38 protein-coding genes are annotated in these 46,933 nt (G+C 46.3%); 15 read left to right on the plus strand and 23 right to left on the minus strand.

The window, feature by feature from the left end:
• Positions 1-95 precede the first annotated feature (95 nt).
• Positions 96-1,037 carry a hydrogen peroxide-inducible genes activator gene (locus VM802_RS08440; protein WP_325529391.1) on the plus strand — a complete coding sequence of 314 codons (942 nt, stop codon included), beginning with the start codon at positions 96-98 and terminating at the stop codon, positions 1,035-1,037.
• A gap of 72 nt (positions 1,038-1,109) precedes the next feature.
• Here the strand turns inward: VM802_RS08440 and VM802_RS08445 are convergent, their stop codons facing one another.
• The 4 genes from VM802_RS08445 to VM802_RS08460 form a co-directional block, all read right to left on the minus strand.
• Positions 1,110-1,916: a M48 family metallopeptidase gene (locus VM802_RS08445; protein WP_325529392.1), complete on the minus strand. Its 807-nt coding sequence runs from the start codon at positions 1,914-1,916 to the stop codon at positions 1,110-1,112.
• A gap of 109 nt (positions 1,917-2,025) precedes the next feature.
• Positions 2,026-2,667, minus strand: a complete 642-nt coding sequence (gene plsY, locus VM802_RS08450) for a glycerol-3-phosphate 1-O-acyltransferase PlsY (protein ID WP_325529393.1) — start codon at positions 2,665-2,667, stop codon at positions 2,026-2,028.
• A gap of 122 nt (positions 2,668-2,789) precedes the next feature.
• Complete coding sequence (locus VM802_RS08455) at positions 2,790-3,143, minus strand: 50S ribosomal protein L11 methyltransferase (RefSeq protein ID WP_325529394.1); 354 nt, start codon at positions 3,141-3,143, stop codon at positions 2,790-2,792.
• Positions 3,112-3,612 carry a 50S ribosomal protein L11 methyltransferase gene (locus tag VM802_RS08460; protein WP_325529395.1) on the minus strand — a complete coding sequence of 167 codons (501 nt, stop codon included), beginning with the start codon at positions 3,610-3,612 and terminating at the stop codon, positions 3,112-3,114. Before VM802_RS08460 ends, VM802_RS08455 begins: the two co-directional genes overlap by 32 nt.
• A 126-nt stretch (positions 3,613-3,738) precedes the next feature.
• Here VM802_RS08460 and VM802_RS08465 point away from each other — a divergent pair, with 126 nt between their 5' ends.
• Positions 3,739-4,314: a hypothetical protein gene (locus VM802_RS08465; protein WP_325529396.1), complete on the plus strand. Its 576-nt coding sequence runs from the start codon at positions 3,739-3,741 to the stop codon at positions 4,312-4,314.
• A 78-nt stretch (positions 4,315-4,392) separates the two neighbouring features.
• Here the strand turns inward: VM802_RS08465 and VM802_RS08470 are convergent, their stop codons facing one another.
• The 3 genes from VM802_RS08470 to VM802_RS08480 all read right to left on the minus strand — a co-directional run bounded on the left by VM802_RS08470 (position 4,393) and on the right by VM802_RS08480 (position 7,950).
• Entirely contained in the window at positions 4,393-6,711 is a 2,319-nt protein-coding gene (locus tag VM802_RS08470) for a polyribonucleotide nucleotidyltransferase (RefSeq protein WP_325529397.1), read from the minus strand.
• A 124-nt stretch (positions 6,712-6,835) separates the two neighbouring features.
• A complete protein-coding gene (gene rpsO / locus VM802_RS08475; RefSeq protein WP_325529398.1) occupies positions 6,836-7,108 on the minus strand; it encodes a 30S ribosomal protein S15 in 273 nt (90 codons plus the stop codon).
• 146 nt (positions 7,109-7,254) lie between these two features.
• On the minus strand, positions 7,255-7,950 hold the full coding sequence (locus tag VM802_RS08480) for a cell division ATP-binding protein FtsE (RefSeq protein ID WP_325529399.1): 696 nt from the start codon (positions 7,948-7,950) through the stop codon (positions 7,255-7,257).
• Positions 7,951-8,121: 171 nt separating this feature from the next.
• Between VM802_RS08480 and VM802_RS08485 the strand changes: the two genes are divergently transcribed.
• Entirely contained in the window at positions 8,122-8,493 is a 372-nt protein-coding gene (locus VM802_RS08485) for a BlaI/MecI/CopY family transcriptional regulator (protein WP_325529400.1), read from the plus strand.
• A complete protein-coding gene (locus VM802_RS08490; RefSeq protein WP_325529401.1) occupies positions 8,490-9,746 on the plus strand; it encodes a M56 family metallopeptidase in 1,257 nt (418 codons plus the stop codon). Before VM802_RS08485 ends, VM802_RS08490 begins: the two co-directional genes overlap by 4 nt.
• Before the next feature lie 54 nt (positions 9,747-9,800).
• On the opposite strand, the gene VM802_RS08495 is transcribed toward VM802_RS08490, so the two are convergent.
• Entirely contained in the window at positions 9,801-10,979 is a 1,179-nt protein-coding gene (locus VM802_RS08495) for an AIR synthase related protein (protein ID WP_325529402.1), read from the minus strand.
• A gap of 141 nt (positions 10,980-11,120) precedes the next feature.
• Between VM802_RS08495 and VM802_RS08500 the strand changes: the two genes are divergently transcribed.
• Positions 11,121-12,056, plus strand: coding sequence for a bifunctional riboflavin kinase/FAD synthetase (locus VM802_RS08500; RefSeq protein ID WP_325529403.1), 936 nt, complete (start codon positions 11,121-11,123; stop codon positions 12,054-12,056).
• Between the two features lie 10 nt (positions 12,057-12,066).
• Here VM802_RS08500 and holA read toward each other — a convergent pair whose 3' ends face one another.
• The gene (gene holA, locus VM802_RS08505; protein WP_325529404.1) at positions 12,067-13,062 is read right to left on the minus strand and encodes a DNA polymerase III subunit delta; all 996 of its coding nucleotides are present in this window, start codon (positions 13,060-13,062) and stop codon (positions 12,067-12,069) included.
• Positions 13,063-13,072: 10 nt separating this feature from the next.
• Positions 13,073-13,798, minus strand: coding sequence for a ribonuclease H-like domain-containing protein (locus tag VM802_RS08510; RefSeq protein WP_325529405.1), 726 nt, complete (start codon positions 13,796-13,798; stop codon positions 13,073-13,075).
• A 105-nt stretch (positions 13,799-13,903) separates the two neighbouring features.
• Between VM802_RS08510 and VM802_RS08515 the strand changes: the two genes are divergently transcribed.
• A complete protein-coding gene (locus VM802_RS08515; RefSeq protein ID WP_325529406.1) occupies positions 13,904-14,866 on the plus strand; it encodes a DUF8428 domain-containing protein in 963 nt (320 codons plus the stop codon).
• A 703-nt stretch (positions 14,867-15,569) separates the two neighbouring features.
• On the plus strand, positions 15,570-15,965 hold the full coding sequence (locus VM802_RS08520; RefSeq protein WP_325529407.1) for a response regulator: 396 nt from the start codon (positions 15,570-15,572) through the stop codon (positions 15,963-15,965).
• An 80-nt stretch (positions 15,966-16,045) separates the two neighbouring features.
• Here the strand turns inward: VM802_RS08520 and VM802_RS08525 are convergent, their stop codons facing one another.
• Entirely contained in the window at positions 16,046-17,689 is a 1,644-nt protein-coding gene (locus VM802_RS08525) for an ABC-F family ATP-binding cassette domain-containing protein (RefSeq protein ID WP_325529408.1), read from the minus strand.
• Positions 17,690-17,936: 247 nt separating this feature from the next.
• On the opposite strand from VM802_RS08525, the gene VM802_RS08530 reads away from it, so the two are divergent.
• Together VM802_RS08530 and murI are read left to right on the plus strand one after the other, a co-directional pair.
• On the plus strand, positions 17,937-18,605 hold the full coding sequence (locus VM802_RS08530) for a carbonic anhydrase (RefSeq protein WP_325529409.1): 669 nt from the start codon (positions 17,937-17,939) through the stop codon (positions 18,603-18,605).
• Positions 18,606-18,619: 14 nt separating this feature from the next.
• Positions 18,620-19,438: a glutamate racemase gene (gene murI, locus VM802_RS08535; protein WP_325529410.1), complete on the plus strand. Its 819-nt coding sequence runs from the start codon at positions 18,620-18,622 to the stop codon at positions 19,436-19,438.
• A 72-nt stretch (positions 19,439-19,510) separates the two neighbouring features.
• On the opposite strand, the gene VM802_RS08540 is transcribed toward murI, so the two are convergent.
• Both VM802_RS08540 and VM802_RS08545 read right to left on the minus strand, forming a co-directional pair.
• Positions 19,511-21,559: a S9 family peptidase gene (locus VM802_RS08540; RefSeq protein WP_325529411.1), complete on the minus strand. Its 2,049-nt coding sequence runs from the start codon at positions 21,557-21,559 to the stop codon at positions 19,511-19,513.
• A 231-nt stretch (positions 21,560-21,790) separates the two neighbouring features.
• A complete protein-coding gene (locus VM802_RS08545; RefSeq protein ID WP_325529412.1) occupies positions 21,791-23,176 on the minus strand; it encodes a Gfo/Idh/MocA family protein in 1,386 nt (461 codons plus the stop codon).
• A gap of 222 nt (positions 23,177-23,398) precedes the next feature.
• Here VM802_RS08545 and VM802_RS08550 point away from each other — a divergent pair, with 222 nt between their 5' ends.
• From VM802_RS08550 to VM802_RS08560, 3 genes are read left to right on the plus strand one after another with little or no spacing between them, the layout of a single operon-like run.
• Complete coding sequence (locus VM802_RS08550) at positions 23,399-26,176, plus strand: TonB-dependent receptor (protein ID WP_325529413.1); 2,778 nt, start codon at positions 23,399-23,401, stop codon at positions 26,174-26,176.
• 12 nt (positions 26,177-26,188) lie between these two features.
• On the plus strand, positions 26,189-27,556 hold the full coding sequence (locus tag VM802_RS08555; protein WP_325529414.1) for a hypothetical protein: 1,368 nt from the start codon (positions 26,189-26,191) through the stop codon (positions 27,554-27,556).
• Between the two features lie 54 nt (positions 27,557-27,610).
• Positions 27,611-28,642 carry a phytase gene (locus VM802_RS08560; RefSeq protein ID WP_325529415.1) on the plus strand — a complete coding sequence of 344 codons (1,032 nt, stop codon included), beginning with the start codon at positions 27,611-27,613 and terminating at the stop codon, positions 28,640-28,642.
• A gap of 274 nt (positions 28,643-28,916) precedes the next feature.
• Here VM802_RS08560 and VM802_RS08565 read toward each other — a convergent pair whose 3' ends face one another.
• The 6 genes from VM802_RS08565 to VM802_RS08590 all read right to left on the minus strand — a co-directional run bounded on the left by VM802_RS08565 (position 28,917) and on the right by VM802_RS08590 (position 34,937).
• Entirely contained in the window at positions 28,917-29,681 is a 765-nt protein-coding gene (locus VM802_RS08565; RefSeq protein WP_325529416.1) for a succinate dehydrogenase/fumarate reductase iron-sulfur subunit, read from the minus strand.
• Positions 29,682-29,744: 63 nt separating this feature from the next.
• Entirely contained in the window at positions 29,745-31,718 is a 1,974-nt protein-coding gene (locus VM802_RS08570) for a fumarate reductase/succinate dehydrogenase flavoprotein subunit (RefSeq protein ID WP_325529417.1), read from the minus strand.
• A 19-nt stretch (positions 31,719-31,737) separates the two neighbouring features.
• Complete coding sequence (locus VM802_RS08575; RefSeq protein WP_325529418.1) at positions 31,738-32,421, minus strand: succinate dehydrogenase cytochrome b subunit; 684 nt, start codon at positions 32,419-32,421, stop codon at positions 31,738-31,740.
• Between the two features lie 203 nt (positions 32,422-32,624).
• A complete protein-coding gene (locus VM802_RS08580; RefSeq protein WP_325529419.1) occupies positions 32,625-33,188 on the minus strand; it encodes a hypothetical protein in 564 nt (187 codons plus the stop codon).
• A gap of 61 nt (positions 33,189-33,249) precedes the next feature.
• The gene (murQ, locus tag VM802_RS08585; protein ID WP_325529420.1) at positions 33,250-34,068 is read right to left on the minus strand and encodes an N-acetylmuramic acid 6-phosphate etherase; all 819 of its coding nucleotides are present in this window, start codon (positions 34,066-34,068) and stop codon (positions 33,250-33,252) included.
• 20 nt (positions 34,069-34,088) lie between these two features.
• Complete coding sequence (locus VM802_RS08590; protein WP_325529421.1) at positions 34,089-34,937, minus strand: BadF/BadG/BcrA/BcrD ATPase family protein; 849 nt, start codon at positions 34,935-34,937, stop codon at positions 34,089-34,091.
• 211 nt (positions 34,938-35,148) lie between these two features.
• On the opposite strand from VM802_RS08590, the gene VM802_RS08595 reads away from it, so the two are divergent.
• Complete coding sequence (locus VM802_RS08595; RefSeq protein ID WP_325529422.1) at positions 35,149-36,747, plus strand: S41 family peptidase; 1,599 nt, start codon at positions 35,149-35,151, stop codon at positions 36,745-36,747.
• Between the two features lie 229 nt (positions 36,748-36,976).
• Here the strand turns inward: VM802_RS08595 and VM802_RS08600 are convergent, their stop codons facing one another.
• Both VM802_RS08600 and VM802_RS08605 read right to left on the minus strand, forming a co-directional pair.
• Positions 36,977-39,115, minus strand: a complete 2,139-nt coding sequence (locus VM802_RS08600; RefSeq protein ID WP_325529423.1) for a carboxy terminal-processing peptidase — start codon at positions 39,113-39,115, stop codon at positions 36,977-36,979.
• Between the two features lie 180 nt (positions 39,116-39,295).
• Positions 39,296-40,522: a PQQ-dependent sugar dehydrogenase gene (locus tag VM802_RS08605; protein WP_325529424.1), complete on the minus strand. Its 1,227-nt coding sequence runs from the start codon at positions 40,520-40,522 to the stop codon at positions 39,296-39,298.
• Between the two features lie 123 nt (positions 40,523-40,645).
• Between VM802_RS08605 and VM802_RS08610 the strand changes: the two genes are divergently transcribed.
• Positions 40,646-41,902 (plus strand): MFS transporter, encoded by a 1,257-nt coding sequence (locus tag VM802_RS08610; protein ID WP_325529425.1) that lies wholly within the window; start codon positions 40,646-40,648, stop codon positions 41,900-41,902.
• Between the two features lies 1 nt (position 41,903).
• Here VM802_RS08610 and VM802_RS08615 read toward each other — a convergent pair whose 3' ends face one another.
• Positions 41,904-42,398, minus strand: a complete 495-nt coding sequence (locus tag VM802_RS08615; protein ID WP_325529426.1) for a YkgJ family cysteine cluster protein — start codon at positions 42,396-42,398, stop codon at positions 41,904-41,906.
• Between the two features lie 182 nt (positions 42,399-42,580).
• Here VM802_RS08615 and gcvP point away from each other — a divergent pair, with 182 nt between their 5' ends.
• Entirely contained in the window at positions 42,581-45,445 is a 2,865-nt protein-coding gene (gcvP, locus tag VM802_RS08620; RefSeq protein ID WP_325529427.1) for an aminomethyl-transferring glycine dehydrogenase, read from the plus strand.
• A gap of 73 nt (positions 45,446-45,518) precedes the next feature.
• Here gcvP and VM802_RS08625 read toward each other — a convergent pair whose 3' ends face one another.
• Complete coding sequence (locus VM802_RS08625) at positions 45,519-46,772, minus strand: alkaline phosphatase family protein (RefSeq protein WP_325529428.1); 1,254 nt, start codon at positions 46,770-46,772, stop codon at positions 45,519-45,521.
• Positions 46,773-46,933: the final 161 nt, after the last annotated feature.

Below are 46,933 nucleotides of genomic sequence, written 5' to 3' on the forward strand. Positions count from 1 at the left end.
TCTTCGCTGCATTTTAAATATCTAAATACCTAAATAAATAAATCCCAAAATTGTATAGATTTTCTCAATACCTTTATGGATCAATTATTGGGAAAATGACGACGGTTCAATTGGAGTATATTGTAGCAGTAGACACCTACCGTAGTTTTGTTGTTGCGGCAGAGAAATGCTATGTAACACAGCCTACGCTGAGTATGCAGATACAGAAACTGGAAGATGAACTTGGCATTAAACTGTTTGACAGGAGCAAGTTACCGGTAGTACCTACTGAAATAGGCGTGGCTGTAATAGCGCAGGCCCGCACTATCCTTAAAGAAAATGCCCGCATCCGGGAAATCATTGCCGACCAGAAGAAAGAAGTACAGGGTAATCTCAAGGTAGGCATCATCCCTACACTCGCGCCTTACCTGCTTCCCCGTATTCTCACCGGCTTTATGAAGAAGTACCCGAAGGTAAAGCTGGAAATATGGGAATATCCCACAGAGCAGATCATCCAGCAACTAAAACAGGAGTTACTGGATTGTGGCTTGCTGGCCACTCCGCTACATAATCCACACCTGGAGGAACACCCGTTGTTCTACGAATCTTTTGTGGTATATACTGCCAAAAGTAACCCGCTGTACGACAAAAAAGTAGTGCGCACGGATGAGCTGGAACTAAATGATGTATGGCTGCTCAATGAAGGCCATTGCATGCGTAATCAGGTGCTCAATATCTGTAAGGACAAGTTCACTATGGGAGAGCACAAAAACCTGGAATACAATACCGGTAGTGTGGAAACACTGAAAAGAATGGTGGATCTGAACGAAGGGTATACAATCTTGCCGGAGCTCTCACTGCAGGACCTTTCGGCTCGTCAGCTTAATATGGTGCGTTATTTCAAAACACCGGAACCGGTTCGGGAGATCAGCCTGGTAACACATCGACACTTTATCAAACAGGCACTGATCGAGGCATTCAAAAAAGAGATACTGGCGCACGTGCCGGAGAAAACAAAGGTGCAAAAGAACAAGAAAGTAATCGAAATAAATATTTAGGAACCTATTTATTTGGGTATTTCGCTGCATTTAAAATAGCTAAATACCCAAATAAATAAATTCCTAAATACGCTAGCCTCTTGCAGGGGTATAATATTTCATGGCTTCAGGCATCAGCTGCTGCAGCTGTTGTACGCGCCTTGCATCACTGGGGTGTGTGCTGAGGAGTTCTGGTGGCTTGTTACCGCCACTCATATTGGCCATACGTTGCCAGAAAGGAATAGATTCCTGCGGGTTATACCCAGCCATAGCCATGAAGATCACACCAAGATGGTCAGCTTCCAGCTCATTCTGCCTGGAGAAAGCCAGCATTCCCATATTACCGCCAATGCCGAATGCCTGGTTAAAAATATTCACTGCCGTGGGGTTTTTACCCAGTGCTACCGAACCGGCAACCTGGATACCCTGAGCCAGCAGCCCCTGACTCATACGCTCATTACCATGGCGCGCAACTGCATGGGCGATCTCATGCCCCATTACACAGGCAAGAGCTGTTTCATTCTGTGTCACAGGAAGCAAACCCGTATACACCACTACCTTACCTCCCGGCATACACCAGGCATTCACGTCTTTACTGTTTACCAGATTGAACTCCCATTTATAACTTGCCACTTCATTTCCCATACCATGCTGGTTCATGTATTGGGTAACGGCAGCAGCTATACGCTGCCCAACCCGCTTCACCATATCAGCATCTTTACTGGTACCTTGTGCTACTACTTTATTCTCGGACAAAAATGACTGGTATTGCTGCAGCGCCATAGATTGCATGGTGCTTTCGGGGAGCAGGTTCAACTGACTACGGCCTGTAATGGGTACACGTGAACACGCAGCCATCATACTCATGCCGGCAGCAAAGAAAAATACGATCTTTTTCATGGGTGAATCAATTTTTAAAGAAAGCACTAAAATGCGAAAAGCATAAAGCAAAAAGCATGCACATTTACCGCAATACTTTTCGCTTTATGCTTTATTGGCTATAACTATACTAATTTTTCTCTTTCCTGTTTCTGAATAGCGGCACCTTACTTTCATTCCCCTTCAACAACCGGGTAATGTTTTTCTGATGCGTAAGTACCACCATTAATGCTACTGCTATTGCGAAAATGCGGTAAAAAATTTCAGGTTCGTTGAAAATGTAAAGTATCAGAATGGGGAACGCGATACTGGCAATAATTGAACTCAGTGAAACATACCTCGTCAGAAACAATATCATCAGAAACACACCAACACAGCATAATGCCACCAATGGCTGGATAGCCAGTACCAAGCCAAACAGTGTGGCAATGCCTTTACCACCGCGGAAATTTGCCCATATCGGAAAAATATGCCCAACTACAGCGGTAAGCCCCAGTCCTATCTGCAGATTTACCAGCTGTGTGAGATGTTCAGGATCATGATAGTAAGAGACAAGATAAGCGAGACGCACTGCCAACACACCCTTCAGCATATCCACCACCATAACAAAAGTACCTGCTTTAGGCCCGAGTATACGGAAGGTATTGGTAGCACCGGCATTGCCGCTGCCATAATCCCTGATATCCATGCCGAAAACACCTTTACTTACCCAAACAGCCGTAGGCACAGATCCAATCAGGTAAGCACAAATAAGCAATAAAATTTCTGTCATCACTATAAGTTAGGAATGCTAAGATAACAAATTCTATGTTAAAATTACGAGAATATTAGAAAAGTTTATAACACAAAAGTAGGATTATCAATACTTTTCATATAAACTTTAAATCTATAACACTATGCAACGCTGAATTGCAGCGCCAGCCAGTTGTCTTTCTCTATTTTTTTCTCTGCCGCAAAGCCGGAAGAGACGGCAGATGCCAGTATCGGGTCTTCATCAGAGGGCATAATGCCACTTAACAACAGTATCCCACCCGGCTTTAACAAACGACGCATATCCTTCATGAAATGCAACAGTACATTACAGTTGATATTTGCAAGGAGGATATCGTAGCTACCGGTAACTGTATCCAGGCTCTCAGCCTGCCAGACACGCACCTCCCCCGCTCCGTTGGCAGCAATATTCTCCAGAGTATTGTTCACTGCCCACTCGTCATTGTCAATAGCATCCACGTGAGTTGCCCCCATCATTTCCGCAAGTATGTATGGCCAGTATGCCGGTTCCTGTTCCAAAATCAAATACGTGACGGCCTTTAAAGTCAACCCCCTGCATCAGCTTTATCATAGAGGATGTTGTAGCGTGATGACCGGTACCAAAAGCCATTTTTGGCGTAATTACTATCTCATAGGCCGGCTTCGGATCAAACGGCGGATGAAAAGCAGCGCGGATACCACAAAAATCATCCACCTGCACCGGCTGAAAATTACTTTCCCATACAGCATTCCAGTTAACAGGCACTATCGTTTCTTTCGTATAGGTAATCTGATCAGGTCGTAATACCTGCAGCAACACCGCTTCATCAAAGTCAGTTTCAGCAATATAGGCAATCAGCCTGTCCGGCTGCTCCTCAAACCCCTCATAGCCAGCATCAGACAACTGTGCAATCAGTAAATCAGTCTGCTCTGCGCTCACCTGCATCGTAATAGCAATATGTGACATAAGTGGCAAATATAATCATTTGCCCTATATCGTTCCTCATCCGATAAAATCACTTCTCTCCTTTCCGCTTTTCATATTAAAAATATTATTTCTATATTTGATATACAAACAATATTATATATATCTATGAAAACACTCTTACTCCTGCTTGCCAGCATGGGCATTTACTGTTCTGGTATGGCCCAATTGGTAATTAAAATGCAGCAGCCCTTAGAACCAATGACAGACTCAGTGGTATATCAGACGGAAAATGCAGTGCTCACCTTTAGCCGGCAGGAACTGCTCAATTACATGACCAGTATGGATTCTACCCTACGTAACAGCAAATACAACAACCGCGTGTTCCGTCATATCCTGTTTGCCCAGTTCAATCCCGAGGATATGTCCAACCACTACCGCAAAGCCTACTGCTACCTGGAAGATACACTCAATCATGATCTCAGTTTTCATACCGATAAAATGTATCTGCTCTGGGCGGAAGACGGTGGCATTCTCCTCCCCTATGTAGAAGAAATACTGCCAGGCCTCCTTGCTGAAGGCAAACTTAAAGTGACTGACCGCAATACCAAAGCTGTGCAGCTCTCCTACAGACTTATCTATGAACCGATCAGGAATGAATCATACCGCGTATTCCGGCTGAACAGCGGCAAGGAAATATTCAGGGAAAGTACTTTCTGTGTCGAACAAATCACCCGAAGATAACAACCGGATATATTATAAAACAAGAAAGCAGTCCTTCGAAAAGGACTGCTTTCTTTTATTTCATTTCAGTTATCGGCTTTATTCTTCGTCGAAGGTAGGCTCCTGTGGTTTTTCAGGGCGGTCCTGACGTTCCGGACGGGGTCCACGGTCACCACCACGGTCACGGCTATCGCGTCTGTCTCCACCTCCACGTCTGTCGTCACGGGGACCACGGTCGCGTCTGTCGCCGCGATCTCCACGGTCGCCACGTTCTTCACGCTCCGGTTTTTCCACGTAACCTTCTGGCTTAGGCATCAGCACTTTGCGGCTCAGTTTGAACTTACCGGTTTTAGGATCTGTGCCCGTGAGTTTCACTTTTACCTTTTCACCTTCAGTCAGTACGCCATCCATTGTTTCCAGGCGTTTCCAGGAAACTTCAGAGATGTGGAGCAAGCCCTGTTTACCAGGCATAAACTCTACAAACGCACCATATGGCATGATTGATTTTACTACAGATTCGTATACTTCGCCAACTTCAGGGATGGCAACAATACCTTTAACCCATGCAACGGCTTTATCCAGACCTTCTTTCTGTACAGAGAAGATACTTACTTCGCCGGTTTCACCTACCTCTTCAATATTGATGGTAGTGCCTGTTTCACGCTGGATCTCCTGAATGATTTTACCACCCGGCCCGATCACAGCGCCGATAAATTCACGGTCAATGATCAGTTTCTCCATACGTGGAGCGTGCGGTTTAGGCTCAGGACGGGCAGCAGGAACAGCTTCATACATTGCCTCAACAATGTGCAGGCGGCCTTTCTTGGCCTGTTCCAGTGCAGAGCGCATTACATCCATGCTCAGACCGTCTACTTTAATATCCATCTGGATACCAACGATACCATCACGGGTACCGGTTACTTTGAAGTCCATGTCACCGAGATGGTCTTCATCACCGAGGATATCGGTAAGTACAGCCCATTTACCGTCAGATGCGCGGGAGATAAGACCCATTGCCACACCGGAAACGTGTTTCGGGAGAGGTACGCCGGCATCCATGAGAGCCAGTGAACCGGCGCAAACGGTAGCCATAGAAGACGAACCATTGGATTCAAGAATATCGGAAACCACCCTTACAGTGTATGCATAGTCACCACCCGGCATCATTTGCTTCAGAGAGCGCATGGCCAGGTTACCGTGACCTACTTCACGACGGCCGGGGCCGCGCATCATTTTCACTTCACCAGTAGAGAATGGAGGGAAGTTATAGTGCAGAATGAATTTCACGTAGTTGGAAACAGCTGCGCTTTCGATCAGTAGCTCATCTTCAGGAGTACCCAGTGTAACAGTAGTCAGAGACTGTGTTTCACCACGGGTAAATAAAGCAGAACCGTGAGGAGAAGGCAGAATGTCTGTTTCCATTGCCAGCGGACGTACCTCATCGAGTTTACGACCGTCAAGGCGAACGGATTCATCGAGGATCATGTTACGAATTACCTCTTTTTCCAGCGCATGGAAGTATTCACCTACCAACGGCTTGTCTTCTTCAGGTAATTCTTCTCCCAGGTGTGCTTTCAGTTCTTCGCTGATAGCAGCAAACGCATCACTGCGATCATGCTTGGCACTCGCTGATTTAGCTACCTGGTAGATTTTATCTTTTGCAAAAGCAATTACTTTCTCTTTGAGTTCTTCGTTCTGGTGAGGCTGCGCAAATTCACGTTTACCTTTCACACCTTTCTGGTCGCGCAGTTCTTCCTGGGCTTTCACCTGAACCTTGATAGCAGCATGCGCTGCCTCAATAGCCTGGATCAGGTCTTCTTCCTGGCACTCTTTACTTTCACCTTCCACCATCATGATGTTCTTGTCGGTAGCACCGATGATGAAATCCATGTCGGCTTTGGCCAGGTCGGAACGGTTAGGATTGATAACATATTTACCTTCTATGCGGGCAACGCGTACTTCTGAGATGATTTCCTGAATGGGAACATCTGAAACGGCGAGCGCAGCTGAAGCAGCCAGACAAGCCAGCGCATCAGGCATTACCTCAGGATCTGAGGAGATGAGGGTAACAAGTACCTGTACTTCACAAAAATAATTGTCGGGGAACAGTGGGCGCAATGCGCGGTCTATCAGACGGGAGATCAGGACTTCATAATCAGACAATCTGCCTTCACGTTTGAAGAAAGAGCCTGGAATACGGCCGGCTGAAGCAAATTTTTCCTGGTAGTCAACAGTAAGCGGGAAGAAGGACTGGCCTGGCTTGGGTTCTTTGGCTGCTACCACAGTGGCCAGCAGGATTGCATTTCCCAAACGCACCGTAACAGCTCCATCAGCCTGGCGGGCTAACTTACCGGTTTCGATGGTCACCACTCGACCGTCTCCTATATCGAATTTCACTGAGATAGGTGTCAGATTCATAAAAAAGTGAGGATTAAAAATAAAGTTATTCTTTTTTCATCGCAGAAAGAACAACAAAACGTATACATACAAAAAAACTATTCCCAACCAGAAAGTTGGGAATAGCGCTATAATTAAGTCTTGGTTATTTTCTGATACCTAACTTCTCAATGAGGGCACGGTAGCCGGAGAGGTTGGTTTTAGAAAGATAAGAAAGCAAGCGTTTTCTCTGACCTACCATTTTCATCAGACCACGGTGGGTAGAGAAATCTTTTTTGTTTTGTTTCAGGTGATCGGAAATGCTGTTGATACGCTCAGTCAGCAGGGCAATTTGCGCTTCTACAGAGCCTGTATTTTTCTCGCTTCCACCAAATTCCTTAAAAATATTGGCTTTCTTTTCAACAGTTAAGTAAGACATCTTTAATAATAATAAGTAATAATAATTTTTTGTCGCTATTTTTCCGGTGCAAAGGTAATCTAAAAAATACGAATTACCAATAAAGCTGGAATTTAATAATTAGTACTGAATAATTCATAACTATAATCTACTCTTACTCAGTATTATTATGCAGAAAAATTCACCGCCGCATTATCTATCACATGCCCGTTTTCCGTGCGCAGCACCCTGGATGGGAATTTCTGCAGCACAATGTAATCATGAGTAGCCATCACAATAGCGGTACCTTCCCGGCAAATACGGAACAACAGCTGCATAATACCGTCGGAAGTCTCCGGATCCAGGTTACCGGTAGGCTCATCAGCCAGAATCAGTCTGGGAGAGTTGAGCATTGCCCTTGCTATATCCACACGCTGCTGCTCGCCACCCGATAGTTCATAAGGCATTTTAAAACCCTTGGTTCCCAGCCCCACCTTCTCCAGTACATCCGTTATCTTGTCCTCCATCTGCTTATTATCCTGCCAGCCGGTAGCACGCAGCGCAAATTTCAGGTTGTCGTGTACATTACGGTCTGTCAGCAGCTGGAAATCCTGGAAAACCACACCCAGGTTACGACGCAGGTAAGGCACCTTCTTCCAGTCCATCTTCTTCAGATCAAAACCTACAACCTGCCCGGTACCTTCACGCAAAGGCAGATCTCCGTAAAGGGTCTTCAGCAGACTCGATTTGCCGGTACCAGTCTTCCCGATAAGGTATACAAACTCTCCTTTATTGACAGTAACATTCACATCAGACAAAATCAGTGAGTTCCCCTGGTATATACTGGCATTTGTTAATTGTATAATAGGCTGTTCGGGCGTCATGTCCTTTATTTAAGCATTTAAGCGGTTAGTATACAGGCAAAAATAACCAATTAAGACATAACTCGTTGTGTTAATGTGTATAAAATTCAATCACTCATTTTCATTAAACTAAAAAAATAGTTGCAAAACTACTTTTTTAGTTATACATTTAAACAAGTAAACGTGAAGCACATGAAACAGCTTACCAAAGCCGAAGAACAGGTAATGCAGGCCCTCTGGCAGACAGGCCCCGCATTTGTGAAAGATATTATTGAAGTAATGCCTGATCCCAAACCTCATTACAACACAGTATCCACCCTTATCAAAATACTGATGGAGAAAGGATTTGTAGACTATAAAGCCTTCGGCAAATCACACCAGTATTTTGCCCTTATCACCAAAGACGCATACAGCCACAAAACCGTCAACAACCTGGTAAAAGGCTATTTTGGCGGCTCCTTCAGCAACCTGGTATCCTTCTTCGTAAAAGAAAAAGAACTTAGTATAAACGACCTGGAAAAACTAGTACAAAAGATTAAAAACACCCAAAAACCCAAGCCATGATAGTTATCGCCTCCTACCTGGCCAAAGTGGCACTGTGCAGCGCTGTACTCTACACTTATTACTTTATTGCGCTACGCAACAACCGCTTTCATCAGTGGAACCGGTATTACCTGATACTGATAACACTGCTGTCACTCATTGTTCCATTCTTCCAGATTCCGCTGCCAGCAGCGCCTTCATCTCCATCCATGTTTTATAGCTACACGGAAAAGATGGTCACCCTGGGCCAGACCGTAGCTCCTCAGAAAGATCCCGGACTTCTTCTTCGTACGGGCGTAATGTTTATATACGGCGCCATCATCATATTCTTACTCGCACGCCTGTTGATGAACATTGTACATATCAGACAACTGGTACGCCGCAACAACGTACAGCATATTCCCCCATGCCGGTTTGTGAAAGGGGAAGAAATACAAGCACCTTTCTCCTTCTTCAACTATATTTTCTGGAACAATAACATTCCCCTTGAGACGGAAGAAGGCAGGCAGATACTGCGTCATGAAATGGTACACCTGCGCGATAAACACAGCGCCGATAAACTACTGCTGGAAATCATTACCAGCATATACTGGATCAATCCCTTCTTCCATATTATCAAACGGGAACTGGCACTGATCCATGAGTTTATTGCAGATAACAAAGCCGCCGGGGAAGAAGTCCCGGAATACGCACAAACCATTCTGCAAATGGCCTTTCAGAGCAAACAACTTACAATCGTCAATAGCTTTTTCCATCCGCCGTTGATGCGCCGGATCAATATGCTTACGCAGTTCAGAACACCGCGCTTCAGCTATATGCGCCGCCTGCTGGTACTGCCACTGATAGCATTTGTTTTCTGTTCCCTGACCTTTTGTACCAACAAACAATCTTCCGCCATTCGACCACTGTCAGTCAAAAACGGGGAACAGACATCTGCTACGTCTCAAAAGGAAGAAGTATTCACATTCGTGGAGTATCCACCCAAGTATCCTGGCGGAGAAGAAGAATTAGCCAGGTATCTCTCCCACAATATTAGATATCCGAGACAAGCACAGGAAAACGGTATTTCAGGAACCGTGTTTGTTCAGTTTGTGGTAGATAAAGAAGGATATATAAAAGATCCAAGAGTAGTAGGAAAAACCAGAGGCGGCGGACTTGAAGAAGAAGCCCTGCGTGTGATAGCGGAAATGCCGCGCTGGGTACCGGGCACACAGAACGGACAACACGTAGCCGTTCAGTTTAACCTTCCCATCAGATTTACATTGCAGGAGTAGCTATTAGGTTTAGTAGTAAGCCATTTGTTTAATGGCTTACTACTAAAAAACTGTCTAATTATATACAAAGGTTCCGGCTGGCGCGTTTACAGTTACCTGTTTCTGCGGAGCAGCTTCTACACGGCCAATAATCTGTGCTTCGATATTGAAGCTTTTAGAGATGCTGATAATATCAGCTGCAATAGCTTCTGGCACATACAACTCCATCCTGTGGCCCATGTTGAATACCTGGTACATTTCTTTCCAGGAGGTACCGGATTGTTCCTGAATAAGAGTGAATAAAGGCGGCACAGGAAACAGGTTATCCTTGATCACATGAAGCCCCTCAATAAAGTGCAGCACTTTGGTTTGTGCACCACCGCTGCAATGAACCATTCCATGAATCTGCGGGCGGAACTGCTCCAACACTTTTTTGATTACCGGCGCATAAGTACGCGTAGGTGATAATACAAGTTTACCAGCATCCACAGCATCAAAACCTGGGATCTCAATCTTTTCTGTCAATGATTTCTTCCCACTGAACACCAGCTCAAACGGGATATTCGGATCAAAACTCTCCGGATATTTTTTAGCAATTTCTTTGTTAAATACGTCGTGGCGGGCGCTGGTCAGGCCGTTGCTGCCCATACCTCCATTATAGGCAGTTTCGTAGGATGCCTGTCCGTAAGAAGCCAACCCTACCACTACATCGCCAGCCTGGATACGATCGTTGGAGATCACATCGGTACGTTTCATCCTGCCGGTTACGGTGGAGTCTACGATGATAGTACGTACGAGGTCGCCTACATCAGCGGTCTCACCGCCAGTGGAGTAAATACCGATACCATGGTTGCGCAGCTCTTCCAGGATCTCTTCTGTGCCATTAATGATAGCAGCGATCACTTCTCCCGGCACCAGCTGCTTGTTACGCCCGATAGTGGAAGAAAGAAGGATATTATCAGTAGCACCTACGCATAGCAGGTCATCAATATTCATGATGATAGCATCCTGTGCAATGCCTTTCCACACACTGATATCACCGGTTTCTTTCCAGTAGATGTAGGCCAGTGAAGATTTGGTTCCTGCACCGTCAGCATGCATGATGTTGCACCACGCTTCATCACCGCCCAGGATATCAGGCACTATCTTACAAAAAGCTTTCGGGAACAGACCTTTATCAATGTTCTTAATGGCATTATGCACATCTTCCTTACCTGCTGAAACACCACGCTTGGCGTAAATATTATTATCCACCGGAAAAAAATGATTAAAACAGTAAAATAAATGGAATGAAGAATTATGATGTCCTTCAGGCTGCAAAAGTAACAGATTCCGTGCAGAATGCCCGATGAATGTGTTACTTTTGCACCGCGTTTTTGACTGTTATTGAATTATATGCAGGTTCACAGGGATTTAGACCACTTACCGGTATTCCGCAATGCTGTTATTACTATTGGCACATTTGACGGCGTACATGCAGGACACCGCTTTATATTGCAACAGCTGGAGCAGGCTGCTGCCAGCTGTGGGGGCGAAACGGTTATCATTACATTTGACCCGCACCCCAGGGAAGTATTGCTCCCCAAGCCCAACAACATAAGATTGTTAACCACGTTACAGGAGAAAATATCGTTGCTGGAAGGCAGCGGGGTACATCACCTGGTAGTGGTTCCATTCACACAGGCATTCTCTGAACTCTCCGCCCGCGAGTACCTGGAAGACTTTCTGATTGCACGCTTCAAGCCCAACACTATCATCATTGGATATGATCACCGCTTTGGTCACAACCGGGAAGGCGGACTTGAACTGCTGGAAGCCGAACAGGAAAAATACGGTTTCAGGCTCATTGAGATCCCGCAGCAAGTGGTTCATGACCTCATAGTAAGCTCCACCAAGATCCGTAAAAGTCTGCAGGAAGGAGATATACAGCTGGCCAACGAACTGCTGGGCTACCCCTATTTCATGTCAGGTGAAGTAGTGCACGGCGACAAAATGGGCCGGCAGCTGGGTTATCCCACCGCCAACCTCCGCCTGGCCGATGAAAGAAAACTGATCCCTGCGGAAGGCATCTACGCCGTGCGGGTGCTGGTAGCGGGTAAGCCAGCCCCCATTCCCGCTGTTATGAGTATCGGGTTCCGTCCCACATTCAATGGAACAGACCTCCGGCTGGAAGTGCACATCTTTGATTTCAATGAAGATCTGTACGGACAGCAGCTCACCGTTTATTTTGAATCATACATCCGGGCTAACCAGAAGTTTGACGACATAAAAGCGCTGATAGTACAGATGGATAACGACTCTGCAAAAGCCAGGACGATCCTGGGAAGCTGAGTAGCTCCCGTTAATACATCACCTTATACATCAGTTCCTTCATCAGTTCGCCGTCTTCAACACCACTATCGTTAATGCCTATACTCCGCAGGTTATACTGATGCAGGAGGAGTACCGCTTTTTCTGTACCTTCCGGGCCATACTGGCGGGCGGCGTTGAGATAATCCTTCACAAAAAAAGGATGAACTCCCAGTGCAGAAGCAATTTCCTTCTCCCCTCCCTTTACACTGAACACAAGATTTACTTTAGCAAAGAAATTATATAAGGCTGGCAACGTCATCTGTATGGGCGCAGCTTTGGGGTTGGCGGCAAAATAGCCAATGATGCGAAAAACCTTATCCGCATTCTTTTGCCCAAGAGCATTTTGTAATTCAAATACATTGTACTCCTTACTGATACCCACATATTTCTCAATATCCCCTTCATCAATCTTTTTCTGAGCAGGCAGGTTAACAAGTAATTTATCTATTTCATTGGCAATGCGCGAGAGGTCATTGCCAATATGATCTACCAACAAAATAGCTGCTTTCTGTGAAATGGCCAGTCCGCGGCTAGTTACATAAGTCTCCGCCCAGGCCGGCAGCTGGTTATCATACAGCTTTTTGGCAGAGAGCATTACCCCTTTCTCTTTAATAAGCTTGGCCATTTTACTACGGCCGTCAATTTTACCCTGTTTATGAGCCACCACAAAAATGGTGGTGTTGAGCGGATTATCAATATAGGTTTCCAGTTTGAGCAGATCCCTCATAGCCTGCGCTTCCTTGAGAACCACCACCTGCCTCTCCGCGAACATGGGATACCGTCGGCAAGCGTTGATTACTGTACTCCAGTCTGTATCCTTACCATACAGCACAGTAAGGTTGAATCCTTTCTCAGCTTCATCCAACAGTTCATGTTCCGCATAGCTCGTCACCTGGTCTATAAAAAATTCTTCTTCTCCTTCCAGCCAGTATAACGGTCGGAATTTTTGCTGTTTCCAATCTTTGATAATATCCTGGTACTCCATTTTTTCAACTTTAACCTACAATAATAATATCCGCGGGATTCAGCAGCGGTAACCGTTTGAAGCGAAGCAGGAGCTGAGCCACTGCCACCACATCTTTCTGGCAATAGGCCGCGATCCGCGGCAGGTCTTTATCCTGCCAGTATACCCTGCCCACCATGCTGCCGTCAATATCATCCTTGGGGGTTTCTACGCCAAGGATGGCTGTAAGCAGCTTAAGGGAGGTATAATGTTTAAAATCCCCGAAGCGCCACAGATGCAGGGTATCAAGCATGGGAACTTCCCACGGTTTGAAACCATGCAGCTGTAAAGGCTGCGGCAAAGATAAATGATGAATAACAGACCTTCGGCAAATAAAAGGAATATCAAATTCCCGGATGTTGTGCCCCGCAAACTGGAAGCGGGGATACTTCGCATAGAATTTATTTACCAATTCTAAAAACCCATTCAATACAACTGATTCATCATCATTATAAAACGACTTCAACCGTAAAGAATAGTGATTATGCTCCAGGTGGAAAAAGCCGACTGAAATGCATACAATACGGCCAAATTCCGCGTAGATGCCAGCTCTGTCTGCATATCCCTCTGCAGGGTTTTCGGATTCTGGCGCAATTTTTGCCATTTTCTCCTGCCAGAGCTGTTGCATGTCCATAGATAAATGCTCCAGTGCCGGAGCACCGGGGGTTGTTTCTATGTCCAACACTAATAACTGATCTAATGCAATGTTCGGTAACACGTTTGAGAAACTATTTTATATATTTCTGAATATGATAATATTTATCTCTATTTTTGAATAACGATTTTTAACCATATAACAATTAAACATAAAAACAAAACAACTATGACGGAGAACACTTTTAACACGCCTGCACCGGGCTCACCCGGATCAGAAAAACCACGCAGCCGCAATGGTCTAATTTACGGTATTTTAATTGCTGCGCTCGCAGGCACCTGGATTTATATGTTGTATGATAAAAACAAATCCAGCGAACAGATCGTCCAGAAAAATGTGCAAATAGACTCAATTTCTTCTTCCCGCGACGCCCTACAACAGGAGTACAACGCTGCCAACGCCCGTCTTGACGACCTGATCTCTCAAAACACCAGGATGGATAGCCTTGTAAAAACCAAGGACAAAGAAATTCAGGACATGAAGGCAAGGATCTCCAGCATCCTGAGCAACAAAAACGCTACGCAGGCTCAGCTTGCTGAGGCACGCCGCCTGATAGAACAACTGAAAGGTAACATTGATGGCTATCAGCAGACTATTGAGCGCCTGGAAGGTGAAAAAATTGTACTGGCCGGTGAAAGAGATGTAGCCCGTAAAGAAAGGGACTCTGTATCCACCGTTAAAGACAGCCTGAACAAAAAAGTAGACCTTGGCTCCGTACTTCATGCTTCCAATATTAAACTGCAGCCAATCAGAGTTAAGCACAACGGCAAAGAAATTGAAACCAGCAAAGCTAAACGTGCCGATATGATGCGCGTATCCTTTGACCTGGATGATAACAGAATCGCTCCTACCGGCGACAAAGAGATCTACGTAGCCATTACCGCTCCTGACGGCTCTCCTCTCGCAGTAGAAGCACTCGGTTCAGGCAGATTCACCCTGGAAGATGGTACCGAAAAATTATACACCACCAAGAAAACAGTGGCATATGTTACCGGTCAGAAACAAAGCATAAGCATGGACTGGAAACAAAACTCCGATTTCAAACCAGGTGATTATGCAGTTGAGATTTATCACAACGGTTACAAAATTGGTCAGGGCAAAGTAACCCTGAGAAAAGGCGGACTGTTTTAATTCCAATAGTGTTTTACTAAAGATATCCGGCGGGATGGAACCAGGTTCCATCCCGCTTTTTTCATCCCAAAACGTCAAAATTTGCCGTTTTGGCTGAATTAACCTGAAAGATGAACCCAGGCATATCATGCAACCATAGCACACCCTCAGGACATCCCCGCATCAAGTCCACCTCATATCCGCATTTCCTTCGGTATTACTATACTATACATTCGATATCACTACGACATACAGATATCCCATACGGGACAGATGCATATTAATCCTTCTCATTCCCTTTCCAGGGAAGAAGGTATGCTTTTGCTTTCCCATTTTCTCCTGTTTAGTCTCCTAAAGGCCTGTTTCTGATATTTTTTTCTCCAGATTCGATTTGTTAACGATTAGTTATTGATAAAAAGTCATATATAAAAATAAAATTAAATTAACGTTCTTTGTGCCGTTAATAACAAAGTAGTTACGTAGACCGGTGAACATTAGCTGGATTACCAGCCATCAATGCTTGCAAAAAAAAGTGTGACCAATTTATTTTTGTATCTGATATTAACCCAATCATCAAGGAATCTGTTCCGGTATCTAATCATTCCCTGAAAGATGCGTTAATATTTTATTTCCGGATACATCTGATGAATAGGCCCTCACGATCTCTCCGCCGTGTCTCAACTATCCGGAATAAGTTCAGCAGCCCGATAAAAAAACATGAAGCATGGAAGACATGAATAAAATAGTGTACGTTGTAGATGATGATGAGATATTTCATTTCATTATCAGAAAAATGCTGGAAACGCAGGGCAATAATCTGGTGATTAACTCCTTCCTTTGTGCGGAAGAAGCGCTGGAGCAGCTTTCCATGAAACCGCAACCCACACTGCCTTCCCTGATTATCCTCGACATGAACATGCAGCGCATGAATGGATGGGATTTTATTGAGGCTTACAGAGGGCTTAAAACTTCCTTTAAGAACACGATTCCTATCATCATGTGCTCTTCCTCCGTTGATTTACGCGACATGCAAAAAGTACAGCACACCCCCGAACTGATGGCGTATATCACCAAACCATTGGATAAAAATAAAATGAAGGTGATAGAAGAATATTTATAGAAATCAGTTTTAAGATAAAAAGAAAATGGTTCGTATAACATATACGAACCATTTTCTTTTTATCTTAAAACTGATTTCTATTAGGCTAAAACAGCATTGCCGTACATTTCTTCACGAAGCGCTTTCACGCGATCATCTGCCAGGTATTCATCGAAGGTCATCAGTCTGTCGATGATGCCTTTAGGCGTAATCTCGATGATACGGTTAGCTACAGACTGCATGAAAGTATGGTCATGTGTCGTGAACAGTACGATGCCCTTATAGTTGATCATGCTTTCGTTGAAAGATTGGATTGACTCGAGGTCCAGGTGGTTGGTAGGCTCATCGAGAATCAGGACGTTAGGGTCTTGCAACATCATACGGCTGATCATGCAACGCACTTTCTCACCTCCACTCAGTACAGTGGTTTTCTTCATGATCTCATCACCGGCGAAAAGCATTTTACCCAGGAAGCCACGGAGAAACGGCTCGTCTACGTCTGTAACGTGAGCCGGTACATACTGGCGCAGCCAGTCCATGAGGTTCACATCTTTATTGGCGAAGTATTCTGAGTTATCGTTGGGCAGGTATGCGTTGGTAACGGTAGTACCCCATTCCAGTTTACCGCCATCAGCTTTTACTTCATCATTGATCACCTGGAAGAAAGTGGTGAGCGCGAGATGGTCTTTGGAGAGGAAAGCAACCTTATCGCCTTTATTTATTGAGAAAGTAACGTCTGTAAATAATTTACGGCCTTCCACTATTTTTTCCAGTTTCTCAACGTTCAGAATCTGGTTACCTACTTCACGCTGCTGCTTGAAGATAATACCAGGATACTTACGGTTAGATGGCTGAATATCTTCGATAACCAGTTTCTCGAGGGCTTTCTTACGGGAAGTCGCCTGCTTACTTTTAGAAGCGTTGGCGCTGAATCGCGCAATAAAGTCCATGAGGTCTTTACGCTTCTCTTCCATTTTCTTGTTCTTATCAGCGATCTGACGGGCCATCAACTGTGAAGACTCATACCAGAAGGAGTAGTTACCACTGAAGATCTGGATCTTGGCACGATCAACGTCTGCTACGTGGGTACATACCGCATCGAGGAAGTGACGGTCATGCGATACAACGATCACAATATTTTCGTAATCGGCCAGGAAGTTTTCCAGCCAGCCGATAGTTTCCACGTCAAGGTCGTTCGTAGGCTCATCCAGTAGCAGAATATCAGGATTACCGAACAGTGCCTGTGCCAGCAGCACGCGCACTTTCATATTACCTGGCATATCCTTCATCAACACGCTGTGCATATCTTCTTTCACACCGAGGTCACCCAGGAGCACGCCTGCATCACTTTCTGCAGTGTAGCCACCCATCTCGCCGTACTCAGCTTCCAGTTCTCCTGCACGGATACCGTCTTCTTCTGTGAAATCCTCTTTGGCATAGATGGTATCTCTTTCATGAGCTATTTCCCACAGCTTCTTGTTGCCCATCAATACTGCATTCAGTACCGTAACTTCATCAAATTCAAAGTGGTTCTGTTTCAGTACGCTCATACGCTCGCCGGGAGTGATTTCCACGGTGCCTTTGTTCGGCTCAATCTCGCCGGACAAAATTTTCAGGAAGGTAGATTTACCCGCTCCATTAGCCCCAATCACACCATAACAGTTCCCTTTTGTGAAATTGAGGTTTACTTCGTCAAACAATACTCTCTTACCGAAAGAGAGCGTTACGTTTTTAACACTGATCATGCTGGCCTGTTTTGTAAATTTTGAAGGTGCAAAGGTACAAATACTATGTTGGCTTTCCAAGTTAAAGCAGAATCCTTAAAGGGGTTTTAACACTTGTCTCAATCATCTCCCGATGAAACATTTAAATATCTTACTATTTCTTTATTTAACGTGGCAACAAAAAGGTTATCAGCCAATTAAACCGGTTTCTGCCTGAACACTGTAATTGGTTCTGTACGTATCTTTAACGCACAAAAAATATCAGCTCATGACAGATTACAACCAGGTGTTTGAAAACAACAGGAAATGGGTGGCCGCCAAAACGGCTACTGACACGACCTTTTTCGAAAAAATGGCCGACACGCAGCACCCCGACTACCTGTACATCGGCTGCAGCGACAGTCGCGTGCCTACCAACGACATTATGGGACTGGATGCCGGTGAAGTATTTGTGCACCGCAATATTGCCAATCTGGTGCCCAATACAGATCTCAATGTAATGGCTGTGATCAACTATGCCGTTGTGCATCTGGAAGTAAAGCATATCATCGTCTGCGGCCACTACAACTGCGGTGGCGTAAAGGCTGCTATGCAGCCCAAAGACCTGGGCCTGCTCAATCCATGGCTGCGGAATATCCGCGATGTGTACCGCCTGCATATGGACGAGCTCAATGCCATCCAGGATGAACATGAGCGCTACAACAGGCTGGTAGAGCTGAATACACAGGAGCAATGCATCAATGTTATTAAAACGGCCGCCGTACAGAAAGCATACCTGCAAAGAGGCTATCCTACAGTTCACGGTTGGGTGTATGACCTGAATAACGGTATGCTGAAAGATCTGAAGATCGACTTTGAAGGCATCCTGCATGAAATACAGAAAATCTACGACCTTACCGGTTCCGGCGCCCTGATGAAAAAAGATATCGAACAATAAAAAATTCAGATACAATGGGACCAATAGGTGTTTTTGATTCCGGCTACGGCGGGCTGACCGTGCTGAAAGAAATCATTGCCGAGCTTCCGCAATACGACTACGTCTACCTTGGAGATAATGCACGTGCACCCTATGGCAACCGCAGCTTCGATACCATACACGCCTACACGCTGGAATGTGTACAGAAGCTGTTCGACATGGGCTGCCCTTTAGTAGTGCTTGCCTGCAATACAGCTTCATCGAAAGCGCTGCGCACCATCCAGCAGAAAGATCTGCCACGGATAGCTCCCGACAGACGCGTATTGGGTGTGATACGCCCCACCACCGAAATGGTCGGCACTATCACCCAGACCGGCGAAGTAGGCATCCTGGCCACCAGCGGCACAGTGGCATCTGAGTCGTACCCGGTGGAGATAAAGAAGTTCTTCCCACACGTACAGACCTATCAGCTGGCCTGCCCCATGTGGGTACCACTGGTTGAAAACGACGAACACGAAGGAGCCGGCGCTGATTACTTTGTGCAGGAATACCTCGGCAAGATCCTCTCTCAGTCGGACAGTATTGACACACTGGTACTGGGCTGCACCCATTATCCGCTGCTGATGAAAAAAATCAGGCAATACCTGCCCGGTGGCATCACTGTATTGGCGCAAGGCAAGATCGTAGCTCACAGCCTGAAAGATTATCTCAGACGTCATCCTGAAATGGAAACCAGGCTTGGTAAAGACGGGACACAACGCTTTTATACCACTGATGACCCGGCTATATTCGACCGGATGGCCGAAATCTTTTTCGGAAAAGCAGTAACATCTGAAAAGTTGAAACTGGATTGATTCTAACAAGCATAAAAAGCATCGGCCCGGAGATCTTCCGGGCCGATGCTTTTTATGGTAATAGCTGAAGTATTATTTCCCTTCCAGCTTCAGGAGGAATGCATAGTTGAGTGCTATATCTTTCAATGCTGCAAAACGGCCAGATGCACCGCCGTGGCCGGTTTCCATATCGGTATGTAGCAACAGCAGGTTATGATCCGTTTTCAGTTCGCGGAGTTTTGCCACCCACTTCGCTGGCTCCCAGTATTGCACCTGTGAGTCGTGAAGACCAGTGGTAACAAGCAGATTGGGATAAGCTTTTGCAGTAACATTATCGTAAGGTGAATAGGATTTCATGTAATCATAAGAATCCTTGTTCTTGGGATTTCCCCATTCATCAAATTCACCGGTTGTTAGCGGAATACTTTCATCCAGCATAGTCGTCACTACATCCACGAAAGGCACCTGTGCAATTACACCATGAAACAGTTCAGGACGCATATTGATAATGGCGCCCATCAGCAGCCCGCCGGCGCTGCCGCCCTGTGCATAGAGATGCTCCCTGCTGGTATAATTGTTCTTTACAAGATAGTCTGCGCAATCGACGAAATCCGTAAAGGTATTCTTCTTCTTAAACATCTTCCCGTCTTCATACCACTGGCGACCCATCTCCTGCCCTCCACGTATATGCGCAATTGCAAATGCAAAACCACGATCCAGCAGGCTTAACCTGTTTGAGCTGAAATCAGCTTCAATAGAATGACCATAAGAACCGTATCCATACAACAACAGCGGACTTTTCCCATTCTTACTGAATGTCTTTTTATATACGATAGACACCGGTACTTTCGTTCCGTCACTAACGGTAACGTACACACGTTCTGAAACATAATCCTTTGGTTCGTAACCTCCCAGCACTTCCTGCTGCCGTTTCAGCTCCTGCTTGCCCGTTTCCATATTATAATCATATACAGAATTAGGCGTGATCAGCGAAGTATAATGGTAACGCAGTTCTTTGCTGTCCATTTCCGGATTCACACCAACATAGGCTGCATAAGCCGGCTCCGCGAAAGGCAGATATTTATCTGTATTCGTTTTGTTATTGATGATCCGAAGCTGTGTCAGTCCGCTCTTTCTTTCAGACAGCACCATGAAGTCTTTGAACATTTCAAGCCCTTCCAGTAATACGTCACTGCGGTTAGGGATCAGCTCTTTCCAGTTCTCTCTGCCTGTTTTGCCAACAGCAGTTTCCATCAGCCTGAAATTGAGAGCTTTCCAGTTGGTAACGATATAGAACTTATCATCACGATGGTCTACATCATACAGCATTTCCTTTTCGCGCGGGTGGAAAACCTGGAAGGCGCCATCCGGCTTGGAAGCATCGATGATGCGGCATTCGGAAGACAATGTACTGCTGCTGTTGATAACGATATACTTGTTTGACTTGGTTTTGTATACGCTCACATTGTAGGTATCATCTTTTTCGTGGAATACCTCTTTATCCTCCGCAGTACCGAGGGTATGGCGCATAATCCTGTCCGCGCGCAGCGTAACAGTATCCTTCCGGCTATAGAACAACGTTTTGTTATCATTGCCCCAGGTAGAAGCAGCTGTTGTTTCGTGTATCACATCCGGCAGCAGCTGACCTGTTTCCAGGTTTTTGATATGTATAGTGTAACGGCGGCGGCTTACGGTATCAATACCATAAGCCAGCAGCCTGGTATCCGGGCTTACGCTCATTGCTCCAACCTGACAATAGGCGTGACCTGCTGCCAGCTCATTCACATTGAGTATTATCTGTTCATCCGCTTCCAGGCTACCTTTCTTCCTGCAATGCACCGGGTATTCCTTGCCTTTCTCGTAACGTGTATAATAGTAATACCCGTTTTTCAGATAAGGTACGCTCATATCAGTTTCCTTGATGCGGCCCTTCATTTCCTCGAATAACTTCTCTCTCAGTTTACTTTCAGGCGCCATCGTTGTGTCCAGGTAAGCGTTTTCAGCACGAAGCCACGACAGTACTTTAGGGTTCTCCCTTTCATTCATCCAGTAATAGTTGTCGATGCGGGTGTCCCCGTGGATAGTGAGTTCTTTTGGTATCTTCTCCGCGACAGGCGGTTTTACATTTTCCTGTTCCTTCATAGTTCCTTTTTTTTCTTGACATGCTACCAACACTATTCCCAGCAATAAGTATTTACCCGGAAAGCCTTTTAACATAGGTGTAAGTGTTTTATGATTTATTAAATTTAAAGGATTTCGCGCAAAGGACTACGATTTGTTTGATTATTCTGATGAAGAAGAATAAAAGCGAATGACCTGACTTAACAAGCCAGGTCATTCGCTTTATCTTCACTTACCACATCATCAAACAACTCACAGTATCCGCATTTTAACCGGATCCCAGTTAATCAGTTTCTTTGTGAAATAGCTTTCATTGGTAGCCAGGGCTGGACCGGCAGCACGTAGGCCAAATGTAGCATCTTCTACTACGGGCTTGCCTGTACGCATCGACTCAAAGAAATTCCGGAAGTGATCCAGTCTGTCGTCATAGCCATGTGGGGCAGCAAATGCAGAAGAGGTTTCGACTGCATTGCCGTTATTGCTACCGTATTTACTGTTGTATTGCTGCACAAACTTTTCCTGTTCAGCTTTTGTAAAAGTGTTATAGGTATCCCAACCTCCATAACCGGGTGCTTCAGGTAGTTTGTGCTTTTTGATGCGGAAATCGTTCCAACCCAGTTCCAGTACTCCTTCTGTTCCTATGAGTCGTGTGTATTCACCACCACCGCTACCGTCTGCAAAATTAACGCGCAGGGTCATCTGGAATGCGGGATGTTCCTTTGTTTCAGGGTAATCAAAGATCGCCACTACTACATCCGGAACATCGCGGCCATCCTTCCATTGCACCAGGTTACCGCTGGCGTAGATGCGTTCAGGACCCAGGGAGCCGGTGATAAAGTGAAGGCCGGAGATAAGGTGCACGAAGAGATCTCCGGGAATACCGGTACCATATGCACGATAGTTACGCCAGCGAAAGAAACGCACGGGATCAAAAGGTACTTTGGCGGTGTCTTTCAGGAATGCGTCGAAGTCGATGGTTTTAGGAGAAGCGTCAGCAGGAATGGAATACTGCCATGCGCCGAGCGCACTATGACGGTCCATACGTGCCTCCACCACATTGAGACGGCCTATCTCCCCTGCCTGGTAACGCCTGCGCGCCTCGGCCAGTGCCACACTGCTCACACGCTGGCTGCCTACCTGGAATACTGCTTTGGTACGTTGTTGTGCAGCTATCACCTTATGACCTTCCTCAATCTGCTGTACCATTGGCTTCTCACAATATACCGCCTTGCCGCTTTCCATGGCTGCAATAGAGATGGTATCATGCCAGTGATCAGGAGTAGCCACGATGACGGCGTCGATATCTTTGCGGTTAAGCAGCTCGCGGTAATCACGTGTAGTGAAAACATTGCGGCCGTATACATCTTTTACGCGGCCCAGGTGCCCATCATACAGATCGGCTGCTGCCACCAGTTCCACACCAGGCACCTTCAACGCCGTATCCACATCGCCAAAACCCATAATACCCATACCGATGCCGGCTATACGAATTTTATCATTGGGGGAATATTTCTTTTCCGGCTGCAGGATATGCACCTCCTCCCTGTCGCCACCCATTGCTGCCAGGCGTCCCATTCCCAGCAGCGCAGCGGTGCCGCCGAGATGCCTGATAAACTTTCTACGAGATTGATCTGACATAACTGAAATTTTAAAATTCAGACATGATAATAAAAAAAACAGGAAGGAGATAGCAGGAATTTATAAGCGGTAAATCACATCTTCCTGACATATTCGAAAAATATACTCCTTTTTTAATAAAAAGTTAATAGAAACTTCATGATTACTTCATAAAACCTTAACGGCCTCAATAGTACTATAGTGGCTGAAGAGCGGTTATTTCGCGTGCAAATGCACTGCTTTATGAAACTACTTTTACCTATGTTCCTCCTGGTCATGCTGGCAACCGGCGTATATGCGCAAACCGGTAACAGCATCCGTGGAGTTATTACTGACAAACAAAGCGGCCAGCCACTGGTAGGCGCCGCCGTAAAGCTCAAAGGAGCAGACCGCACATTAACAGGTACCACCGGCCTTGATGGCAGCTTCCTTTTCCGCCATATTCCTGCAGGCGATTATGAAATCAAAGTAAAAGATCTCGGCCATCATGAAACAGAACAGCATCTGCATCTCCAGGACGGACAACCACAAACGTTGACCATCACACTCGAATCAAAGGACGTATCGCTGAAAACACATACCGTAAAAGGTAAAGGTGACAAGAGCAGTGAAAAGAACGCGCTGAAAACCGTACAGCAGGCTGATATGGTGATGAATGCCGTTTCTGCACACGCTATACAGGTCTCTCCTGATATTACCATCGCCAATGTAATGCAGCGCGTGTCTGGCGTTTCGCTGGAACGCAGCAACAACGGGGACGGACAGTATGCTATCATCCGCGGTATGGATAAAAGATACCAGTACACACTGATTAATGGTATCAAGATACCAAGCCCGGACAACAAGAACAGGTATGTACCGCTGGATATTTTTCCTGCGGATCTCGTAGACAGACTGGAAGTATATAAAGCACTTACCCCCAACATGGAAGGCGATGCCATTGGAGGCGCCACCAACATGGTGATGAAGGATGCACCGGAGCGCTTTGTACTAAATGCCAACGCGGCTATCGGATACGCGCAAACACTTTTCAACAACGACTTCACCAGCTTCAGCCGCAGCGGCTCCGCGAAAACATCGCCCCGTATACGCAACGGCAACAACTATGAAGCCACTGCGAACGACTTTACCAAAAACCCGCTGCACTATACTACCAAAAAAGCACCGTTGTCCAGCATCTTCGGCATCAGCATCGGTGGCCGCAGCAAAGATAAAAAACTAGGTGCCATCGCAGGTATCAGCTACCAGAATACTTACCGCTACAACACCAGCCTCTTCCTCCAAACAGAAGTAGACAGGCGTAACAACCAAACCGCCTTTACTGGCGCCAAAAACAGGGAATACGCTATTCAGCAGCAACGTACCGGGTTACACGGAAAACTGGATTATCAGTTCAATGATGATCAACACATCTCCCTGTATGCTGCATACATGAACCTCGGTCAGAACCTCTTCCGTTTCAGTAGCGACACCAGCCTGGAATTAGGCCGTACCGTACCCGGATCAGGAAGGATCAGCAACAACTACCGAAGTGAAAGGTCCGTGCAACAGATCTCCAACTTCACCTTACAGGGTGAACACAAACTGGCTTCACACCTGCATATGAACTGGTCTGCCGTATACTCCAAAGCCGTAGCCAATGTGCCGGACCGTACAGAACTGAACCTGACTACAGGCGTTACACCGCAGAAAGACAACTCACTGAAACAGGAACCTTCTCTCCTGGATGCGCTTAACGGCGTTACCCATGAGTGGGCACGTAATACAGATGAAGACAAAAGTGGTTATCTTAATTTCGTATATACGCCAAAGTTATTCGGCATAAAAACGGAAATATCCGCTGGTGGTATGTATCGTCATAAACAGCGCAGAAGCGATTATGACCAGTACAACCTCCGCCCGGATTCTTCTACACAGGTTTTCTTCAATGATATTGATCAACATGGCCTCACTCCTTTCAACAGACTGGGTACCAAAGACGATGCACTCAACTATAACTTCACGGAAAAAACAGGCGCTTACTATGCGCAGGTGAAATTCCAGGTAGGCAGGCTCCAAACCCTCGCTGGTGTACGCGTAGAGCATACCAGGTCTGAATGGCTGTCTGACGTGGATCAGAGCGTAGAAGGAAAATCCGGCAGCGTGAAATATACAGACGTACTGCCGGGTGTTCATTTCAAATACATGCCCGATAGCAAAAGGAATATACGCTTGTCTTACTACTCCGCAATCAGCAGACCAGGCTTCTATGAGATGGTACCACACTTCGGCGGAGACCCGGAACAGGACTACCGGGAAGTAGGCAATCCATATCTGAAAAGAGCCACTTCTGATAACTTCGACCTGCGTTATGAATACTTCCCCAAAGCACTGAACGAGCTGCTGGTAGGCGTTTTCTACAAACGTATCAAAGATCCTATTGAATCGGCACTGGTACAGACAGGCAGAAACATCTTCCTCATGAGCGGCAACTTTGGTACCGCCACCAACTACGGACTGGAAGTAGAAGCTGCGAAGTATATCCGCAAATTTGGTGTACGCATTAATTACACCTTCACCAATTCCTCTATTACCAGCAATAAAGTACTGTGGCAGCGCAGTGATAACGGTGATGTAGTTCCGCAGACTGTGAGTCAGAAACGTCCGCTGCAGGGTCAGTCACAGCACATCGGCAATTTCTCCCTGTTATACAAAGACACCAGGAGCGCTTTCGATGCGCAACTGGCGCTGGTTTACACCGGCGAGCGCATTGAGATCATTTCTCCATTCGTGGATAATGATATCTGGCAGAAGGGATTTGTTCAGCTGGATTTCTCTACAGAAAAAAGAATCTGGAGAAATCTCTTCGCATACGCCAAAGTGGGTAACCTGCTGAACACACCATATGAACTGTTCATCAAACGCCCCAACACTAAAGACAATGCGACCGGTGTGCCCAACCAGGAAGCAGGCAAGAATGCTGCTATACGCAAAAACACCTATGGTCAGACATATCTTCTCGGTCTTCGTTTCAAACTCTAAAACATCCGCATCATGAAATTCAATCTTCATATACTCGCTGCACTCAGTACAGGTATTATATTTTCTTCCTGTCATAAAGAAGCAGAAACACTCATTTCAAAACCAGTGATAACGCCGAGTAAGCCTATCACCTCCGATACCCTGTCAGGCAGCATACAAGGTACCTTGCTGGCAGGCAAGACATATTATTTTGCAACAGACATCACCATCAATGATGGCGATACGCTTACACTCCAAAGCGGGGTGAAACTGATTGCACTGGGCGATGGCAGCAGTCAGCTGAAAAGCCCACAAATCACAGTGAATGGCAGCCTGGTTAGTCTTGGCACCAAAGAAGCGCCTAACTACATCACCGTTTCACCGGAACTGCGGAAGCCAGACAACGCCTTCAAAGGCATCTGGGGCGGTATACAGTGCACACCTGCAAAAGGCAAAGCCGGCGGAAACCTCATACTGAAATGGACGCATGTAGAATTTGCAGGCGGACCGGTAGCCGTAGGTAACGACATTTATAAAGCAGGGGATCCACGCTATATGATCTATTTCGCCAACGTGGATAAAAACTTTATCCTGGAAGACAGTTGGATCACAGGTAGTAAAGATGATGCCATTCGTGTGGATGGCGGCAGAATCAGCGTAATGCGCAACACCTTCGAAATGTGTGGAGAAAAAGGTGGTGAAGCACTGAACATAAAATCAGGCTCTATAGGAGACGTAGCTTATAACGTAGCTATTGGCGCCGCTACCAATGCATTCAAGGTGTCTAACTCCGGCGATAAAACCGTACAGGCAAATGTGTATGTTTATAACAACACGATGGTGAACTGCGGTTTCCGCCAGACCAAGGAAGGCCGCGGCGGTGGTATCAACTTTGAGGCGCTGGCGAAAGGCAAAGCCTTCAATAATCTCTTCATCAATTGTCGCGTAAGCATGCGCGTTGTTGGTGGAGCAGGTACCGGCGCCGACCTCGAAAACCTCAGTTATGGTAATAACCTATACTACGGCAACGCATCAACGCTGTTCAGTCAGTTCAATGCAACTGACGGTGTGTCAACATTCCAGCCCGGTGATATCCACGGGAACATCAAGGAAAACAATCCGCTGTTCTATAGTTACGATATTGACCAGTTCGACTACACAACACTGGGTGGCACTATAAAAGCGCCCGCTATAACATGGAAGCAGCAGCCGCTCGCGTTACTGCAGCAAGGCACTTCCAACTTCCGTATTAAAACCAATTCTCCCGGCGCCGGAAAAGGAGGTACCAGTTTCGCTCCCATGAATCCGACCACGGTGAGAAATGAAGCTGCTGCTGATGTGAAAGCTCCCGGTAAAGATATAGGCGCCTATCAGCTGGATGGAAGTGGTAACCAGCATTAACAGACCTGTCAGAAAAAACGTAACTTAAAAGCAGACCGATTGTTAAACATCGACATGAAAAATAAACAAGCCCTGACAATATGCTTACTGGCAGCTGGTTTCAGCGCCTGTCAGCCCAAACATAAAAAGGCGCCTGCCGCAGTTGCTGCCAATGCGGTAAAGCCGGTTGTGGTAACAGCCCAGACACAATACGACAGCGACGATCCTGCCATCTGGATTAATAAAACAGACAGTTCCAAAAGCCTGATAGTAGGCACAGACAAGAACACAGACGGTGCTTTGTACGTGTATGATCTTGATGGAAAGATTGTGAAGAAGATCGGCGGCCTGAAAAGACCCAACAATGTGGATATCGCTTATGGTTTGATGTTGAATGGCGCTCCCGTTGACATTGCAGTAGTCACCGAAAGAGAAACCAACAAGCTCCGTATTTACCGGCTGCCTGATATGACATCTATTGACAATGGTGGTATAGATGTTTTTTCGGGAGAAGAAGAACGCGGACCTATGGGTATCAGCCTGTACACCCGCCCTTCCGATAACGCCATTTTTGCCATTGTAAGCCGCAAATCTGGTCCGGCAAACGGTTACCTCTGGCAATATCTCCTCACAGGCAATGAGCAGGGAATAGTAACGGGAACGGTAGTACGAAAGTTTGGTGCTTACAGTGGTAAAAAAGAAATTGAGAGTGTTGCCGTTGACAATGAATTAGGATATGTATACTACTCTGATGAACAAACCGGCGTTCGCAAGTATTATGCAGACCCGCTAAAAGGCAATGCAGAACTGGCTCTCTTCGGTCAGGGCGATTTCAAAGCTGATAATGAAGGCATCAGCATCTATAAAACCAGTGACAGTGCCGGCTACATTCTCGTCTCCGATCAGGATGCCAATAGTTTCAATGTGTACAAACGGGAAGATGCCAAACCTGTATTACTGAAGAGAATTCCGGTAACCGCGGTAAACAGTGATGGCTCAGACGTAGTAAATGTAAACCTGGGGCCTAAATACCCTAAGGGTTTGTTTGTAGTAATGAGCACAGACAAAACGTTTCATTATTATGATGTGCGTGATATTTTTGATTGATTTTCCCGATGAGCGGATCATTGTCTGAACTGTGATTTTTTTGATTAGTGTGATTGTTCTGATGAGCGAAGATTATAAAAGAACATAAAAGAGAAGACCTATTTAGCACTATGCCGAATAGGTCTTCTCTTTTTATACTCGATTTTCTTCTTAATCTTCGCGGTATTCTTCTTCTTAATCTTCGCTCATCAGAACAATCACACTAATCAAAAAAATCACAGTTCAGACAATGATCCGCTCATCAGAAAAATCAAATCAATCACCAGAATTACAGTTATTTTTCTACGGTGAGGCCGGCGCCGATGAATTCTCTGTTGAGGCGTGCGATGTTTGTCAGTGAGATTTCCTTAGGGCATTCAGCTTCGCAGGCGCCGGTGTTTGTGCAGCTTCCAAAACCTTCTTTGTCCATCTGAGCAACCATATTGAGGGCGCGTGATTTTCTTTCAGGATGACCTTGCGGCAGCAATGAGAGCTGTGAAACTTTCGCAGACACGAAGAGCATAGCGGAAGAGTTTTTGCAGGCAGCTACGCAGGCCCCGCAACCGATACAGGCTGCTGCTGCGAAAGCCAGATCTGCTTTCACTTTATCCACAGGCAGGCAGTTGGCATCCTGTGCATTACCCGTGTTTACGGAGATGTAACCACCGGCTTCGATAATGCGGTCAAATGCGCTTCTATCTACAGTGAGGTCCTTTAATACCGGGAAAGCGCCTGCTCTCCAGGGTTCTACCGTGATCGTATCACCGTCTTTGAATGCGCGCATGTGCAGCTGGCAGGTAGTAGTACCATCCCAGGGACCGTGAGCACGGCCGTTGATATGCATAGAGCACATACCACAGATACCTTCGCGGCAATCGTGGTCAAATGCAATTGGTTCTTTTCCTTCGTTGATCAGTTGTTCATTCAGCACGTCAAACATTTCCAGAAACGACATTTCAGAAGAAATATCTTTCACCTGGAAAGATTCAAAACCACCCTGGTCATTTTTGTTTTTCTGCCTCCACACTTTCAATGTGAGGTTCATGTTATAATGTTCCATAATTCCTGGATAATTACTTGATTTATAATTCCTGGCCGATCGTTACACAATCAACCAATACCCTTATTTGTAGCTACGTTGTGTTGGTTTACATTCTTCAAATACCAGTGGCTCTTTGTGCAGTTCATACTGGTCGTTGCCTTTGTATTCCCAGGCAGCCACATAACTGAAGTTTTCGTCGTCGCGTTTTGCTTCGCCGTCTTCTGTCTGAGACTCTTCACGGAAGTGGCCTCCGCAGGATTCACGGCGTTGCAGGGCGTCCATACACATCAGTTCACCCAGTTCGAGGAAATCGGCAACACGGCCGGCTTTCTCCAGTTCGGGATTGAACTCGTTAGCAATGCCCGGAACACGTACATTTTTCCAGAATTCAGCGCGCAGCGCTTTGATCTCTTCAATAGCTTCTTTCAGACCCTGCTCGTTACGTGCCATACCGCACTTATCCCACATGATCTTACCGAGTTTTTTATGGAAGTGATCTACTGATTTTGTTCCTTTGATGGACATCATTTTGTTGATAGTGTCCTGTACAGCTTTCTCTGCTTCAACAAAGGCAGGATGATCGGTAGGGATGGCTTTTGTGCGAATTTCATCAGCCAGGTAATTACCGATAGTGTAAGGAATAACGAAGTAACCATCAGCCAGGCCCTGCATGAGTGCGGAAGCACCGAGGCGGTTTGCACCGTGATCAGAGAAGTTGGCTTCGCCGAGTGAATACAGACCAGGAACTGTTGTCATCAGCTCATAATCTACCCACAGGCCGCCCATTGTATAGTGTACTGCAGGATAGATACGCATTGGTGTCTCATATGGGTTCTCGCCGGTGATCTTGGCGTACATATCAAACAGGTTACCGTATTTTTCTGCTACTACTTCTTTACCGAGTTTAATAACTTCCTCTTTGGAAGGATGCTGCATCTGACGTTTGTTGGCTTCAATGTTACCATAACGCTCGATAGCTGCAGCGAAATCGAGGAATACCGCCTGTTTGGAGGTACCTACGCCATAGCCGGCATCGCATCTTTCTTTCGCTGCACGGGAAGCCACGTCACGGGGAACGAGGTTACCGAATGCAGGATACCTTCTTTCCAGGTAATAATCCCTCTCGTCTTCAGGAATATCGCTGGCTTTGCGGGTATCATCCTTTTTCTTGGGAACCCAGATACGGCCGTCGTTACGCAGTGATTCAGACATGAGCGTCAGTTTCGACTGGTGATCGCCGGATACCGGGATACAGGTTGGGTGGATCTGTGTGAAGCAAGGATTTGCAAAGTAAGCACCCTGTTTGGTTGCTTTCCATGCAGCCGTAACGTTGGAACCCATCGCATTGGTAGACAGGAAGAAAACGTTACCGTAACCACCGCTGCAGATCAGTACAGCATGGCCGAAGTGGCGTTCCAGTTCGCCTGTAACCAGATCACGGGCGATGATACCACGCGCCTTGCCGTCTATTTTAACGATGTCCAGCATTTCATGACGACTGTACATCTTCACATTACCGAGTGCTACCTGGCGCTCCAGTGCAGAGTATGCGCCGAGCAAAAGCTGCTGGCCTGTTTGTCCGGCAGCGTAGAAGGTACGCTGTACCTGTGTACCACCGAAAGAACGGTTGCTCAGCAAACCACCATATTCACGGGCAAAGGGAACACCCTGTGCCACACATTGGTCAATAATATTACCACTCACTTCAGCCAGACGGTGTACGTTAGCTTCACGTGCGCGGTAGTCGCCACCTTTCACAGTATCATAAAACAAACGGAAAACAGAGTCACCATCGTTCTGATAGTTCTTGGCAGCATTGATACCACCCTGTGCAGCAATACTATGTGCACGGCGCGGGCTATCCTGAAAGCAGAATGCTTTTACTTTATATCCTAATTCTCCCAGCGACGCAGCTGCTGAAGCGCCGGCCAGACCAGTACCGATCACGATCACTTCCAGGCTGCGTTTGTTGGCAGGGTTCACCAGTTTACAATGTCCTTTATAATCTTCCCATTTATTGCTTAATGGTCCGACAGGAATTTTTGCGTTCAACATATATCCTTACTTTACAGAATTATTTGAAATAGATTACAACCGGAATGATGGCAAAACCAACTGGAATGGCTATTCCGAAGACCCATACACCAATAAAGTTGATTAACCCGTTGTATTTTTTGTGATTTAAACCAAAGGTCTGGAAGGCACTTTTAAAGCCATGGATCAGGTGGAATGAAAGTCCGATCATGCCGATTACATACAATACAACCAGCCAGCCTTGCTTGAAAGTTTCCTGCGATACCAGGTAAAGATCTTTAAATGGTTTTTCTGCACCGGCATAGGAGTGAACGGGCATCTCACCATAGTGGAACTTGGCCCAGAAGTTGGCCAGGTGTATAACAATAAAGATAAGCAGAATGCTTCCCATGATAGCCATCTGACGGCTGAACCAGGAAGATGTCTGATTACCGGGGCTCACCGCGTACTTTACAGGACGGGCTGCTCTGTTCCGGAAAGTAAGCTGGAGCGCAATGATAGCATGCAGCAATATCACCACTTTCAGCCCCCAGGCAATGAACTGAATCAGGCTGTTATGGCCCATGAACTCAGCGTACTTGTTAAACGCCTCCCCTTCATCGTTATAAAGCAGCTGGAAGTTACCCGCCAGGTGCACTATAACAAAACTGCAAAGGAACAAACCGGTAGCACCTACCAATAACTTCTTACCGATAGAGGTGTTAAAGAACTGTGACCACTTCATAAGTAAAATTCTAAGCTTCCTAGTATAAAAGATGATTGAAATGTCGCGCAAATTTAGCGCAGGAAAAATAAAAACCAAATGATATTTATCAGGTTTTACAGCTATGCAGGGTAAACACAGAATCACAATTAACTGAAAATCAATTCTTCACACATAGCTTTTTTCAGTTTGGAATGAAAATTCTGAAAATATTTTTTATCCGGTCATTCCAAAAGCTTCAACATGATGTTGTCTATTTTATTATACAAATGCAGGGGCTGATATGTTCGCCAGTTATTATCGTCCATCAGGTGAACATAATTACTGAGGTGAGCCCTCTCAAATTCCTGACGGGTCTGCGGAGGCATATTAAGGCAGGCAATCCACCCACCTTCATCTTTAATATCCTCCCACCATTCTTCATAATAACAATCATCTGAAGAATGAAAGTTCATAACGTTTTCGGCAATGAGGATATATTTATAGACTCCCTGGGATATAAGCAGGTCTATAATCTCCCGCTTCAGGGTCATGATGTCGTTGTCGATAGCATCATTCCATTCACCCAGCAATTCTATAATCACAAAACTATACTGGTAATCAGCATAGAGAATCTTCAGGTACAGGTTACGTGATCCGAAATCATCCCACTGAGGGTGCACGTAATAATTATAGACGGTATTGGAAAATTCAAACTCACTGTACTCCCGGCCATAGAAGGGCGACAGCTCATCTTCTTCGGCTGTATACAGATGTCTCCAGTTATAATATGGCTCTATATCATGCATGGTTATTTTATCGCTGCGAATTAATGATATCTGTTGTTGTCACTGTAAAGTTCGGAGGAAATCATGCTTTCGCAAAATCATCTACCGCTTTTTTTACACTACCTGCTTTTAACAACAACTGCTGCGCCTGTTCGTAATCTGTAATAGACAACTTCTCCATCAGCATCTTTACCCCACGATCTACCAGCTTTTCATTACTGAGCTGCATATTTACCATTTTATTATCTTCCACTCTGCCCAGTTGTATCATCACAGCTGTGGAGATCATATTCAGCACCAGCTTCTGTGCGGTGCCACTCTTCATGCGTGTGCTGCCGGTCACAAACTCAGGGCCTACCACCACTTCCACAGGATAATCCGCTGCCGCAGATACCGGTGAATCAGGATTACAGCTGATACTACCAGTAATGATACCATTGCTGCGGCATTTATCCAGCGCGCCAATCACATATGGTGTAGTACCACTGGCGGCAATGCCCACTACTACGTCTTTATCGGAGATATTGAATTCCTGCAAGTCTTTCCATCCCTGCTCGCGGTCATCCTCTGCAAACTCAACAGCTTTACGGATAGCGGTATCTCCGCCGGCAATGATGCCTATCACCAGACCATGAGGTACGCCAAATGTAGGTGGGCACTCAGATGCATCTACAATGCCTAACCGGCCGCTGGTACCGGCTCCCAGGTAAAACAAACGGCCACCGGCCAACATCTTGTCTGCAATGGCGGATACCAGCTTCTCAATCTGCGGTATAGCCTTCTCCACTGCCAGTGGAACTGACCGGTCTTCTCTATTAATATTCGTCAGCAGTTCCTGCACAGTCATCTTTTCAAGGTGACGATATTGGGAAGCCTGTTCAGTTACTTTTACAAATGTCATATTTCTTCTGTTCTAAATGATTAAGCATGATATACCAACAATCCATCCATGGGCGTGCGCAGGATCTTGCCCATAGGCAACTCATACAGTTCACACAACTCTTTAAGGATGTCCTGGAAATGCCAGGCGATGCCTCCGGTGAAGTGCAGCTCCGTTGTCCAGCTCTCGCGGTATTTATAAATATGATTAAAGAAGAAGTCATTCAATCCATCTTCCAGAATATTCTCGATCATAAAATGCTGCCTGTTGTCTGACAGAAACTCTGCGTAATTCGCCAGGTAACGGTTTGCCAGCGGTTTACGATATACGCTCTCCAGGATCTCATCCTTGGTAGTCTTATATTTCAGATCGAAACGTGCTCTCAGCTCTTCATCAAAAGTATTGTAGAGGTAATACTGTAATACTTTCCTGCCAAGATAAGCACCGCTGCCTTCATCTCCCAGCACATATCCCAGCCCGGGGTTATTTTTCACAATAGTGTTACCATCATAATAACAGGAGTTGGAGCCGGTACCCAGAATGCTGGCAATACCTTCACCGCGGCCGCAAAGCGCGCGGGCGGCTCCCATCAGATCGTGCTGTACTTCTATGTGCGCAACCGGCCATACGGACTTCAACCCCGCTGCCACCAGCTCAATATTCTTCTGTTGGGAAAGCCCCGTACCATAAAAATATATTTCATCCACCACCGTGCCTTCAGGCAACTGCTTACTTAATTCAACACCAAATATATCCCGGATCTGCTCTGCAGACTGGAAATATGGGCTTACACCCTGTGTTTTTAAGATAACAGGTTTGCCGGCTCCCAGCAAGCCCCATTCCGTCTTGGTAGATCCACTGTCTGCTATCAGCTTTATTTTTGCGGCCATGACCTGTAATTTATGAAATTAAAGAATCGTAAAAGTTTGCCCCCGATTTATGCTATTTTTGTCACAATTTAAATAAAAGGGTTTCATATAAACAAATGGAGTCCTACAAGATTAAGCTATGAGGATGGACGCACCTGGCAGATTTATTCCGCCGGCAGCTTATATTTCATGGTTAGGATTGGTCATAAATTAGCGGGATAATAATCAAATTATGTCTAACAGGAAGCTGAATGTTTTTTTACCATTACTTTTCGCAGTTGTCTTAGCCTTGGGAATGTTCCTCGGGCATAAAATGCCGGGATCGAATACAGGTGGCGCCACCGTATTCTTTACAAAGCCGGCCAGAGGCCCGTTACAGGAAGTAATGGACCTGGTAAAAGCAAAATATGTAGACTCACTCAATACAGAAGAATTACAACAGGAGGCCATAGAAGGTCTACTCACACATCTTGATCCCCATTCTGTTTATATACCACCTTCCCAGTTGCAGCAGGTCAACGAAGACTTGGAAGGCAACTTTGAAGGTATCGGCGTGGAGTTCAATATTACTGCAGATACGGTGAATGTTATATCTGTTCTGAGCGGCGGCCCTTCTGAAAGTGCTGGCGTGCAAACCGGCGACAAAATCCTTAAAGTGAACGATAGCGCTGTTGCAGGCACCAACATCACAGCCGAAAAGATCCGTAAGCTGTTGAGAGGCCCTGCCGGCTCTATAGTGAACACCACCATACTCCGTCAGCAGGAAAAAATAAATATCCCCATCAAGAGAGGCGTTATTCCTTTATACAGCATAGATGCCAGCTACATGGCTGCACCGGATGTAGGCTATATCAAAATCAGCAAGTTTTCTGCCACCACATATGATGAATTCCTCGCTGCCATGCGCAAGCTGGAAAAACAGGGAATGAAAAAACTGATTATCGACGTGCGTCAGAACCCTGGCGGATTCCTGGATGCAGCCACCCGTATTGCAGACGAATTACTCGAAGATCAGCGGCTGATCCTCTACACCAAAGGCAAAGCCTATCCCCGCGCAGATTATAAAACCAAACGCCCCGGTATGTTCGAGAGAGGCCCGCTGGCTATCCTCACCGATGAAGGCTCCGCATCCGCCAGCGAGATACTGGCCGGCGCCATACAGGACTGGGATCGTGGCGTGGTCATAGGCCGTCGCACCTTTGGTAAAGGCCTTGTACAGGAGCAATATGACCTCGACAACGGAGGCGCGCTGCGCCTGACAGTAGCCCGCTATTATATCCCTTCCGGCCGAAGCATCCAGAAGCCCTACGGTAAAGGACACGAAGCCTATGATGAAGATATTGCTGAAAGGTTCAATCACGGTGAATTCGTGAACAAAGACAGTATCAAAATCACGGATACTGTACCTTATAAAACCCATGCAGGACGCCGCGTGTACGGCGGCGGCGGTATTACGCCGGATATCTTCATCCCATTTGATACGTCCCGCTTCTCCCCTGCGCTAACGGCCATCTATACACGCGGATTATTCAGCAACTACGCTTACACCTATTATACAGGCCACCGCGACGAATTCAAGCAGTACAAAGATGCTGAAGACTTCACCAAAAACTTTCAGACCAGCGCCGCTATGCTGAACGACTTCAAAGCTTTCGCCAAAGCCAAAAACTCTCCCGGTATCGACAAGCTCACCGCCCACGATGAAACCGAGATCAGAACAAGACTGAAAGCTATGCTGGCACGCCAGCTTTACCGCACGGAAGGTTTCTATGAAACAATAAATACAACTGATCCAGTGGTAAAGAAAGCCCTGGAAGAATTGAACCATTGATGCTGGTGATCGTGTTTGATTTCCCTAATTGGAGGAGATTAGATTAGTCGCGGAATTATGATGGAACAAACAGATTAATCTTATTTATCTAAATAAAAAAAGACCGGCCCCGGCAGTTATTCTGCCGGGGCCGGTCTTTTATATGATATCCATATCATTCAATCTCCATCAATCGAACATCAAACAAACATCCTTCAGGAGAATCACAATAATCATCATTAATCACAGTCTATCTGTGTTCGTCTGCCTTACGTTGCATCTTGGGCAGCGATTGTACAATCAGATCATCCATTACGTTCACTGCTTCATCGAGATAAATATCTTTTGTTCTGATCCTGATCCAGTCCTTATTACGTGCAAGTTTGGAGGAATCGCTTCCCAGTCTTTCCAGGTCGGCTTTCATGTTTACGATGTTCAGCTCTTTCACTTTATCATTTACAGCATCGTATTTTTTCAGCGCTGCGGTGTTGGATTTCTGCTCTGCTTTATAAGTCTGGAGATTCAGTGAATAAGTTTCCTGTTTTTCCAGTCTTTTCAGTGTAGCGAGATTTTCGTTCAGCAGCTTGAATGCAGGGCTAACGGCCATTCTCTTCTCACTGTTCTTGCGGAGTGATTCGGCATTTACCGGATTGATCCAGGGGGTGAAGCTTGCGCGGGGAATTTCGTCCCAGGCGAGTGCATCGCTGTCTTTACGCTCTGCCACTTCATAATATGGATCTGGTAATATTACATCTGAGGATACACCTTTCAGCTGAGTGGAACCGCCGTTGGCACGATAGAACTTCTGCTGGGTGAGCTTGAGTGCTCCGAGGCTACCGCCATCCTTTACAGGATAGAAATCGTCCAGGTTGAAGAGGCGTTGTACAGTACCTTTACCGAAGGTCTGAGAGCTGCCGATGATCACAGCACGCTTGTAGTCCTGCATTGCTGCAGCCATGATCTCTGACGCAGAAGCACTGTATTCATTCACCATGATAGCCAGCGGGCCATCATATTGTACGTTCCTGTCGCGGTCACGCAATACTACAGCATCCCCACCTCGTGACCTTACCTGTACCACAGGGCCTTCAGGAATAAAAAGTCCTGCCATCTGCACCACATCCTGTAAGGAACCACCGCCATTGAAGCGCAGATCGAGGATGATGCCTTCCACTTTTTCAGCCTTCAGCTTAGCTACTTCCTTAGCCACATCGTCGGCACTACGGGCGCCGTTGCGGTCATTGAAATCGTTGTAGAACTCAGGCAGATAGATGTATCCGATCTTGTGCTGACCATTAATAATGGCAGATTTCGCAAAAGTTTCGTCCAACACTATTTCATCACGCACGATGGTAATGTCTTTTACGGTACCATCTACGCTTTTCACCGTCAGTTTCACCGGTGAGCCCTTCTTACCACGGATCAGTTTCACGGCATCTTCTACAGCATAACCGGTAATATCCACAGGTTCAGCATTGCCTTGCGATACTTTCTGGATTACGTCGTTTACTTTGAGCAGTCCCTGTTTCCAACTGGGGCTACCTGTTACGATACTTACCACTTTGATTTTGTCGCCTTCTTCTTTAAGCTGGGCGCCAATTCCAAAGAACTTACCGGCCATCTGCTCTTCAAACGCGCGTTTTTCATCCGGCGGGAAGTAATCTGTATGGGGATCCATTGTAGTAGTAATGGCATTTACATACATGTTGAAGCGGTCATTATCATTCTGCCTGTTTTTCAGACGTTCGAAGTAGCGGTCATACAGCTGCTTCACCTTTGTACGGGCTTCAACTTCCAGTTCAGCGTCAGTCTTCACTTTCGCACCGGCGCTGTCCTTTTTATCTTTATCGCGGATCTCCTGGAGATCTGTTAATTTCTCCAGCGTACGGTATTTCAGCACTTTGCGCCATGCTTCCTTACGTGCAGTTTCGTCAGCCGGCCAGTCCACTTTTTCCGGATCCAGCACCACTTTCTCTTCAGCGGTAAAATCAAACGGCTTGGAAAGAATCTCAGGGTAAATGCTGGCGGCTTCAGTCACCCGCTGTTTAATCAGGGCGTTGATGCTACGGAAGCAATCAAGAGGTGCACCTTTCAGCTCATCATCAATATGTGTGGAGAGCGGCGTCAGTTTGTTAATGTCGGTTCTCAGGAAAAATTTCTTCTCTGCATCCAGGCTGCGCACATATTTATCAAAAACTTCTTTGGAGAATGCGTCATCAATTTGTTTGGGTTGGTAATGCCCTTCCTTCAGCATTTGCCCTACCAGGTTCATGATCACTTCATAACGACCAGGAGGATCGTCGTTATGCCCCAATTTATTATTGTTAAAGGCCAACACGCCGGCAGAGACGCTAAGAAGCACAACCGGTATAATCACTTTCAGTCTCATATGTCTTAATTGAACGTAAACGTTATCTAATCAAATATAAATTAAAATCACCCGTCGATTGGGTAAATTAACCCCTTTTAACAAAAAATTGGGCCAAACGGTGAATATAGCCTTTAGTTGTCATTTTTTGGCCGTCAGCCGGAGCTAAAAAATGACAGCCAAAGGCCGCCGCAACTGAATTTATTTCACTAGTTTATAAACAGCTCCTTTAAAGCCATCTTTGGTGGATGAACTGGTAAGCACATACAATTCTCCCTGCTCATCTTCGCCCCAGCTCAGTATCTGCAAAGCATCCGCAGGGCGGCCGGAAAGTTCCAGGTCTGCGCGTGACCACTTATTACCTCCTTCCGGTACCAGCACAAATGCTTTACCGTTATAATCCCCGAAAACATATAGCCCTTTCAGTGAAGGAACATCTTTTCCGCGATAAACATAACCACCGGTAATACTGATGCCTATGTCGTGGTTATATTCATGAATAGGCGCTATCAGTTTACTTTTGTCAGCAACCGGGGGCACGTTGAAATCATGGTATCCTTCCAGGACGCGCCAGCCATAGTTACCGCCCTTGGTGATGATATCCACCTCTTCATATTTGTCCTGGCCCACATCACCGGCAAACAGCCTGCGGGTACCGCGGTCAAATGAAAAACGCCAGGGGTTACGCAGGCCGTAAGCCCAGATCTCAGGTCTCGCTCCTTCCTTCTTTACAAACGGATTGTCAGCAGGCACTTTATACGGAGTACCGTTAACGTCTATACGCAAAATCTTTCCAAGCAATGTATTCAGGTCCTGACCATTTCCGATAGTACCGTGCTTATCGCCGCCGCCGCCGCCATCGCCCAGCCCCACGTATAGATAGCCATCAGGACCGAAAACCAGCTGACCACCATTGTGATTAGACTCAGGTTCGTTGATCTCCATCAATATTCTTTTGGACGCAGGGTCTGCAACATTCGGATTGGAAGCGGACACAGTAAACTCTACCAACCTGCTTTTGTGGTCCAGTACTTTTTTCACAGGGTTATCCACCGGTGAACTGTAATACACATAGAATTTATGGTTCTTCTTAAAATCAGGATGGAATGCCATCCCCAACAATCCGCGCTCGTCATATGCAGGGTTTACCTTTATCATATCACTGCTTACATCCAGAAATGGCTGAGATAATTGTTTCCCATTCTGTACAATCCATACCTTTCCTTCTTTTTGACAAAAAAATAATCTTCCGCTGCCGTCAAACGGAACCGCCATATTCACCGGAGAAATAAATTTATCTGTGACCAGCTCCAGTCTTGCTTTCCGTACAGGAGGCCCCTTGGTTTCGCGGCCTGGGCTTGCACACTGCGCCATATTTGCAAATACAAGAGGCAGCAGTGCCCCATACAATAGATTACGTATTTTCATAGTAAGCGGAATTTGCCTGTTAAAATATATTTTAAAATGCAAAGCTGGTAGTACCAAGCTAATGACTTTTTGCTTTTTTATGTGCATCTTTTTACCTTCATGAAATAATAAACACTTTAGGTTTTGGACACACCAGCATCAACAAAGAACGATCCATATGCGTCGTTACGCTTCACAGAATTCAACTACTTTCTCATAATCCGCTTTGCACTTGTGTTTGCGCTTGCCATGCAGTTCGCTATCATCGAATGGAAAGTGTATGCGTTATCGAAAGACCCATTCTCGCTCGGCCTCATCGGCCTTTCAGAAGTAATCCCCGCGGTATTGCTGGCCCCCTTCGCCGGACATCTCGTAGATAAACTGGAAAAACGTGCCGTATTACTCAAATGTATAATCGCTTACCTCTTTATCAGCACCGGGCTATTCCTGCTTACCTGGGATCAGGCCGTGGCCGGTATTCCTACACGCTGGGTGCTGTTCATGATCTATACACTGGTTTTCCTGGGCGGTATTGTAAGAGCTTTTACCAGTCCGTCTACTTTCACCTTGTTGTCGCTGCTGGTACCACGCCCACTTTATGCCAACGCTTCCACCTGGAGCACCTCTGCATGGCAGATAGGCGGTGTACTGGGCCCTGCACTGGGCGGACTTTGCATCTACTGGTTCGGTGTACACTGGTCAATGCTGCTGGTGGTAGCAATATTCCTGGCGCCCCTATTCAGCCTGATACAGATAAAACCCAAACCCATCTATTATAAACCACAGGGCGAAAGTTTCTTTGACGGCCTTACGCAGGGAATGCGCTTTGTATGGAATACGAAGGTTGTTCTCGGCGCAATGGCGCTTGATATGTTTGCGGTATTGTTTGGCGGTGCTGTAGCCATGCTGCCGGCCTTTGCCACAGACATACTGCATGTAGGCTCGCTGGGATATGGCGTGCTGCGCTCTGCTCCTGCGGTAGGCGCGCTGATCACCATGTTCATCCTGGCACACAGGCCGTTGTCTCACAAACCCGGAATCAAGTTACTGGCGGCCGTTTTCGGTTTCGGACTTACCATTATTTTCTTCGGCTTGTCCAACAACTTCTATCTCTCCCTCTTGTTATTGCTGCTCAGTGGCACACTGGATGGAGTCAGCGTTATTATACGGCAAACCATCCTCCAGCTGAAAACACCTGATGAAATGCGTGGGCGCGTTGCTTCCGTCAGCTCCATGTTCGTTGGTTCCTCCAATGAACTGGGCGCTTTTGAAAGCGGCTTTGCTGCGCGTGTAATGGGACTAATACCCTCAGTGGTTTTCGGCGGATGCGTTACACTTGGTGTAGTGATCACTACCTATATCATATCACCAGCCATGCGTAAGCTCGACCTGAAGCCATAGCTTATATTCCCATCGTCTCTTTCAGTCTTTCCAGCACATAATAAACAGCAGGACAGACAGTACTGTTCAAATAAGTGATATTGGGGCGTTTGAAGAAATCATAACTATCTGTATAAGGATAATTTTCGCAGTCGCCCGGACGTACGTCATAGATGCCGCAGGCATTGTCCTCCCCGAGAAAAGGACAGGGAGATGATTTTACTACATAGTCTTCGTCTTTATCGATGCGCAGGTAGGTATCAATAAATGCACCTTCCTTCATGCCGAGATACTTGGAAATGCGTTTTATATCAGGAGCTTTAAATCTGGGAGAAATACTTTTGCAGCAACCCGCACACTGCATGCAGTCGATCTTGCTGAAAGCCTCTTCATGCAGGTCCGGCAGGAGCTTTTCCACACCTTTGCCCCTGCGTGTCTGCAGTTTCTGAAGAAACTGTTTATTGGCCTTTTGTTTGTCTTTGGCCTTCTGCTGCCAATCTTCTAATATTTTGCTCATTACTGCAAAGATAAATAAAACCAGGAGTTAGCTGACAGCCGATAGTCCGACAAATCCATGACAGTATTCATGCCGATGGATACGTTATTTATCACTGTTTTCCCTCTCCCATACCCACTGTTTGGCGATTGCTTAAAAACTGCATAGCTTTGCGCTTTCTATTTCTAATACCTGCTTACATCATGAATCTTTTTGATATTCAACAGATTGAGTTCGTGCACCGGCACATCGGGCCGAATGAAAATGAGACCAACCAGATGCTGGAAACCGTCGGAGTAGCTAACCTGGATGAACTGATTAGCAAAACAGTACCTGGCGCGATCCGCATGCAACAGCCACTGGCCATTCCCGCGGGCATCAGCGAAAATGACTACCTGCGTCAACTGAAGGAGACTTCCCTGAAGAACAAAGTATTCCGCAATTACATCGGGCAGGGTTATTTCGACACTATCACTCCCAGTGTTATTCTGCGTAACGTATTTGAGAATCCGGGATGGTATACACAGTATACGCCTTACCAGGCTGAGATCTCACAAGGTCGCCTGGAAAGCCTGCTGAACTACCAGACTATGGTAAGCGATCTTACCGGACTGCCTATTGCCAACGCATCCCTGCTGGATGAAGCCACGGCGGCAGCAGAAGCCATGACCATGTTCTTCAATGCATTGAATAAAGATCATGATCACGTAACCAGACCTAAGTTTTTTGTTGACGCTAACGTATATCCACAGACGTTAGACGTGCTTTATACCCGCGCTACGCCACTGCATATTGAAATAGTAGTAGGCGATTATAAAACTGCCGAACTGAATACAGACTATTTCGGTGCTATACTGCAATATCCCAACAATGTGGGTGCTGTAGAAGACTACCAGGCGTTTATTGAAAAAGTACATGCAATAGACGCTTTTGCTGGCATTGCTACAGATCTGCTGGCGCTCGCACTGCTCACCTCTCCCGGAGAACTGGGCGCTGACGCGGCATTTGGCTCTGCACAGCGTTTCGGTGTACCATTAGGTTTCGGTGGCCCGCACGCCGCGTTCTTCGCCGTGAAAGATGATTTCAAACGCTCTATTCCCGGCCGTATCATCGGTGTGAGCATCGATGCGCAGGGTCAGCGCGCACTGCGTATGGCGCTCCAGACACGCGAACAGCACATCAAACGTGAAAAAGCCACTTCCAATATCTGTACAGCACAGGCACTGCTCGCCAATATGGCCGCTATGTATGCTGTGTTCCACGGCCCTAAAGGACTTAAAGACATCGCTACACGCGCTGCCCTGCTGACACAGACACTGGCAGAAAAACTCCAGGCTAAAGGACTGAAGCTCGCTGCACAGCACTTCTTCGATACCATCGTTGTGGAAAATGCAGGTGATATCAAAACCACCGCTGAAGCAGCAGGTATCAACTTCCGTTATTTCGCCAATGGCCATGTTGGTATTTCTGTTGATGAAACCACTACCATTGCTGACATCAACGATATTCTCCAGATCTTTGGCGCTGGTAAAACAGATGCTGCCACTATCAGCAAAGGCGCTGCCGCTATCCCAGCTGCACTGCAACGTACATCCGCTTACCTGCAGCATCCGGTGTTCAACAGCCACCACAGCGAGTCTCAGATGATGCGTTACCTGAAATCACTCGAAAACAAAGATCTTTCTCTCAATACTTCCATGATCTCCCTCGGTTCCTGCACCATGAAACTGAATGCAGCTACTGAAATGATTCCGTTGAGCTGGGCACACTGGAGCAAAATGCACCCATTCGCTCCGAAAGAACAGACCGGTGGCTATCAGCAGATCGCAGAAGAACTGGGCGAATACCTTAGCAAAATCACTGGCTTCGATGCCTGCAGCCTGCAGCCTAACAGCGGCGCTCAGGGCGAATATGCCGGCCTGCTGACCATCCGCGCTTATCACGAAAGCAGAGGCGAAGGACACCGCAACATTATGCTCATCCCAATCAGTGCACACGGTACAAACCCCGCATCAGCCGTTATGGCCGGTTTCAAGGTAGTAGTGGTGAAAGCACTGGAAAATGGCTACATCGATGTTACTGACCTGAAAGCCAAAGCTGAACAATATTCTAAAGACCTCGCCGGTATCATGATCACATATCCTTCCACCTATGGTGTATATGAAGAAAGTGTGAAAGAAATCTGCGAAATTATCCACCAGCATGGCGGACAGGTTTACATGGACGGCGCCAACATGAACGCTCAGGTAGGACTGACTGCTCCGGGCCTGATCGGCGCTGACGTATGCCACCTGAACCTACATAAGACCTTCGCTATTCCTCACGGTGGCGGTGGTCCCGGCATGGGCCCCATCTGCGTGGCAAAACACCTGGCTCCATTCCTGCCTGGCCATGTGGAACTAAACGGCGGTAAAGCAGCAAACGCAGTATCCGCAGCTCCATACGGCTCTGCAAGCATTCTGCTGATTTCATACGCCTATATCCGTATGCTCGGTTCCAATGGCGTAAAACAAGCTTCACAGTTTGCTATCCTGAATGCCAACTACATGAAGGCGAGACTGGAAAAAGCATACGAAATACTGTACACTGGCGTAAGCGGTACCTGTGCACACGAGTTCATCGTAGACCTCCGTCCGTTTAAAGCTACTGCCGGTATTGAAGCCGAAGATGTGGCCAAACGCCTGATGGACTATGGCTTCCACGCTCCTACCCTGAGCTTCCCTGTACCAGGCACCATCATGATTGAGCCTACAGAAAGTGAAGATAAAGCTGAGCTGGACCGCTTCTGCGATGCCATGCTGTCTATCCGTGAAGAGATCCGCACTGTTGAAGAAGGCCGCGCCGACAAGCAGAACAACGTACTGAAACATGCACCACATACACAGTTCGTTATCACAGCCGACGAGTGGACCCGTCCTTACAGCCGCCAGCAGGCTGCTTATCCGCTCGAATATGTGAAAGACAACAAATTCTGGCCTTCTGTAAGCCGCGTGAATAATACGCACGGCGACAGAAACCTGATCTGTACCTGCGAACCAGTTAGCGCATATGAAGAAGTGAATGCATAGCATTTAACTCATCTATAAAATAAAAAACGGCTCTCATTGTGAATGAGAGCCGTTTTTATTTTATCAGGAATGTTTATTTCAGTATTCCTTCCAGTACCTCCAGTTTTCCGTCAATAGGCTGTGTAATATCCAAACCAAGGATTCTGGCTACTAACGGATACACATGTATGTTCTCGAAGGTACCAATCCGCGTATTGCTTTTGAAAGCCGGTCCCCAGGCCATGAATATAGCATGCATATTGGCCAGGTTGTTGTCGAAACCGTGGTGGCCGGGAGGAATGCTTTTACCAGACATACCAAAAGCATAATCAGGTTCTGCCAGCAGTATGATGTCACCAATACGGTCGTATACATCTTCCTGCCCATAATGCCACCTTTCAGGCGCTTCCTTCTTCAGGTAAGCCGTGTAATGATCTTCATGTTGCTTCAGAAAATCATAGGCCGCTTTGATCTCTGCTTCATTATTTCCGTAGAGCAATACTTTCTCATGGCCAAAGGCTACTTTCAGTGGCTTCAGTACAGGCGTGTCTGGCAAGGTAATGATATTACTTGTGCTCACCTGCTGCATACCATGATCTGAAACAACGATAAAATTGACCGGAAGATTCAGTTTGCTCACAGCTTCAGTCATCTTGCCGATAGCAGCATCCACAAACTGAACGGCTTTACGCACACTGTCCGTTTCGGGACCATAGCGATGCCCCATATGATCCACTTCCGGAAAATAGAAGGTAATAAGGTGTGGGCGTTGCTCTTCCGGCATGCTGAGCCAGTTCACCACCTGTTGTATACGTTGATCGATACCAGTTTTCTCCTGGTAGCGGAAATAATAGGTAGGACGTATGTTCTGTATAGCGCTCTCTGAGCCTACCCAGAAGTAACTGGCGCTGATCATTTTTTGTTTTTCCGCCAGTACCCACAGTGGTACACCACCATACCATGTACCATCTTCAACAGCCTCGCGGTTACCAACCTTGTATACCGCGTCACGTTTGCGGTCATAGAAATGGTTATCAACCAACCCGTGATGGGATGGATACATACCTGTAGCCAGTGTGTAGTGATTGGGGAAAGTCAGGGTGGGAAATGACGGTTGCATGGCTGTGGCACGTACCCCTGCACCGGAGAGGCGAAGCAGGTGCTGTGCATGGTATTTGTCCGCATAGTCATAACGGAATCCATCTATGGATATGAGTATCACATAAGGTCTTGACTGTTGCGTAGCGCTGTTCCTCCGCCCTTCTGTAACCTGTTGTGTTGTGTCCTGTGCATAACTGCCTGTATGAATAACCAGCAGTACTACGGCCATTAAAATAATCCTTTTCACGCTCGATGTTTTAATATTTTAATAAGTTTTTGGGAGAAGAATAACAGCAGGATGGGTCTTAACGGGTTGCAAATTAGGTGAATTTCTATTATAATCGTTTGATAATATTTTATCATATTTCTCGTTCCCCAGCTCTCAAAATGGCAAAATAACAATCAACT

Source organism: Chitinophaga sp., assembly GCF_035538455.1.
GTDB lineage: Bacteria > Bacteroidota > Bacteroidia > Chitinophagales > Chitinophagaceae > Chitinophaga.

What these genes read in the sequence shown, in the direction of transcription:
- VM802_RS08470 (WP_325529397.1), bottom strand. Translation starts at nt 6,711, where the DNA reads ATGAATCTGACACCTATCTCAGTGAAATTCGATATAGGAGACGGTCGA.
- VM802_RS08480 (WP_325529399.1), bottom strand. Translation starts at nt 7,950, where the DNA reads ATGACGCCCGAACAGCCTATTATACAATTAACAAATGCCAGTATATAC.
- holA (WP_325529404.1), bottom strand. Translation starts at nt 13,062, where the DNA reads ATGGAGTACCAGGATATTATCAAAGATTGGAAACAGCAAAAATTCCGA.
- VM802_RS08540 (WP_325529411.1), bottom strand. Translation starts at nt 21,559, where the DNA reads ATGAAGGAACAGGAAAATGTAAAACCGCCTGTCGCGGAGAAGATACCA.
- VM802_RS08545 (WP_325529412.1), bottom strand. Translation starts at nt 23,176, where the DNA reads ATGTCAGATCAATCTCGTAGAAAGTTTATCAGGCATCTCGGCGGCACC.
- VM802_RS08490 (WP_325529401.1), top strand. Translation starts at nt 8,490, where the DNA reads ATGATAGTTATCGCCTCCTACCTGGCCAAAGTGGCACTGTGCAGCGCT.
- VM802_RS08500 (WP_325529403.1), top strand. Translation starts at nt 11,121, where the DNA reads ATGCAGGTTCACAGGGATTTAGACCACTTACCGGTATTCCGCAATGCT.
- VM802_RS08570 (WP_325529417.1), bottom strand. Translation starts at nt 31,718, where the DNA reads ATGTTGAACGCAAAAATTCCTGTCGGACCATTAAGCAATAAATGGGAA.
- VM802_RS08440 (WP_325529391.1), top strand. Translation starts at nt 96, where the DNA reads ATGACGACGGTTCAATTGGAGTATATTGTAGCAGTAGACACCTACCGT.
- murI (WP_325529410.1), top strand. Translation starts at nt 18,620, where the DNA reads ATGGGACCAATAGGTGTTTTTGATTCCGGCTACGGCGGGCTGACCGTG.
- VM802_RS08605 (WP_325529424.1), bottom strand. Translation starts at nt 40,522, where the DNA reads ATGAAAATACGTAATCTATTGTATGGGGCACTGCTGCCTCTTGTATTT.
- VM802_RS08565 (WP_325529416.1), bottom strand. Translation starts at nt 29,681, where the DNA reads ATGGAACATTATAACATGAACCTCACATTGAAAGTGTGGAGGCAGAAA.
- VM802_RS08520 (WP_325529407.1), top strand. Translation starts at nt 15,570, where the DNA reads ATGGAAGACATGAATAAAATAGTGTACGTTGTAGATGATGATGAGATA.
- VM802_RS08465 (WP_325529396.1), top strand. Translation starts at nt 3,739, where the DNA reads ATGAAAACACTCTTACTCCTGCTTGCCAGCATGGGCATTTACTGTTCT.
- VM802_RS08590 (WP_325529421.1), bottom strand. Translation starts at nt 34,937, where the DNA reads ATGGCCGCAAAAATAAAGCTGATAGCAGACAGTGGATCTACCAAGACG.
- VM802_RS08575 (WP_325529418.1), bottom strand. Translation starts at nt 32,421, where the DNA reads ATGAAGTGGTCACAGTTCTTTAACACCTCTATCGGTAAGAAGTTATTG.
- VM802_RS08515 (WP_325529406.1), top strand. Translation starts at nt 13,904, where the DNA reads ATGACGGAGAACACTTTTAACACGCCTGCACCGGGCTCACCCGGATCA.
- VM802_RS08555 (WP_325529414.1), top strand. Translation starts at nt 26,189, where the DNA reads ATGAAATTCAATCTTCATATACTCGCTGCACTCAGTACAGGTATTATA.
- rpsO (WP_325529398.1), bottom strand. Translation starts at nt 7,108, where the DNA reads ATGTCTTACTTAACTGTTGAAAAGAAAGCCAATATTTTTAAGGAATTT.
- VM802_RS08530 (WP_325529409.1), top strand. Translation starts at nt 17,937, where the DNA reads ATGACAGATTACAACCAGGTGTTTGAAAACAACAGGAAATGGGTGGCC.
- gcvP (WP_325529427.1), top strand. Translation starts at nt 42,581, where the DNA reads ATGAATCTTTTTGATATTCAACAGATTGAGTTCGTGCACCGGCACATC.
- VM802_RS08485 (WP_325529400.1), top strand. Translation starts at nt 8,122, where the DNA reads ATGAAACAGCTTACCAAAGCCGAAGAACAGGTAATGCAGGCCCTCTGG.
- VM802_RS08560 (WP_325529415.1), top strand. Translation starts at nt 27,611, where the DNA reads ATGAAAAATAAACAAGCCCTGACAATATGCTTACTGGCAGCTGGTTTC.
- plsY (WP_325529393.1), bottom strand. Translation starts at nt 2,667, where the DNA reads ATGACAGAAATTTTATTGCTTATTTGTGCTTACCTGATTGGATCTGTG.
- murQ (WP_325529420.1), bottom strand. Translation starts at nt 34,068, where the DNA reads ATGACATTTGTAAAAGTAACTGAACAGGCTTCCCAATATCGTCACCTT.
- VM802_RS08615 (WP_325529426.1), bottom strand. Translation starts at nt 42,398, where the DNA reads ATGAGCAAAATATTAGAAGATTGGCAGCAGAAGGCCAAAGACAAACAA.
- VM802_RS08595 (WP_325529422.1), top strand. Translation starts at nt 35,149, where the DNA reads ATGTCTAACAGGAAGCTGAATGTTTTTTTACCATTACTTTTCGCAGTT.
- VM802_RS08550 (WP_325529413.1), top strand. Translation starts at nt 23,399, where the DNA reads ATGAAACTACTTTTACCTATGTTCCTCCTGGTCATGCTGGCAACCGGC.
- VM802_RS08445 (WP_325529392.1), bottom strand. Translation starts at nt 1,916, where the DNA reads ATGAAAAAGATCGTATTTTTCTTTGCTGCCGGCATGAGTATGATGGCT.
- VM802_RS08580 (WP_325529419.1), bottom strand. Translation starts at nt 33,188, where the DNA reads ATGCATGATATAGAGCCATATTATAACTGGAGACATCTGTATACAGCC.
- VM802_RS08525 (WP_325529408.1), bottom strand. Translation starts at nt 17,689, where the DNA reads ATGATCAGTGTTAAAAACGTAACGCTCTCTTTCGGTAAGAGAGTATTG.
- VM802_RS08460 (WP_325529395.1), bottom strand. Translation starts at nt 3,612, where the DNA reads ATGTCACATATTGCTATTACGATGCAGGTGAGCGCAGAGCAGACTGAT.
- VM802_RS08600 (WP_325529423.1), bottom strand. Translation starts at nt 39,115, where the DNA reads ATGAGACTGAAAGTGATTATACCGGTTGTGCTTCTTAGCGTCTCTGCC.
- VM802_RS08455 (WP_325529394.1), bottom strand. Translation starts at nt 3,143, where the DNA reads ATGATGGGGGCAACTCACGTGGATGCTATTGACAATGACGAGTGGGCA.